Here is a 57,671-nt window from a genome sequence, read left to right on the forward strand (position 1 = left end):
GCTCGTGACCGGTGCCTGGCGGATCTGGTCGTGCATGCGACGGAACTCGTCGACCGGGAAGACGTACAGGCAGTGCTCCTGGCCGCGGGTGACGACCAGGCCCGACGCCAGCTGGCCCCGGAACTTGGCCGGGAGGATCAGCCTGCCCTTGTCGTCGAGCCGAGGCGTGTAGGTGCCCAGGAAGGGGTTGTAGGCGCCGTAGCTCGGTGTCTCGCTCGTCATGCCGGCAACCTCCCCTCCGTGCCCCGCACCGGGTGCCGTCGTGCGACGGAAGCCCACTGCTCCCCAGGTGGCCCCACATTACTCCACAACACTCCACCTGACCGGGTGAATCTTCCGGTATGGACGCGTCCATGCCACGTATGCGCAGGTCAGAGCCCTGAACCACGGTGGAGGGGAATTCGCGGCCGCGTGCTGCTCGGCGCGTCCGTCCCGACATATCGGTCGGGTCGACCGCTTCCCGGGCCCGCTCACGCCCCGAGGAGCTCCAACCGAGGCCCTCTCCCGGGCCCACCCGGACACCGCGGAGCCCATGGTGGAGCGAAGTGGGGGGCGGGTGGAGGGCCCACGCCCACCCCTGCCCGGCCCGGTCGTGCGTCGCGGGACGGCCCGCAGATCACCTACGCTCGTGGCAGTCCGCCGAAGGGGTCGCCATGGTCCACGCACTTCCCGCACCGGTCGAGCTCGACGACGTCGCCGAGACCTCGGGCCGGATCCGCGCCGCGATGGAGACCGTGATCTCCGGCCGCCCCGACCTGGTCCGGCTGACCGTCGCCGTCATGCTCGCCGAGGGTCACCTCCTGCTCGAGGACGTCCCCGGTGTGGGCAAGACCACCCTCGCCAAGGCACTGGGCCGGTCGGTGGACTGCACCGTCGGCCGCATCCAGTTCACCCCGGACCTGCTGCCGAGTGACCTGACCGGTGTGACCATCTACCGCCAGCAGCAGCACGAGTTCGAGTTCCGTCCCGGACCTGTCTTCGCCAACATCGTCATCGGCGACGAGATCAACCGCGCCTCCCCCAAGACGCAGTCCGCACTGCTCGAGTGCATGCAGGAGGCGCAGGCCACGATCGACGGCACCACGTACCAGCTGCCCCGACCGTTCCTCGTCCTGGCCACCCAGAACCCGATCGAGATGGAGGGCACCTACGCCCTGCCCGAGGCGCAGCGCGACCGGTTCATGGCCCGGCTCAGCGTCGGATACCCCTCGCGCAACGCCGAGGTCGAGATGCTCGACCGGCAGGAGACCTCCGACCCGCTCGCCCACCTGACGCCCGTGACCGGGGTCGAGCACGTCACCCGCATGATCACCGTGACCCGGCGGCTGTACGCCGCCCCCGGGATCAAGCAGTACGTGGTCGACCTCGCCGAGGCCACCCGCAACGACCCCGGCCTGAGGCTCGGTGCCTCACCGCGCGCGTCGATCCAGCTCCTGCGCGCCGCCAAGGCCCTCGCCGCGATGGCGGGGCGGGACCACGTCCTGCCCGACGACGTCCAGGAGCTCGCGGTACCCGTGCTCACCCACCGGCTCCTGCCCAGCACCGACGCCCGGCTGTCCGGGCACTCGGTCGAGGACACCCTGACCGCGATCATCTCGCGCACCCGTCTACCGATCACCGACCGCGCCGCCGCGCCTGATCGGCGGGCCATCGGCTGATGCGGCCCGCGCGCACCGTCCGCCTCACGCGCCGCGGCGCGTGGCTCGCCGCCGTGGGCGGGGCGCTGCTGGTCTCCGGGGTGCTCCTGGGGGTGGCATCGCTCGTCCAGGGCGGAGCCCTGGTGCTGCTCACCGTGGCGACCGGGTTCACCTGGCTCGTGGTCGAGGCAGGCCTGCACCGACGAGGACGCCTCCAGCTGACCCGTCGCATCACCCCGCACCCGGTCACCGTGGGGCGTCGCGCCGTCGTGAGCGTGGTGGTGACGAGCCCCGGGACACCGCGCCGGGTCACCGGACTGCAGGTCGCCGAACGGGCCGCACGTGAGCTCTCCGGTCCACAGCCCCTGCGCGCACGCGTCGAGCGGGCCGCAGGTCGGTTGACCCTGACGTACGCGATCCACCCCGAGCAACGTGGGCGCTGGACGGTCGGCCCTCTCGAGGTCCGCAGCCAGGACCTCTTCGGGGTCGCGCACTCGAGCGGCCGGCTGGGGCAGAGCGCACAGGTCGCGGTCCGTCCTGCGACCACCGCCCTGCACCTGACCCGCGGACCGACGGCCACCGACGTCGACCGGTCCTCGGCGGGCGCCCGGACTCCCGCCGCCGACGACTCGTCACTGCGCGACTACCGTCCCGGAGACGACCTGCGTCGGGTCCACTGGCAGAGCACCGCGCGCCGCGGGCAGGTGATGGTGCGGCAGGACGAGCGCGCCGGCCGACGTGCGGCGAGCGTGCTGCTCGACCTGCCGCTGGATCGCGAGCAGGCCGAGTGGTCGATCAGCGCCGCCGCGTCGATCGCCCTGGCCCTGGCGGACGAGGGGCACCACGTACGGCTGCTCGACGGCAGCGACCACGGCATCCGCCGCGAGCGCGGGTCTCATCACGCACCCGACGTCGACGGCGCCACAGCCGACGCGCTGCTGGACCAGACCGTCGACCTCGTGGTTCCCGCGACCGAGGAGGCACGTGAGCGCGCGCTGCTCAGAGCCGTCGAGACCCTCACCGGTGCCGCCGGGGGCGCCGAGGTGGTCTTCGCGGTCGTCGGAGGGCTCGAGCAGAGCTGCCTCGAGGCCCTCGCGCGGGTGGGGCAGGCCAGCCACGGCTGGGCGGTGGTCCGCGCCACCGGGGCGGGCGTGGAGCGCGTCGACGGCCCTGCCCGGCACAGCCTGACCACACGCGAGCAGCACACGCACGACGCGCTGCGCCGAGCCGGGTGGACGGTGGCCGTCGCACGACCCGGCGAGGACCTGACCCACGCGTGGGAGCGGCTGCTCGCCGCGGACGACCGCCTCGGTGCCCGGGCATGAGCGCCCACCCCGTGAGCGGTGCGCACGGCTGGGCAGCCACCGGCGCGCTCGCGACAGGCGTCGCCTCGGGCCTCTGGGCGATGACGTACCTCGTGGCACCGGGCCGCTGGGTCGGCGTCTCGCTGATGGCCACCCTGGTCCTCCTCCTGGTCACCACGGCGACCCGGCGCGCGGGCGCGTCACGCCTGGTGCCGACCGCCTGGGCCACGCTCGTCGCCGCACTGTGCATCGTGTCGGTCTACGGATCCACCGGGACCGGGCTGGGACTGCCCGTCCCGACCCGGGAGACGATGGAGCGGCTGTCCTTCCTCGTTCGCGGCGGGGTCCGCGCCGTCGCGGACGGAGTCATCCCGGTCGAGCCCGTCCTCGGGCTCGAGCTGCTCCTGGTGGGGGGCGTGGTGCTGGTCGTCCTGCTGGGTGACCTCGTGGCCCTGGGGCTGGGTCGAGCAGGGCTCAGCGGACTGGCGATCGTGGGACTGTGGCTGCCCACGATCTTCTTCGAGCGGGCCGTCCCCCCGGTGCCGTTCGTGCTCGCGGGACTGTCCTACCTGGTCCTGCTGCACCTGACCCGCCCGCGGCCGCCGTCGGGACGACGCAGCACCCCGCGCGACCTGCGGGTGACCGCCGCAGCCGCGGTGGTGCTGACGGTGGTTGCACTCGCCTCGGGTCCGATCGCCTCGGGCGTGCCCTTCTACCGGTCGGTCACGCTGCCGGCGACCTGGGGGCCAGGTGCGGTCGACGGTCCGCTGCGGCTCTCGACCGACCTGGACATGCGGGCGAGCCTGGCTGCCCGGTCCGACCAGCCGATCCTGAGCTACACGACGCAGTCACGGACGTTGGGGCCGCTGCGGATGTACACGATGACCGACTTCGACGGCGCCGAGTGGAACCGAGCCGCCCCGGAGGGTGACCTCGCCCGCGCCTCGGGGGTGCTGTGGCCGGGTGGTGCCGTTCCCGTCCCGCAGGACGCCGCGCGGGTCTCGGTCCAGGTGGGCAACCTCGACCAGGACAGGCTGCCGATCCCCACCGACCCCCGGCAGGTGGAGATCGACGGCAACTGGCTCTACGACGCCTCTCGTGACGAGGTCCTGGGTGTCGGGACCACCACCCGTGACATCAGCTACGACCTCTGGGTCTCCCCGCGCAGCCTCACCGCCGACGACCTGCGCGCAGACTCCACCGCAGGACCGCTCGAGGCACGCGAGGTGTACACCGAGGTACCGGAGTCGCCGTTCGCGCAGGAGATCCGGGCGCAGGCCGAGGCTGTCATGGCGGGCAGCACGACCGACTACGACCGCGCCCTGGCGCTGCAGTCCTGGTTCCGCAACTTCGAGAACTTCACCTACTCGGCGACCATCCCACCGGCCCAGACCGACGACGCCGTCTGGGACTTCCTGACCCAGCGCACCGGCTACTGCGTGCAGTACGCGACCGCGATGACGGTCATGGCGCGCACTGCCGGCATCCCCGCGCGGCTCGCGGTGGGGTTCCTGCCCGGCACGGCTCAGGAACGCCAGCCCAGCTCGTTCGTCGTGACCGGGCGACACTCCCATGCCTGGCCCGAGCTGTGGTTCGCGGAGGCCGGCTGGGTACGTTTCGAGCCGACGCCGGCCGTCCAGACCGGCGCCCCTCCGCTCTGGGCCGACCCGTACGGAGGCGCGGCGACACCGGAGGACGAACCGACAGCGGCGCCGCAGACCGAGACCGAGCCGCTCCCCGAGGCAGCAGCCCCGGAGAGCGACGGCAGCACCGGTGGCAGCCAGGTCGGTATCGGTACGGCGTCCGTGCCGCTGCTGCTGGTCGTGGCCGTGACCGCCGTGATCGCGGTGCTCCTGGTGCTGGGGATCTCCCTGCTGGTCCGCAGGCGCCTGCGCCAGGCCGCGCCTGCCCTCGACCCGGTGCGCGCATGGTCGGTCCTGCGCACCCGTCTGGCCGGCCACGGGGTCGGCTGGAGCGACGCGACGACACCGCGGCAGGCGGCAGAGATCGTACGGAACGCCTATCGTGCGGGCCCGCGCGCCTCGGCCGACGGCCGCGGGCCCGGACTGCGATCAGCAGGCGGTGAGGCGGTGACCACCCTGCAGCTGGACGATGCCACGACCCTCGAGGCAACCCGCGCGCTCGAGCAGCTGGTCGCAGCGTTCGAGGCGGAGCAGTACGCACCGACCCCGACCGCGTGGTCGCCGCAGGAGCTGGGGGGTTGGGTCGACGCTGTCGAGGCGCCCATGCTCACGCCGGAGCAGCACGCGGGAGCGGCGGACGGGCGTGGCTGAGAGGATGCAGGACGACGATCGAGACGCGCCGTGATCATCACGACGCGCCCTGGTGGCCCGGTGCCCGGACCTGACCTCGCTCGGACCTGACCTCAGCGGTCGCGGTTGTCGCGTCGGTCGTCCCACCGCTGCTCGAGGCGGGTGAAGAGCCCTCCCCGATCCGCGCCGGATCCCGGACGTCCCTTGCTGGGTCGGACCGACCCGTCCGACCCGACCACACCGGTGGGCCCCGATCCGCGCCGGGGCGGCGAGAAGGCCAGCACCACGCAGACGAACATCAGCACGAAGCCGAGGACGCCGAGCCAGGGCAGGCTCGTGGCTGCGCCGACGACGAGCACCGTCAACCCGACCAGCGCACCAGCGCCGGTGAGCAACCACCGACGCACGCTGCTCGAGGCGCGACCCTGGAAGGTGTTGACGAGCTTGGGGTCGTCAGACGTGAGCTGCTGCTCCATCTGCTCCAGTACGCGCTGCTCGTACTCGGACAGAGGCATCGCTACCTCCGTGCTGCCGTTGGGACGGGGACACTCTCAGGATAGGTCCCGCGGGGCGTCCGCGGTAGTTGAGAGGGGGTGGACACTTCCAGAACGTGCGGGCACCCCCTGGTGTTCCCGCGTCGCGCCACCGATCAGCGCGCCCGGGCGCACAGCGGCAACGCCGAAGCGTTGACGCACCTCGTCCATGACCTGCTCAGCCCGACGTTGCGTACCGGACGAGTCGTCGACCGCCTCGTCAAGGGTCAGCTGGCGCGCGCCGACCTCGGACAGCCCTTCTGCGCGCACACCCACCAGACGGACCCGTTGACCACCGAGGTCGGTGCCGGCGAGCAGCTCGCGCGAGGTGAGGTAGAGCTCCCGCGCCACGTCGGTGGGGACGGACAACGTCCGCGAACGGGTGAGCGTGCGGAAGTCCGCGGCACGCACCTTGATCGCGACGGTGCGTGCCACCAGGCCGCGGGCCCGCAGCTGGCTCGCGCACCGATCGGCCAGCGCGAGCAGATGCCCCTGGACGAGATCGAGGTCGGCGGTGTCCTCGTCGAAGGTCACCTCGGCGCCGATGCTCTTCTCCTGACGGGCCGGGACGACCGGACGAGGGTCCCGCCCCCAGGCGAGGTCGTACAGGTGCGCACCCGCAACGGCACCGACCGCCCGTTGCACGGTTCGCACGTCGGCGTCCGCGAGGTCGGCCACGGTGCTGATGCCCCAGCGTGCGAGGGCCTCCCGGGTGCGCTCGCCCACTCCCCACAGCGCGCCCACCGGAAGGGCCCGCAGGAAGTCGACCGCCGCGACCCTCGGGACCAGGAGCACGCCGTCGGGCTTGGCGAAGCCCGAGGCGAGCTTCGCCACGAACTTGGTGCTCGCGATCCCGACCGAGCAGGTCACGCCGAGCTCAGCGTGCACCCGCGTGCGGATGAGCTCGGCGATCCGTGTCGGCGGACCGATCCGGCGCCGCGCCCCGGAGACGTCGAGGAAGGCCTCGTCGACGCTCACCGGTTCGATCACCGCGGTCACGTCACCGAGCATCTCCATCACCCGCGCCGAGGCAGCACGGTACGCCGCCTGGTCGGGCGGGATCACCACGGCCTGCGGGCACAGCCTGCGCGCCTGCGCCATCGGCATCGCAGCGTGGATCCCGAACGCGCGCGCCTCGTAGGTCGCGGCGAGCACCACGGACCGCGCCTCGCCCCCGACGACGACAGGACGTCCGCGCAGGTGCGGTCGCCGGGCAAGCTCGACCGAGGCGAAGAAGGCATCCATGTCGACGTGGAGGATGGAGCAGCCGTCCTCGTCGGAGCCCCAGCTCCGGCGCATCCCCGGCGGCGTCGGGCTACGGCTCATCGCACGTCACGAAGCCCGGACACCACGCGCCGCCATCTGTCCGCGCGCCGGGTCGTCCAGCAGCGCCCGGACGGCGTCCTGGAAGTCCTCCGCGACGCAGACCAGCTGCTCGGCGCGCTCGGCGTCGACCACCTCGTCCCGACCGGCCTCGATCGCCGATCGCAACCGCGCGCCGTCGGCGAAGTACGCCGTCCAGGGAGCGAGAGCCGGAGCGACCAGGGAGACCATCTCCCACACCGTACGCGGGGAGGGGCGCCGCTGAGGTCGCCCGGTCACCTGGAGCAGCGCCGCACCCGCCCGCAGAGCAGCGAGGTGCGCGTGGACGAACCTCTCCCCCGGTGAGGTGGACAGCTGGGCCGCGACGAGCTCCGCGTCGCTGCGCGCGAGGAGGTCGACCGCCGCCGGCGGAACGGGCGGGACCCCCGCCGGGGCGCCACCTCTCGTGTCGCCCCTGATCGTCGTGGGCGCGGGAAACAGACCGACCGGCCCCTGATACGTCGCCGATGCCATCGCACACCTCCTCGCTCCATCATCGAACACTTGTTCGATCCGGTCAACTCCCCCGCGTGTGACGTGGACGTCCCGCTGGTGGCATGAGCATCCCAGCGACCGCTGACACGCCTGGCTGCGACCAGGGGCGGCACTACGGTGGTCCGGTGCCCGACAAGACCAGACGAGCTCGCCGCGCCGGTCCCCGCTCGAGCGGTCCGGGTCCGGTCGAGCTGCCCGAGGGGGTGGTGCGCACCACGACGGGAACGGTCGAGCTGGTCCGTGAGCGAGGGGCACCGGGCTCGGTCACGCTGATGGTCAACGGGGTGCCGAGCTCGCACCTGGACCTCGAGGACCCCACCCGGCTCGAGTTCGAGTACATGCAGCAGATGGCCGCCGTCGTGGACCGACTGCCCGAGGGCCCCCTCGACGTCGTCCATCTGGGGGCAGCGGGATGCGCGATGGCCCGGTGGGTCGACGCCACCCGTCCGGGCTCACGGCAGCTCGCCGTGGACATCGACGACCGCCTGGTCACGCTCGTCAGGGCCTGGTTCGGCCTGCCCCGGGCCCCCCGCCTGCGGCTGCGCGCCGCCGAGGCGCGCGAGGCCCTTGCCGGTCAGGGCGATGCGAGCGCTGACCTCGTCATCCGGGACGTCTTCGCGCCGGACACCACACCGGCGCACCTGCAGACGGTCGAGTTCACCGCCGACGTCGCGCGGGTCCTGCGTCCCGGGGGCCTCTACCTGGCCAACTGCGCCGACCGGCCACCCCTGGCGCTGGCGCGCTCGGAGGTGGCCACGGTTCGCGAGGTCTTCGGACACGTCGCCCTGGTGGCCGAGCCGGGACAGCTCCGAGGCCGGCGCTACGGCAACCTCGTCGTCGCAGGCACCGCTCGCCAGGGACTCCTCGACGACGCGGGACTGGCCAGGGCCCTGCGGTCCCTGCCCATGCCGAGCCGAGTGCTGCACGGACCCGACCTGACCGAGTTCGCCGGAGCGGGCGAGGTCCTGACCGATGGTGTCCCGCCCCCGACGGGCGACCTCGGCACGGTACTCGCTGCGGCACCGGACGACACGAGGCCGCGTCCGCCGGAGCAGACGCGGCCTCGTGGGTCACGCGATCAGAGCGGTCGGACGTTCTCCGCCTGAGGTCCCTTGGGACCCTGCGTGATCTCGAACTCGACCCGCTGAGCCTCCTCGAGCGACCGATACCCCTGGGTCTCGATCGCCGAGTAGTGGACGAAGACGTCGGCGCCGCCGCCGTCCTGGGCGATGAACCCGTAGCCCTTCTCAGCGTTGAACCACTTCACAGATCCCTGCGCCATGCGTTTCCTGTCCTTCTGTCCATCCGGGGACGTCGATGACCGAACCCTGGTGTCCGGTCCGCCTGCCGCAATGGTTGCCCCACGTCCTGCACCGGTGGCCCAGCGAACAGGAACTGACGGGGAGGTGTCTCCACCGTCCCCGGATCATGCGTAAGTCCTCACTGCAACGGCGCAATTCTGGCACGACGCCTGTGTTCCGCGCCACATCCCCGCGCCCGTCGCGGCGCCTCAGGCCGAAGGCCCGGGGGGCCCCTCGTCCCGGTGTCCAGAGGCCGCCCGACCGCCGCGCGAGGGACCTCGACGCGCTGCACGCCGTTCGGCGAGCAGCACCCGCACAGGCCGCACGACGACCCCGTGCTCACGCAGGATCCTGCGGGTGCTCCGCCGAGTCACGAGGACACCGACGACACCGACCACCCACGGGATCGCGAGCACGCTGAACGCGACCCGGAAGGCCGAGAGCGAGAAGTCGGTGGTGCCCGGCGGGCTCACCAGGTCCAGGACCACGCCGACACCCATGATCGACAGGAGAGCCGCACCGAAGCCACCGACGTTCACCAGGCCGGTGGCCACGCCGATCCGCGGGGTCGGGTTCGAGGTCCTGGCGTAGTCGAAGCCGATCGAGGCACCTGGCCCCCCCGCGGCGATGACGACGACGAACACCGCGAGCAGCCACAACGGGCTGGGTCCGGGACGGAGCAGGACTGCAGCCCACGCAGCACCCATCGCCCCGGCGATCGTCAGCACCATCCACGACCGCCGCAGCGGGTGCCTGCCCGTCAGCACCCCGATCACCGGCCCCGCGGCCATCGCGGCGGCGACGTTGAGGGTGAGCAGACCGCTGGCCTGCGCCGGCTGCAGGCCCTGCGCCGAGATCAGGAACGGGAAGCCCCAGAGCATGACGAAGACGGTGGTGGAGAACTGCCCCAGGGTGTGGGTCCAGAAGCCCAACCACGTCCCCGGCTCGCGGACGACCTCACGCAACGGGGCGAGCACACCGGCGCGGGATCGCTCGTGCACCGTGCCGAGGGGATGGTCACGGATGGTCGCCCAGGCCAGGATCCCGCTGAGGGTCCCCACGGCGGCGAGCCCCACGAAGGCCGTCGTCCACCCCGCCAGGTGCAGCACGAGGACGAGAGGGACCGCAGCTGCCACCTGGCCGAGCTGACCGACCAGGGCGGTCGTCTGGGTGTAGAGCGGAACCCGACGCGGAGGGAACCACACGACGACCAGGCGCAGCACCGAGATGAAGGTCGCGGCGTCGCCGGCACCGATGAGGACGCGGGCGACCAGCGCCCACGGCAGCTCCGTCACCACCCCGAGCAGCAGCTGCCCCGCGGCCATGAGCACCGCACCCGTCGCGATCATCGCGCGCGAGCCGAACCGGTCCAGCAGCACCCCGGCGGGGATCTGCAGGGCCGCGTAGACGGTGAGCTGGACCACGACGAACGAGGCGAGCACCGTGGCGCTGACCCCGAAACGCTCGACGGTCTCGACTCCCGCCACGCCCAACGAGCTGCGGTGCAGGACGGCGACCACGTAGGCGACCAGCGCCGCGCCCCACACCACGGCGGGGCGCCTCACCAGGGACACCCGCGGCCGGTCGGACCCGGCCGCACGCCCGCCGCCGTCAGAGCCCGGGACCGTCGCCACCCTGCTGCTGGGCCAGGAAGCGCTCGAACTCAGCGCCGAGCTCGTCCGCGGTGGGGATGTCGCTGGTCTCGGCGAGCAGGTTGGTCCGACCGATCGCCCGCGTGAACGAGTCGTACTGCTCCTCGAGGGCGCGCACCACGGCGGCGACCTCCTCCGACCCCGCGACCTGGCGCTCGACCTCGTCGAGGGTCTCGCGAGCCGCCGCCTCGAGTGCCTGGGCGTCGAGCGCGAGCCCGGTCGCCCGCTGCACCTGCTCGAGTGCGATGAGCGACGCCTGGGGGAAGGGGGACTGCGCCAGGTAGTGCGGGACGTGCACCGCGAAGCCCATCGCATCGTGACCCCAGCGGCCCAGCCTGTACTCCAGGACGGCACTCGCGCTCGCCGGTACCTGCACCGTGCCGAACCACGACACGTGGTCCTCGACGAGCTCGGCCCGTGTCCCGTGCGCGGTCACCGACAGGGGACGGGTGTGCGGGACGCCCATCGGGATCCCGTGCACGCCCACGGTCAGCTGCACGTCGAACCGTTCGACGAGCTGTCGGACCGCCGCCACGTACCGCTCCCACTGGATGTCCGGCTCGACGCCGTGCAGCAGCAGGAACGGGACACCCTCCGCGTCACGCACCACGTCGACCACCAGAGCGGGCTCGGCGTAGTCGCTCCACGTCGAGGCGTCGAAGGTCATCATTGGGCGGCGCGAGCGGTAGTCCAGGAGCTGGTCGACGTCGAAGGTCGCGAGCCGCGTGACGTCGAAGTTGGCTGTGAGGTGGTCCGCCGCGAGCTGCCCGGCACTGCCGGCGTCGACGAAGCCCCGCACCAGGTGGAGCAGGACGGGCCCGCCGCCCGACCGGACGTGCTCGGTCAGATCGCGTGCCACGTCGTCGTCGACGGAGTAGATGCCGTTCGGGTCCCTCATCGCCCGTCCTTCGCTCGTCCCAGGCTGTCGTCGGCAGCAACGCCCCACGTCGCCCAGACATTCCGTCGGCCCGCGCGTGGCCCGCGGGAGGCGCTCAGCGCGAGGGCAGCCGTACGACCGAGACGAAGAAGTCGTCGATCTGGCGGACCACGTCGATGAACCGCTGGAAGTCCACGGGCTTGGTGACGTAGGCGTTGGCGTGCAGCGAGTAGCTGCGCAGCACGTCCTCCTCGGCCTCGGAGGTGGTCAGGACCACGACCGGGATGCTGCGCAGCTCGTCATCCGACTTCATCGCCGCGAGCACCTCGCGGCCATCCATCCGGGGCAGGTTGAGGTCGAGGAGCACCATGTCCGGCGTCGGCGCGTCGGCGTACTCCCCCTCCTTGCGCAGGTAGGCCATCGCGCTGGCACCGTCGCTGACCACGGCGAGCCGGTTGGCGACCTTGTTCTCCGCGAAGGCCTCCCTGGTCATCAGGACGTCACCCGGGTCGTCCTCGACGAGCAGGACGTCGATCGGGTTCTGGATGCTGCTCATGACACTCCGCTCTCGATGCCGCCCACCGCGGCCTCTTCCTCGTGGGTACCGACCGGGATCGTCCATCGGACGACCGTCCCGGGCGACGCGTCGGTGACCCAGATGTCTCCACCATGGAACTCGACGATCTTCTTGCACAGCGCGAGCCCGATCCCGGTGCCCTCGTACACGTCCTTGGCATGGAGACGCTGGAAGATCACGAACACCCGGTCGGCGTACTGGGGGTCGATCCCGATCCCGTTGTCACGGCACGCGAACTCCCAGCATCCTCCCACCTGGTGCGCCTCGATGCGCACCTCGGGGACCCGGTCGGGGTGCCGGAACTTGATCGCGTTGCCGATCAGGTTCTGGACGAGCTGGACCAGCAGCGGCTCCTCGCCGCGGACCACGGGCAGGTCGACAACCGTGACCACCGCCCCGGACTCCTCGATCGCGGTGCCGAGGTTCTCCGAGGCCCGCTCGACGACCGAGCCCATGTCGACCTCGGTGAGCTCGCCGCCGATCCGTCCCACCCGGGAGAAGCCCAGCAGGTCGTTGATCAGACGCTGCATCCGCTTGGCACCGTCGACGGCGAAGTCGATGTACTGGTCCGCTCGGTCGTCGAGCTGTCCCTGATACCGCTTCTGCAGCAGCTGGGTGAAGCTCGCCACCTTGCGCAGCGGCTCCTGGAGGTCGTGCGAGGCGACGTAGGCGAACTGCTCGAGGTCCCGGTTCGAGCGGCGCAGCTCCTCGGCCTGCTCCTGCAGCAGCTCGTGCGAGCTCTCGAGCGCCGCCCGGGCCTCGGCCGCCTGGGCGGCGAGCCGGACGAGGCGCTCGCGCATGAGCTCGACGTCGCGTGCGACCTCGCCCACCTCGCCCGGCCCGGCGTCCACGACCGGGTGGTCGACGTCTCCCCCGGCCACGATGCGTGCGTCCTGCGCCAGGACGGCGAGCGGACCCGTCACCCAGCGCCGCAGGAAGACCCACAGCAGGACACCCACGACGACGGGCGCGACGGCCAGCAGGCCCAGCGCCACGGTCAGCGCCGCTGTCGAGGTGCCGAGCTCGTCCACCGCGAGGTCCCGCTCGTCCCGCAGGAGGTCCGCATAGGCCTCGACGTCGACGCGGAGCTCGTCGAAGAGGACCCGGCCCTCCTCGATGTCGGCGACTCCCACCGCGTCGGGGCCCGCCTCCTCGACCGCCTCGATCGTCGGCTGCGCGAACTCCCGGTACCAGCGCGTGGCGAGATCCCCGGCCTCGGAGCGCATCAGCAGCACCCGGTGGTCCTCCCCGAGCTCGGCCGCGAGCCCCTGCTCGATGTCGCTGCCCGCGGGCTGCTCGGTCAGCCGGTGGAACGGCTCGAGGGTGATCGGGTCGCCCGTCAGCGCGTACCCGCGCACCGCGGTCTCGGCGTTGACGAGCTGGACGTAGGCGGCATCCGCCTCGGTGATCGCCTCGAAGTAGAGGTGGGTCACGACCTGCTGGCGGTCGGCCAGGAGCGCCAGCGCCCAGATCGCACCGGCGACCACGAGCACCAGCAGGGTGCCCGCCGTGACGAGAGCTATACGCAGCCGTCGACGCAGCGAGGTACGCCAGGCCCTGGCCGCCCGGGCCTCGGGCGTCGGGCTCACGCCTCGGACCCCGACCAGCCCAGGACCACCAGCGCGGTGTCGTCGACGAGGTCGCCGCCGTGCCGGGACCGGACCGCCTCGAGGATCCGGTCGACCAGCGTCACGCCGGCGTGACCGTCGAGCCGCTCACCGTCCTCGTCGAGGTCCGGGCCACGATCGAGGCGGGCAGCGCGCCGACCGGGGAGCGCGGTACCCGACGGGTCGATCGCCAGGGCCTCGTCGATGACCGCGACGAAACCCTCCTCGCCCAGCCGTTCCTCGCCGCCGTCGACCGTCGCCTCGAGCACGCCGTCGGTGTAGAGCACGACCCGCCAGCTCGTCCCCAGCTCGACCCGCTCGGGCTGCCACCCCCCTGGCACCGGGATCCCCAGGGCACGGCCCCGGCAGTCGGCCGGGAGCACACGGGTGGTGCGCCCGACGTGCAACGGCGCCGGGTGGCCGCACAGGTACAGGTCCATCGCCGTCCGGTCCGGGTGCACGACCACCATGACCAGCGTCGTGAAGACCTCCGGGCGACCTCGCTCGGCCGCCAGGATCTGCTCGACGACCGCCAGGACCCGCTGGGAGTCGAGGCCCGCGAGCACCGCCGTCCGCCACGCCGCACGCAGCGTGGCCCCCAGGGCAGCCTCATCAGGTCCGTGTCCTGCGACGTCGCCCACGATCGCGGCGACCGAGCCGTCAGGGCGTTCGACGACGTCGTAGAAGTCGCCCCCGAGCAGGCCGTCGCGACCCGCTCGGTAGCCGACGAGCACCTCGAGCGCACCGTCGCCGACGAGCGGCGAGGGCAGCAGCGCCCGTTCGAGCCGTTGCGTCTCACGTGATCGCACCTGTGCCCGGAACAGCGCGCGCTCCTGAGCGTCGGCCTGACGTCGCTGGATCGCGTAGCGCACCGTGCGGAACAGCAGCCCGAGGCTGACCTCGCCCTTGACCAGGTAGTCCTGCGCCCCCGCGGCGACCGCGCGCAGACCGACGTCAGCATCCGCCATGCCTGTCAGCACGACGATCGCAGGCGCCGTCCCTGGCACGGCGAGGCGTTCCAGGGCGTCGATCCCGGAGGCGTCCGGAAGGCCGAGGTCGAGCAGGACGCAGTCGACGTCGAGCATCCCCTTGGCCTCGTCCAGCGACCGTGCGCGCAGCAGCTCGACCACGGCCGACTCGTCCTCGAACTGCTCCTGGACGAGCAGCGCGTCGCCGTCGTCGTCCTCGACGAGGAGCACTCGGAGGGGCTGCTGATCCCGCTGTTGATCCGGCACACGTCCCCTTCCGCAGGTCGGCCCACAGGTCGGCCTCCTCGATCCTACGGGTCGCTCGGTCGGTCGCGCGCACCACCCGGTCCCGCGAGACCGGCGACGTACGGACCGCGTGGCGGTCACGGCATCACCGCGGTGGGGCAGATAATGGACGGCCGTCCCGGGCCCATCGGGTCGGCACCGCGGAGCCCGGACCGGGCCGGCACCGCGCTCCGGGCGACGAGCAAGGGGAGACAGTGGCAGGCAGGCAGGACCAGCTGCGCGAGGAACAGTCCGCCGTCGACCTCCGCTACGCACGGCTCGACGAGCTGCGTGAGCAGACCGCGGCACGGCTGGCCGAGGTACGGCGTGTCGGTCCCTCGGGCTCCCCCCAGAACAGGTCCGAGCGCGACGCCTTCGCCACCCTGTACGAGGACCGGATCGCCCAGCTCGACGCGGTCGAGCAACGGCTGTGCTTCGGCAGGCTCGACCTGACCGACGACACGACGCGCTACATCGGGCGGATCGGGCTGACCGACGCCGAGCACACGTCCCTGCTCACGGACTGGCGCGCGCCGGCCGCGCAGGCCTTCTACCGTGCGACCTCGGCCCAGCCCGACGGCGTCGTGCGGCGCCGTCACCTGGTCACCCGGGGTCGCGCGGTCACCGGGCTCGAGGACGAGGTGCTCGACCTCAGCGCCCTCACGGGTTCACCGGACCCCACCGGCTCTGGCCACCAGCCAGGGGTGCTCCAGGGGCTGACCGGCGAGGGAGCGCTGCTGGCCGCCCTGGCCACCGGTCGTACCGGTCGTATGGGCGACATCGTGGCGACCATCCAGGCCGAGCAGGACGCGATCATCCGGTCCGACCTGCAGGGCGCCCTGGTGGTCCAGGGTGGGCCCGGTACCGGCAAGACCGCCGTCGCGCTGCACCGCGCGGCCTACCTGCTGTACGCCCACCGCCGAACCCTCGAGCGGTCCGGCGTCCTCCTGATCGGGCCGAGCCACACCTTCCTGCGGTACATCGACCAGGTGCTGCCCTCCCTGGGAGAGACGGGCGTGGTGACCACGACCATCTCGGACCTGGTGCCCGGCGTCACCGCGGAGGGCACCGAGCCCGACGACGTCGCCCGGATCAAGGGACTCCCGACCATGGCACGGGTGATCAGCAGGGCGGTCCGCCAGCGTCAACGTGTTCCGGCCGAGGCCCGAACGGTCGACGTCGACGGGCGCACCGTGATGGTCCATCCCCACGACGTCACCGACGCGATAGCCAAGGCACGGCGCTCCAACCGTCCGCACAACCTCGCCCGGGTGGTCTTCGTCCGGGAGATGCTCGCGCGGCTCACCACCCAGTACGTCTCGGCGCTCGGCTACCCCGTGCCGCTCGAGGACCGCGGGGAGATCACCGAGGAGCTGCGGTCGCACCGTGAGATCCGGATCGCCCTCAACCTCGCGTGGATGCCCCTGACCCCCCAACGACTCGTCGAGGACCTGTTCAGCCGGCCCGAGCGCCTCTCAGCCGCAGCGCCTGACCTGCCTGCCGCCGATCGCAGGGCGCTGCAGCGGGCCAAGGGCTCTCCGTGGACACCGGCCGACATCCCGCTCCTCGACGAGGCCGCCGAGCTCCTCGGTGAGGACGACCAGGCCGCCCGGGCGCAGACGGCCCAGGACGCCCAGCAGCGCAGCGCCGAGCTCGAGTACGCCCGCCAGGTGCTGAGCTCGACCGGGGCCGGTGGCGGCCTGGTCAGTGCCGAGCTGCTCGCCGACCGCTTCGCCCACAGCGCGCCGCGACTCACCACGGCCGAGCGTGCGGCGGCCGACCGTAGCTGGACCTACGGCCACATCGTGGTCGACGAGGCCCAGGAGCTCTCACCGATGGCGTGGCGCATGCTGCTCCGCCGGTGCCCCACCCGGTCGATGACCATCGTCGGGGACGTCGCCCAGACAGCCGCCCCGGGCGGGGCGCACAGCTGGGAGCAGATGCTCGACCCCGTGCTGCGCGGGTCCTGGCGTCTGGCCGAGCTGACCGTCAACTACCGCACCCCCGCCGAGGTCGCCCGGACCGCTCAGGACGTGGCGCGGACCGCAGGGCTGCCCGTGAGCGCCCTCACGTCGGCGCGCGACGTGCCCGACGCACTGCGCGTCGCAGGGGCCGGCTCCGACGGGGTGGTGGTCGAGGTCGTGTCACAGGTCGCCCTCGCGCTCGACGAGCTGGTCGGGCAGGAGGCCGACCCGCTGACCGTCGACGCAGGCCGGGTCGCGGTGATCGCACCCGGCGCCCTGGTCGACCAGGTGCGGTCCGCGCTGGTCGACGCGGGCCTGGGTGAGCACCTGCGACCTCCCAGCGGTGGCACGGCGCTCGACGCGCGGGTCGCGGTGATGTCGCCCCGGATGAGCAAGGGCCTGGAGTTCGACCTCGTCGTGCTCGCCGAGCCCTCGGCCATCGGCGAGGTGTCGATGGGCGACCTGTACGTCGCGATGACCCGGCCCACCCGGGGCCTGCGCGTGGTCACCTCGACGACGCTGCCGGCCGGGTGGACGCCCTGACGGTGGCGGGTCGACCGCCCGACCGGCAGGACGACGGCCCTGATCAGCCCTGGCAGGCCACCTGCCCGAGCATCGCCAGCCCCGCCAGGTCACCAGGGCCGAGGTCTGCACGGTGGGAGGTCATCGGGTGCATGAGCTCCCCCGTGTCCTGGACGTGGTCCAGGCCCACGACGTGCGCGAGCTCGTGGACCACGATGGCGCGCGCCTGCTCGTAGCCGTCCGCCCGACCGAGGAGCGCCACGAGGTCCGGGGCGTCCAGGACCATCCGGCCCGCGGCGAGCCAGGTCCCCTCGCCGCGCGATCCCGGCACCGCGGCCGAACCGGCCACCCCGGCCACGTTGCCTGCGAGCTCGGCGACCTCGCTCTCGTCGGACCACGCCACGAGCACCGGGGCCCAGCCCGGGCCGTACCTCTCGGGCTGGATGAGGGCCCGGTCCAGCGTCGGGGCCTCGTCGGTGACCCCCACGTCCACGAACTCCAGACCCGACGCCTCGGAGACCACCGTGACGGCGTCGGCGAGGAGCGCCTGCCCCGAGGGCGGCATGCCGTCGGGGCGGACGACGTACCGGATCGGTCGGCACGGGTCGTAGCCCACCGGCTCTCCCGTGTCGTCGGTGTGCAGGAAGGCGTAGGAACCGCTCGTGGTCACGGGGACGACCGGACGGAGCCGGCCCTCGGAGGGCTCGGGGCGGGGTACCGCCACCGCCCGTCCCTCGATCTCGACGTACACCCTCGGCACGAACGGGCTGGTCAGGGAGTCCCACCCGCCGTCCCGCCAGCCGGCGGCGAGGGCCCCTCCCAGGACGAGCACCAGGAGCAGGGCGAGCACACGGGGTGTCCCGACCCGAGGAGTGCTGAAACGGGCCGACCCGGCGCGACGGGCGGCGCGGTGGGCCGCCCGGTCCATCTGACGCAGCATCCGGCGGGTTCGCCACGACTCGCGTGCCGTGCGTCCGTCCCGTCGTCCTCGCCGGTCCATCGGACCAGTCTCCCAGCCCCTCACGCCGCAGGCTCGTCGACCCCGGGGTGACTTCGCGGCGCGGCGGGAACTTCACCCGGTGCCGTGCGACCGCAGCCGGCGATGTCCCGCCTGTCGGTCCCGGTTTGGCTCCCACGGCCCGGAGGGACACGATAGGGCCGTGCTGAGAGCCCTCTTGCTGGAGAACCTCCATCCCCTGGCCACGTCGATCCTGCAGACCGACGGGATCCAGACCGTGTCCCACGGCGGGGCGCTGGACGAGGACGAGCTGATCGAAGCGCTCCAGGGGGTCCAGCTGCTCGGCATCCGCTCCAAGACCCTGGTGACCGAGCGGGTCATCGCGAACGCACCTGACCTGCTCGCGATCGGTGCGTACTGCATCGGCACCAACCAGATCGACCTGCGCACCGCGGCCCTGCACGGTGTCGCCGCCTTCAACGCCCCGTTCTCCAACACCCGGTCCGTGGTCGAGCTCACCCTCGCCGAGATCATCGCGCTGACCCGCCGCCTGACCGAGCGCGACCAGGCCCTGCACGCCGGCGTCTGGGACAAGTCGGCCGACGGCGCCCACGAGGTGCGCGGACGGACCCTGGGGATCGTCGGCTACGGCAACATCGGCACCCAGCTCTCGGTCCTCGCCGAGGCGCTGGGGATGTCGGTGGTGTTCTACGACTCGGCGGAGAAGCTCTCCCTGGGCAACGCGCGTCGGGTCGAGACGCTCGACGAGCTGCTCGAGGTCTCCGACGTGGTGACCCTGCACGTGGACGGGCGCAGCGGCAACGGCGGCCTGTTCGGTGACGAGCAGTTCGCCCGCATGCGCCCGGGAGCGGTCTTCCTGAACCTCTCCCGCGGCTTCGTGGTGGACTACGCGGCGCTGCGCGAGCACATCCTGAGCGGGCACATCGGCGGCGCAGCGGTCGACGTGTTCCCGGTCGAGCCCAAGCGGCGGGGTGACCACTTCGAGTCGGACCTGCGCGGACTGCCCAACGTCATCCTGACCCCTCACATCGGCGGCTCGACCGAGGAGGCGCAGGAGGCCATCGGCCAGTTCGTCTCCAACAAGCTCCGCGACTACCTCGCGACCGGCACCACGATGCTCAGCGTGAACCTGCCGAACCTCGCACTGGCGCAGCGGACCGGTGCGCACCGCCTGGCGCACCTGCACCACAACACGCCAGGGGTCCTCGCCGGCATCAACCAGACGCTCGCCGAGCACGACGTCAACATCGAGGGGCAGCTGCTCGCCACCCGGGGCGACCTGGGCTACGTCGTGACCGACGTCGGCTCGGACCTCTCCCCCGACGTGTGCAACGTGCTCGAGGAGATGTCGCAGACCATCCGGCTCCGGCTGCTCTCCTGACACCGGGCACGCGACCAGCCCGCCATCCCTCGTCCCTCACCGCGGGACGCAGCACGACGGCGCGCCCCCGCAGGGGGACGCGCCGTCGTGGTGGGTCGTGCGCCGGTCAGCCCGTCTTGCGACGGAAGGTGCGCTGCGAGCCGCCCTCCGTCTCGGACCCGTGGACGGAGCCGGTGTTGCGGCGACCCTCCGCGGTCTTGTGCTGGGCCGCGCGCTTGCGCTCGAGCGCCTCACGGAAGCGGGCCTTGGCCTCCTCGGCCTTCGGTGCCGGGTCGTGGTCGGTCATCGTCGTACCTCCTGCTCGCGGCCGGGCAGAAGCGCCGACCTCCCCCAGCCTGGCGGCTCGCGGTCGCAGAAGCCAGTCCTTTGCCCGGTCATGGGCTCACGCGTAGCGTCAAGGGATGCACCTGCCGGATCCTCACCGCTACGACACGATGACCTATCGCCGGGCCGGGAGGTCGGGACTGGCCCTGCCCGTCATCTCGCTGGGACTCTGGCAGAGCTTCGGCGCTGCCCATCCGCTGAGCACCCAGCGCGAGATCCTGCTGCATGCCGTCGACCGGGGCATCACCCACATCGACCTGGCCAACAACTACGGTCCACCGCCCGGTGCCGCCGAGGAGAGCTTCGGCAGCGTGCTGCGCACCGACCTGGCAGCCGTCCGGGACGAGCTGGTCATCTCCACCAAGGCGGGCTACCGGATGTGGCCAGGGCCCTACGGCGAGGGCAGCTCCCGCAAGTACCTGCTGGCCTCGCTGGACCAGTCCCTCGCACGGATGGGTGTCGACCACGTCGACCTGTTCTACAGCCACCGCTACGACCCGACGACCCCGCTCGAGGAGACCATGGGCGCGCTGCGCACGGCGCTCGACTCGGGTCGCGCCCGGTATGTCGGGATCTCGTCCTACTCGGCGCGGCGGACCGTCGAGGCGCTCGAGGTAGCACGAGGGATCGGGCTGCCACTCACCCTGCACCAGCCGTCCTACTCCATGCTGAACCGATGGATCGAGCGGCCGGGCGCGGGCACTGCTGCCGAGGGCACCGGGCCGGGCACCGTCGACCGATCGCTGCTCGACGTGCTCGGCGACGCCGGCCTGGGCACGATCGTCTTCTCACCCCTGGCTCAGGGCATGCTCACCGACAAGTACCTGCACGGGATCCCCGAGGGCTCGCGCGCGTCCCGTGGCGGGCCGTTGCGTACCGAGTTCCTGACCGGCGACACCCTCGGGCACCTGAGGGCGCTGGACGAGATCGCCGCGTCCACGGGTCGGTCCCTGGCCCAGCTCGCACTGGTCTGGGCGCTCCGGGACGAGCGGGTCACCTCGTTGCTGCTGGGCGCCAGCAGCGTCGCCCAGCTCGACGAGAACCTCGCAGCGATCCAGGACACGCACCTGGAGCCTGCGGTGCTCGAGGCGATCGACCGGCACGCGGTCGACGCCGGGGTCAACATCTGGGCGGAGCGCTCGAGCGACCTGTGAACCCGGGACCTACTGCTCGGTAGGTTACGGAGGCGTAGGTTAGGATCTGGACCGTGACGACGACGACTCCCCGCCCTTGGCTCAGCTCCTACGCGCCGGGGGTCCCGGCGGACGTGCCCGACCCGGTCGACCCCGTGACGGTGACGCTCGAGCACTCGGTCCGCGCGTTCCCCACGCGTGTGGCAGCCGACTTCCTGGGAGCGGTGACCACGTACCGGGCGCTCGGACGGCAGGTCGCCCAGGCGGCCGAGGCACTCCGCGAGGTGGGGGTACGGCCCGGGGACCGGGTGGCCCTGGTCCTGCCCAACTGCACCCAGCACATCGTGGCCTTCTACGCGGTGCTCCGTCTGGGCGCCGTCGTCGTCGAGCACAACCCGACGTACTCGGCGAGCGAGCTCGCCCACCAGATCGCCGACTCGGGCGCCGTCGTCGCGATCTGCTGGGAGAAGACCACCGCCGCCGTCCTGGATGCCCGCGAGCAGACCGACCTGCGCACGATCATCACCGTCAACCTCGCGGCCGACCTCCCGGGCATCAAGCGCCTCGCGCTGCGCCTCCCGGTCTCCGCAGCCCGGCAGACGCGTGCCGCGATGCGATCCCGCGTCCCGCAGGGAGCCGGGGTGCTGCGCTGGGATCGCCTGGTCCGCGGTGCGGCACCGCTGCCGGCCGACCACCCCCACCCCGGCATCGACGACGTGGCGCTGCTGCAGTACACGGGCGGCACCACGGGCACTCCCAAGGGAGCCGTCCTGCGGCACCGTCACGTCGCCGTCAACGCCGCCCAGGGGCAGGCGTGGACCCAGCACCAGGCGGGCACCGAGACCGTCTACGCCGCCCTGCCGTTCTTCCACGCGTTCGGTCTCACGCTGTGCCTGACCTACGCGATCCGCATCGCCGCCACCGTCGTGATCTTCCCCAAGTTCGACGTCAAGCAGGTCCTCGAGGCGCAGCGCCGGCGACCCGCCACCTTCCTCCCGGGTGTCCCCCCGATGTTCGAGCGCCTCGCAGCCGCCGCACGGGAGACCGGTGCCGACCTCACCACGATCGCCCGGTCGATCTCGGGGGCCATGTCCTTGCCGCCCGAGACCGCGGCCGCCTGGGAGGAGGTCACCGGCGGTCTGCTCGTCGAGGGGTACGGGATGACCGAGACGTCACCCGTCGCGCTGGGCAGCCCGCTCTCCGAGGCGCGGCGCCCCGGGATGCTCGGACTCCCGTTCCCCTCGACCCTGATCCGGGTCGTCGACCCCGAGAACCCGCACCGCGACGTCGCGCCCGGGGAACGCGGCGAGCTGCTGATCTCGGGACCCCAGGTCTTCGACGGCTACTGGCAGCGTCCCGATGAGACCGCTGCCGTCCTGCTCGAGCACGAAGGACGCACCTGGTTGCGCACCGGCGACGTGGTCGTGGTCCAGGAGGACGGGTTCGTCGAGCTCGTCGACAGGATCAAGGAGATCATCATCACCGGGGGCTTCAACGTGTACCCCTCCCAGGTCGAGGACCACCTGCGCACCATGCCCGGCATCCGGGACGTCGCCGTGGTCGGGGTCCCGGGAGGGGACCTGGGCGAGAAGGTGGTCGCCGCGATCGTCCTGGCCGAGGGCGCGACGAAGATCGAGCTCGACGCCGTCCGCGAGTGGAGCGAGCAGAAGCTCGCCCGCTACGCCCATCCCCGTGAGCTCATCGTCCTGCCCGAGCTCCCGCGGTCCCAGATCGGCAAGGTCCTGCGACGGGTCGTGCGTCAGCAGCTCCTCGACCGCCCCTGAGGCTCCCGCTGCGGGGTCAGCCGCAGGTCAACCGGGGCGCTGCGCCCGTTCGCGCAGCGACCGCTTCCGCAGCACGGAGTGCACCTGGTCCAGGGTGTCGAGCTGAGCGTCCGTCTGCAGGAGGAGTGCGGTCACCCGCGGACCGTCGAGGCCGAGCGCCGGGCTCAGGTCGGCCAGGGTCTGCCACAGACCGCGCTTGCCCATGACGGCACTACGAAGCAGCTCGACCTCCAGCAAGGGGGTCATCGGAGAGCTCCTGGTCAGCCGTCCGTTGGCCTTGAGCCGGGCGATCCGCTCTCCGACCCAGAGGGCGACCTGCTTGCTGCGGCTCTCACTCACCCCGAGGTCCGCCAGCAGCCCTCGGAGCTCCTCACGCTCGCCCTCCACCTCACGCGCGACCCGGTCGAGGTCAGGACCCACGGGCGTACCGGACAGCCCGTCGGCGGTGCGTCGCAGTCGTGCGACCCCCGCGGAAGCTCCGGCCAGGTGGTCGTTGAGGTAGACCGCGAGCAGGTCGTGGTCGATCCGTGCGACAGGGGGGACACCGTCGGGCAAGGCGTGCGTCATGGACTCTCCTGAGGATGGGCCGGCACCTCAAGCCTCACACCAGGACACGCTTCCCGCGACCTCTCACCCCGGGCTCTCCTCAGGCGCCCACGCACCACCACCGCGGGCCTGAGGTCACACCGGATCGGGCGCGACCTCACCGGTGCCGCCCGCGGTCCCGTCCTGCTCGTGCTCGTGCTCGGCACGCAACGCGGTGATCGCCGCCTCGAAGTCGTCGAGGGAGTCGAACGCCTGGTAGACGCTCGCGAACCGGAGGTAGGCCACCTCGTCGAGCTCGCGGAGCGGGCCCAGGATGGTCAGACCGATCTCGTAGGCGTCGAGCTCGGCACTCCCGGTGCTCCGGATCGTCTCCTCGACCCGCTGGGCCAGGAGGGCGAGGTCGTCCTCGCTGACCGGACGTCCCTGGCAGGCCTTGCGGACACCGGTGACGATCTTGTCCCTGCTGAAGGGCTCGGTCGCACCTGAGCGCTTGACCACGGACAAGCTCGCGGTCTCGACCGTCGTGAACCGCCGGTTGCACTGGGGGCACTGGCGTCGACGCCGGATGGAAGCACCGTCGTCCGAGGTCCGCGAGTCGACGACGCGCGAGTCGGCGTGCCGACAGAAAGGGCAGTGCACGGTGCGAAACCCCCGGCCTCGATGCAGGCACGCCGCACCGTCCGGCCCGTACCCGAGGCAACCGAACCGCGCGATCGCGATGTCAGCCGACACCGTACGGCCGGGCCTCCCAGGGTGCAAGGAGCGCACCGGCGCCTGATCCTCAGTCGACCGGGACCACGATCTGCTGTCCCACGCGCAGCGCACTGCTCGACAGCCCGTTCAGCGCGACCAGGTCGTCCACCGCGTCCCTCAGGTCCTGGCCCGGCGCGCTCACGCTGCGGGCGATCCCCCAGAGGGTCTCGCCGCCGACGACGGTGTGCGTGGTCACCTGAGTGCCCGGCCCGACTGCTCCCGCCTCGGCGCGACCGCCGCCGAGCATCCCGGCGACGACGACCGCCGCGGTGAGGCAGATCACGACCAGTCGCCCTCGTGCCGTCAGCCGCAGCCCGCCTGCTGGGGCAGCGGTGCGATGGGCTCGCCACGCAGTCCCGGTCATCGCCCGGGTGTCCATCGCGATGGTGCTCATGGTGACCTCCTCCTCAGCGCCTCGGTGACGAGGCCTCTGCGCGACCCTGTGGTCGAACACGTGTACGTCGAACGTCTGTACGATGTCTAGCACGATCGGCCGAAGAATGTCGAGACACGCTCGAACAGGTGTTTGATCCGACGAGCGCGCGGGCCTAGGCTGACTAGCACCGGACAAGAACACCACCCGGCACTGACACCCGCCGGCCCCGTCGGCGTCCACCCTTCTCCAGGAGGTCACCGTGGCTCCCCGCAGCACACCCCCGTCTGAGCCGCAGGACGCGGTGGCCTCGGTGCACGCGCTGCCGGACGGTGCTCCCGACGGCGAAGGGCTCACCGCGCGCCAGCGCCTGGTGCTCGAGACCATCCGGGCCAGCGTCGAGCGCCGGGGCTACCCGCCGTCCATGCGAGAGATCGGCGAGGCCGTCGGTCTGACCAGCCCGTCGTCGGTCAAGCACCAGCTGATGACGCTCGAGCGCAAGGGCTACCTGCGCAGGGACCCCAACCGGCCGCGGGCGATCGAGGTCGTCCACCCCGACGACTCACGTGCCATCCAGTCCTTCGGGGCCGAGAGCCGCGACCGCAGCTATGGCGAGGAGGGCATGGCGAGCGGGGACTCCGCACCGACGCCGTCCTACGTACCGGTGGTCGGGCGCATCGCCGCCGGTGGGCCCATCCTGGCCGAGCAGGTCGTCGAGGACGTCTTCCCGCTCCCCCGGCAGCTGGTCGGCGACGGCGACCTGTTCCTGCTGAAGGTCGCGGGCGACTCGATGATCGAGGCGGCGATCTGCGACGGCGACTGGGTCGTGGTCCGTCGCCAGCCGGTGGCGGAGAACGGCGAGATCGTGGCCGCGATGATCGACGGCGAGGCGACGGTCAAGACGTTGCGCCGGGCCGACGGGCACGTCTGGCTGCTGCCCCAGAACAGCGCCTACGCGCCGATCCCGGCCGACGAGGCCACCGTGCTGGGTCGGGTCGTGAGCGTGCTGCGCAGCCTGTGAGCACCCCGCGTCCCGCTCCGGGCCGTGCGGTGGGGGGCCAGGTCCTCCTGGGGCGGGCTCAGAGGCCGAACGAGGCCGCCACCGAGCGCATCGCGTCGGCGGAGCCGCGCAGCCCTGCGAGCTCGTCGTCGGACATGGGGATCTCGAGACGTGCGCCCACCCCCTGGCGGCCGACGATCGACGGCACCGAGAGACACACGTCGTCGATCCCCTGGTAGCCCTCGAGCAGCGAGGAGACCGGGAGGATCCGGCGCTCGTCGCCCAGCACGGCCTCGATGATGCGCGAGCCGGCCAGGGCGACCGCGTAGTTCGTCGCCCCCTTGCCCGCGATGATCCGGTAGGCCGAGTTGACGACCTCCTCGGCGATCCGCTTCCGCGCCTTGGGGCCCACGCGACCGACCAGCGTGCCGTCGGGCCCGGGCACCCCAGGCCAGTCCATCAGCGGGACCGACCCGATCGCAGCCGAGCTCCACAGGGGGATCTCGCTGTCGCCGTGCTCGCCCGCGATGTAGGCGTGGATGTTCTGGACAGCGACCCCGGTGTGCTGGGCGAGGAGGTAGCGCAGCCGCGAGGAGTCCAGGACAGTGCCCGAGCCGAAGAGCTGGTTCGGGGGCAGTCCGGAGATCTTCAGCGCCGCGTAGGTCACGATGTCCACCGGGTTCGTGACCATGATGTACACGGCGTCGGGTGCGACCTCGACGAGCTGGGGCATGAGGGTCCGGACGAGGCCGATGGTCGCCTCGGCCAGGTCCAGGCGTGACTGACCAGGACGCTGCTTGGCCCCCGCGGTGACCACCACCACGTCGGCGTCCGCGCAGACCGCGATGTCGTCCGACCCGACGATCTCCGCCATCGGCATGAACTGGATGCCGTGGCCGATGTCGAGGGCCTCGGCCTCGACCTTGGCTGCGTTGACGTCGTAGAGCGCGACGCTGCGGGCTGCCCCGCGCATCAGTGCGGCGTAGGCCATGGTCGAGCCGACGCTGCCGGCACCGACCACGGCCAGCCGGGTCGTACGACGGTCGACCGTCGATCCCGAGGCGTCCAGCCCCAGGTCGTCGATCTCGCTGACAGCGCGCTCCGCACGACTCGCCTTGTCCGCCACGTCCCCACCTCTCGTCGGTCTCCACGTCCGGTGCTCACCCTACGGCGTGCCGCCAGCACCCTCCTGCACTCCCCCGGGCGCGAGGCGGCCGAGCGCCGCGAGGGCGACCGTACGGTCGGTGGTCTGCCAGAAGGGAGGCATGGTCCGGGTCAGGAACTGGCCGTACCGTGCCGTGGCCAGCCGCGGGTCCAGGACCGCCACCACCCCGCGATCAGCATCGGTCCGGATCAGACGCCCGGCACCCTGGGCCAGGAGCAGCGCGGCGTGCGAGGCGGCGACGGTCATGAACCCGTTGCCCCCGGCAGCCTCGACCGCCTCGGACCGGGCCGACCGGACAGGGTCGTCGGGGCGGGGGAACGGGATCCGGTCGATCATCACCAGCCGGCAGGACTGGCCCGGGACGTCGACCCCCTGCCACAGCGAGAGCGTCCCGAACAGGCAGGTGCTGTCCTCCTCGGCGAAGCGCCTGACCAGCGTGGGCAGCTGGTCGTCACCCTGGCACAGGACGGTCAGGTCCAGGCGCTCCCGCATGGCCTCGGCTGCGGCCTGCGCTGCCCGACGGGAGGAGAACAGCCCGAGCGCTCCCCCGCCACCGGCACGCAGCAGCGCCTCGATCTCGTCGAGCTGGGCCTGGGTCGTCGGCTCACGTCCCGGGGCCGGCAGGTGCCGCGCGACGTAGAGGATCCCCCGTCGCGGGTAGTCGAAGGGGCTCCCGACGTCGATCCCCCGCCACGGTCGTGGGCTGTCAGGATCGTGGTCGGGGCGACGCGGCCGGGGGTCGCCGCTGGTGCGCTGCAGCTCGGTGTCCAGCCCGACCGACCGGGCGAGCGGCGCGAAGGTCCCCCCCAGGGCCAGGGTCGCCGAGGTCATGACCACGGTGCGGCCGGTGAACAGGTGGGACCGCACCAGACCGGCCACCGCGAGCGGAGCGGCGTGCAGCCTGGACGCGCCCGACCGACCCCACCCCGAGTCGCCGCGGGCGCACCACAGCACGTCGTGGCCCTGCTGCGCCGCGTCACCGGTCATCCGCTCGGCGATCTCGAACAGGGCGAGCATCGTGGACGTCGCCATCTTGAGCCCACCGTCGGCCGTCGGCGAGGCCTGCGTGCCCGACTCGGGCTTGAGCGCCGAGAGCAGGCTGCGCGCCGCGTCCCGCACCGCGGCCACCGCAGCCGTGGCACCGGCAGGGAGCCCCTCGCGGAAGCGCCCCTCGGGCAGCTCGGCCATGACCGTCGCCAGGGCCTGACCCGCCGAGTCGAGGTCCGTGGTGGGGATGCCCCCGTGGCGTCGCGCAAGCCGCGCTGCGTGCTCGATGGTGGCTGCCGAGAGCTCTGCCGTCGCCTGAGCGGTGACCCGGTCGGTCAGCTCGTGCGCCTCGTCGACCACCAGGACCTCGTGCTCGGGCAGCACCCCGGGCGACCCGCCCGCGGCGATCCCGAGCATCGCGTGGTTCGTGACCACGACGTCGGCCTGACGGGCCCGAGCACGTGCCTGCTCGGGGAAGCAGCTGTCGACGAGCGGGCACTTGGGACCCAGGCACTCCATCGACGTGACCGACACCTGGCGCCAGGCCTTGTCGGGCACCCCGGGGACGAGGTCGTCCCGGTCACCCGTGGTCGTCTCCTGCTCCCACTCGCGCAGGCGCAGCACCTGCGCACCCAGCTCGCCGGCCCCGGAGGCGCCGCCCGGCGGAGCGGGATGCTCGGCGGCGCCGGGCCCCTCACCCATGCCGACGGCGTCGAACAGCGTCCCTGGGTCGTCGGCCGGGTATCCCCCGGCGACCTTCTGACGGCAGAGGTAGTTGTGCCAGCCCTTGAGCAGCGCGACCTCGGGGGTGCGCGGGAGCCGCGGTGCGACGGCCTGTGCCACGAGGGGCAGGTCCCGGGTCACGACCTGGCGCTGGAGGGCGAGGGTCGCGGTCGAGACCACGACCCTCTCCTCGGCCAGGACCGCGTGACGCAGGGCCGGGACGAGGTACCCCAAGGACTTGCCCGTCCCGGTGCCCGCCTGCACGAGGAGGTGCTCGCGGGCCTCCAGCGCGTCGGCGACAGCCCGGGCCATCTCGTGCTGGCCCGCCCTGTGGACCCCTCCCAGCGCCTGGACCGCACGGTCCAGGAGGTCAGGAGTCGTGTCGGTGGGCGGCGCCTGCCCCGGGCTCGCGTCAGGCTCCACCGGTCCTGCCGGAGACGGCGCGGCGGTCGTCGGCTCAGCACTCACCTGCGCAGAGTAGTTCGTCCCGGCGACGTGGCGACGTCAGGCACCGACGTCGTCAGGCACCGCCGACGTCCGCCTGCGTGAGCTCGGCGGCGAGGTCAGGGTCGACCCGCGCACGGATCGCCGTGCCCCGACCTGTGTGCTCCTCGGACTCGATCTCACCCTCGGTGTGCACACGGCTGACCAGGTCACCGCGGTCGTAGGGGATCGTCACCTCGACGCTCGACAGCGGGCGCGGCAGCTCGAGCGCGAGCCGGTCCCTGAGCTCGTCCAGACCTGCGCCGGTGTGGGCCGAGACCAGCACCGAGCGGGGCTCGCGGCGCCGCAGCCGCTCGACGACCTCGGGGTCGGCCATGTCGGCCTTGTTGAGCACGATCAGCTCGGGGATGTCGCCCGCTCCCTCGATCTCAGCCAGGACCGCGCGCACCGCCGAGACCTGACCCTCGGGGTCGCCGTGCGCGACGTCCACCACGTGCAGCAGGAGGTCCGCGTCGCCGACCTCCTCGAGGGTCGAGCGGAAGGCCTCGACCAGCTGCGTGGGCAAGGACCTGACGAACCCGACCGTGTCCACGAGCGTGAACGCCCGTCCGTCGGGGGTCTGCGCGCGGCGGACCGTCGGGTCAAGGGTCGCGAACAGGGCGTTCTCGACCAGAACCCCCGCCCCGGTGAGCCGGTTCAGCAGGCTCGACTTGCCCGCGTTCGTGTAGCCCACGATGGCCACCGACGGGACGTGGTTGCGGTTCCGGGACGACCGCCGGGTGCGGCGCGAGGGCGCCATCGCGGCGATCTCCCGGCGCAGCTTGGCGACCCGCGTGCGGATACGGCGACGATCGAGCTCGATCTTGGTCTCACCCGGACCGCGCGACCCGATCCCCGCACCTGCCGCGACGCGACCACCGGCCTGGCGGGACATCGACTCGCCCCATCCGCGCAGACGCGGCAGGAGGTACTCGAGCTGGGCCAGCTCGACCTGCGCCTTGCCCTCCCGGGACTTCGCGTGCTGGGCGAAGATGTCCAGGATCAGCGCGGTCCGGTCGATGACCTTGACCTTGACGATGTCCTCGAGCGAACGGCGCTGCGAGGGGGCGAGGTCCGCGTCGACGATCACCGTGTCGGCCCCCGTGGCCTGCACGATCTCGGCGAGCTCGGCCGCCTTGCCCGATCCCAGGTAGGTCCCCGGGTCGGGGGTCGAACGCCGCTGCAGCACCCCGTCGAGCACCTCCGAGCCCGCGGTCTCCGCGAGCGCGGCCAGCTCCCGCATCGACAGCTCGGCACCCTCGGCCGTCCCGGTCGACCAGATGCCTGCCAGCACGACGCGCTCGAGCCGCAGCTGCCGGTACTCGACCTCGGTGACGTCGGTCAGCTCGGTCGACAGGCCCCCGACCCTGCGCAGGGCGGCACGGTCGGCGCGGTCCAGCTGGTCGCCGTCGTCGTGCGTGGTGCGGGTGCTGCCCTCGTCCAGGGCGGTCCCGGCGCGGGCCAGCACGCGGGCGACGACCGCGTCGGCCACCTCTCGGGCGCTGCGCGGGTCGGTCTCAGAGTTGGTCATCGGGTCCTCTCGTCCGGTACCCAGCGTGTCACGAGGCCGCACGGGACCGCGACCGATTACCCCGAGGGCGGAGAGCGGAGGTCTGATCGGTACAGTGCGGGGCGTGGCGCACGAGAGCTCGACCGGCGACGGGGACCACTACTTCACCGCACGTCCGGCATCGGCGGCCGAACGACGGACCATCGAGGTCGTGCTCGACGGGCGACCACGCTCGGTCCACACCGCTGCGGGGGTCTTCTCCCCCGGACGGATCGACCTCGGGACGCAGGTGCTGCTGCGCACCGTCCCCCCGGCGCCGTCCGCCGGTGACCTGCTCGACCTGGGCTGCGGATGGGGTCCGGTCGCCCTGACCATGGCCCTGCAGTCGCCCGCGGCCCGGGTATGGGCGGTCGACGTCAACGAACGCGCGCTGGACCTGGTCCGCCGGACCGCCGACGACCTCGGGCTCACCAACGTCGTCGCGACCACCCCCACAGGTGTGCCCGACGACGTCCGCCTCGCTGCGCTGTGGTCCAACCCGCCGATCCGGGTGGGCAAGGACGTGCTCCACCAGATGCTCCGCACCTGGCTGCCCCGCCTGGCGCCCGGCGCCCAGGGCCACCTCGTCGTCCAGCGCAACCTCGGCGCGGACTCGCTGCAGAGGTGGATCGTCGAGCACCTCGGGCTCCCGGTCGACCGGGTCGCGAGCGCGAAGGGCTTCCGCGTGCTGCGGGTCACGCCGACCTGACTGCAGGGGGAGTCAGGGCACCGCCAGGAGTGCCTCGACGTCCACGTCCACGTCCGCGACGAGCACCGCGGGACCGGCCAGCTCGACGTGGCCGTCGGGGAGCACCGTCACGCGGACCGTGCCACCGGGGACGTCGACGAGCCAGACATCCGGCGCGCCGGCCCCCGCCCAGGTGCGGACGGCGAGCGCCGCCGCGCACGCCCCCGTGCCGCACGACCTCGTCTCGCCGACCCCTCGCTCGTGCACCCGCATCCGCACCCTGCCCACCAGGACGCCGTCGGCGTCGGTCGACTCCCCCAGGGGGACGACCAGCTCGACGTTGGTCCCGGCTGCCGGAGCAGGGGTGACGTGCGGGGCGACGTGCAGCCGCGCGGCCGAGAGCTCTGCGAGGTCCGCGAGCGCGACCACGTGGTGGGGGTTGCCGACATCGACCCGCAGGGCCGCACGGGCGACCGGCAGGCCGTCGACCTCGACCTCCGCGTCGGCCCCGGCCGCCGCGGCTCCGGGTCCGCCCGGCAGGTGCCACGGCCCCATGTCCACGCTGTACCACTCGGCCGGCCCCTGGTCGGGCGCCGGGACGCGCCGCACGCGGCGGACACCCGCCCGGGTGCCCAGGACGAGCTCGCTGCGCCCGTCCCAGACGCCGAGGCGCTCGGCGAGGAGCGCCACCACCCGCACACCGTTGCCGCACATCTCCGCGGTGCTGCCGTCGCCGTTGTGATAGTCCATGAACCACGTCGCGGCGGGGTCCTCGGTGAGCGAGGGAGCTGCGGCGGGGAGGTGCACGCTCGCGACGAGCCGGATCACCCCGTCACCGCCGACCCCCGCACGACGGTCCGCGAGCCGACGCACCAGATCGGGGGTCAGGTCCAGGGCTGCGTCCCGGTCGTCGATGAGGACGAAGTCGTTCTGCGTGCCGTGCCCCTTGGACACGGTCAGGCGCGTGGAACGACCCTGTACGTGGCCGGTCGCGGTCGGAGAGCTCATGAACCGAGCGTACGGCGCCGGGTCCCGGGATCGACGAGCCTGCCCGCGTCGGACCGGTCCACCAGGTCCAGGGCCCGGTCCAGCAGGTGGGGGTCGAGGGCGTCGAGCCAGTGCACCCGCGGGTCGCGCCCGAACCACCCCATCTGCTTGCGGGCCAGCCTGCGGGTCCCGGCCACGACCTTGGCGCGCGCGTCGTCCTCGGCGAGCTGCCCCCGCAGCATCTCGAGCACCTCGGCGTAGCCGACCGCGCGCGATGCCGTGCGTCCCAGACCGTGCTCCGCGAGCGTGCGGACCTCCACGACCAGCCCCTGGTCCCACATCCGCCGGACCCGCGCCCTGATCCGCTCGTCGAGCGCAGCGCGGTCGCAGTCCAGCCCGATCTGGAGCGTCGGGACCGCGTACTCCTGCTCGGGCAAGGACGCGGTGTACGGACGACCGGTGAGCTCGATCACCTCGAGGGCTCGCACCACCCGTCGGGTGTTCGCCCGGCCGATCGCCTGTGCTGCCGCCGGGTCGAGGGTCGCGAGCTCGTCGTGCAGCAGACCCACGCCGTGCGCCGCGGCCCGCTCCTCGAGCCGGGCACGCACCTCGGCGTCGACCGGCTGGAACTCCATCCGGTCGAGCAGTGCCCGCACGTACAGACCCGACCCTCCGACCACGATCGCGCGTGAGGCCCGGGCGAGGATCGTGGCGAGGTCACCGCGAGCGTCGCGCTGGTACCGCGCGGCCGAGGCGTCCTCGGTGACGTCCAGGACGTCCAGCTGGTGGTGCGGCACGCCGGCCCGCTCCTCGAGGGGGAGCTTCGCGGTCCCGATGTCCATCCCCCGGTAGAGCTGCATCGCATCGGCGTTGAGCACCTCTCCCCCGAGCCGAAGGGCGAGCTGCAGACCCAGGTCGGACTTCCCGGTCGCGGTCGGACCGACCACGGCGACCACGGGCGGGCCCGTCGCGGCCGTCACGCCGCACCCCAGACCAGGACGGCGTAGGTCGCGCCGTACGGAGCCGAGAGCGACCTGAGCTCGGCGCGCAGCGGCTCCGTGAGACCGGAGGCGCCCACCGCGCCGAGCAGGACCTGCCACGGAGCCCAGGCGCTGACCGCAAGGTCCCGGGCCAGGTCGGTCGGAACGGCTACCAGCCGCCGGACCGCCTCCGGCCCCAGATCGGTCAGGTCGGCCAGGACCGAGGCGTCGAACGCTCTCGCGCGATCGTCCTGCGGCAGCGGGGCGTGAGGACCACGGCGGGCGCTGAGCGATCCCACCAGCAGCAGGGTCGTCGAGGTGTCCTCGACGAGACGCGCCCCGAGCTCGCGCAACGCCGGGGCATCCTCGGCGGCCACCGTGGCCACCTGCACCGGACCGTCCCAGCCGACCCGGTCGAGCAGGAGCAGCGCGACCGCCGCCCCGACCTCCTGGACGACCACCGCGCCCGGGCCGGACGCCGGAGCGGGCCACCCGAGCATCGCGTCGTCGATCCCCGCGGCCGCGAGCGTCGGCCGGAGGCGGTCGCTGCGGGGCTCGCCCACCGCGAGATCGGACTCGGGCGGATGGACCGCGCGGGGATCGACGTCGGGCGGGTCGACATCTTCGGCGGACGTCCTGCGGCTGCGGGCGGCCACCACGACGACACGGTCCGGACCGTGTGCGACCAGGTCACGCACCGCGTCCAGTGCCGCGTCCCGCTCGTCGGTGAGCACCTCGGCGGCACCGGCGGCACCGGGGACGAGCAGGGCGGTCTCGGGTATCAGAGCGGCGGCCACGAGCACGTGTCGACGGTACCCGTCCGCAGGACGGTTCCCTGCCGGGCTGCCGGGCTGCCGGGCTGCCGTGCGACCGGACCGGCGGCCGCACAGTGCTGCCACGCCGCGCACCCCCGGCGGGTAGGGTGCCACGGTGGGGTTCTTCTCCTGGGTCCGCCGTGTGGTCGACACCGGCACGACCGACGTCTCGACCGGCTGGTCCCTGGGTGGGGTCCTGGGTGCCTACGGGGGTGTCCCGGACCGGGCCGCCCCTCCGCAGAGCTCTGCCGAGCTCCCCGCACCGCTCAGCGCGGTCCGCCTCGGACGCTGGTTCACGACGCACGGCTACACGCACTTCGTCGACAACGACGGTGACGTCGGTGGCGTCTGGCGGGGGCGGCTCTTCTACTTCTTCCTGTTCGGTGAGCAGGGCGAGATCCTGCAGGTGCGAGGGCAGTGGAACCGCGAGTTCGCGATCGAACGGCTGCCCGAGGTGCTCGAGATCTGCAACGAGTGGAACGCCGAGAAGATCTGGCCCAAGGCGTACGTCCGCGTCCGTGACGACGGCATGGTGCATGTGGCGAGCGAGGTCGCGACCGATCTCGAGCACGGTGCCACCGACGCGCAGCTCGGCCAGCTCCTGCACTGCGGCCTGAGCACGGCGAGCATGTTCTTCGACCACCTCGACGACCTCTACCCCGATCCCGCGGCGGCCCCGCCGTGACCCGGCGACGCTGGCGCCGCGAGGACCCCGCGACCGCGCCGAGCGCTGGGACGCCGCTGCACGCGACCGACCCGCCCCGCCCGGTGGACGGCCACCGCATCGAGGCCGACCTGGTCGGACGCGGCTACCACGTCTCGCGGGACGAGGAGGGCGACCTGACCGGCACCTGGGACGGGGACAGGTTCTGGTTCCTGCTGCTGGGCGACGACCACGAGGTGCTCCAGGTGCGCGGCCGCTGGCGCCGCACCCTGCCCGAGAGCCGTCGGTCCGCGGCGCTGCTCGCCATCAACGACTGGAACCGCGAGCGCATCTGGCCCAAGGCCTACCTCCGCGAGGAGGAGGACGGTCTGGCTCTCTACTCCGAGGTCTCGGTCGATCTCGAGCACGGCGCCACCGACGCTCAGCTCGCGCAGCTGGTCGGGTGCGGTCTGGGCACCGGGGTGCAGCTCTTCGCGGCGCTGTCGACGATGGTCCCCCAGGACGACGGCCCTCTACCGCCTGGCTGAGGGCATCCCCAGGCTGATCGGTCCGTCAGCCACGACGCCGCCGTGGCCGTGCGCGCCGTCGTCAGCCCCGGTGCGTGCGCGTTCCCTGGCCGCCCACGCGTCACCCGCGGGCGTTCGCCGCACCCGGTACGGACCACCGGTCGTCGCCGAGTCGGCCACCAGGTGGTGTGGTGCGGCGTGGGTCACCACCACCGACACCATGTCCCCGGGACGTGGCACGTCGTCGGCGAGGTCGACGGCCGACCGAGGATCGGCACGGCCGGGCGCGGTGTCGGCTGGGTCGTCCTCGGGAGTGGGGCCCTCGAGCAGGTCGGCCACGTGCGCCGGGACGGACAGGTGGACCAGCCGGTTGTCGGCGGCCCGCCCGGTGAGGCGACGGCTCGCACCATCCTTGCGGCCCTCACCCTCGCCCACCAGCACCTCGACGCCTCGACCGACCTGCCCGCGGTTCTCCTCGAGCGAGATGCGCTCCTGGACGACCTGGAGCCGCTCGTAGCGCTCCTGCACGATCGCCTTGGGCAGGTGGTCCGGGAGATCAGCAGCGGCAGTCCCCGGACGCGAGGAGTACTGGAAGGTGTAGGCCGAGGCGAAGCGCGCGGCCTCGACCACGCGCAGGGTCTGGGTGAAGTCCTCCTCGGTCTCCCCGGGGAAGCCGACGATCACGTCGGTCGTGATCGCGGCATCGGGCATCGCGGCTCGCACCCGGTCCAGGATCCCGAGGAACTTCTCGGACCGGTAGGAGCGGCGCATCGCCCGGAGCACCCGGTCCGAGCCCGACTGCAACGGCATGTGCAGCTGCGGCATCACGGTGGGGGTCTGGGCCATCGCGAGGATCACGTCGTCGGTGAACGCCGCCGGGTGGGGCGAGGTGAAGCGGACCCGCTCGAGCCCGTCGACCGCGCCGACCGCGCGGAGCAGCTTGGCGAACGCCCCGCGGTCACCGAACTCGACGCCGTAGCTGTTCACGTTCTGCCCCAGCAGGGTCACCTCGACCACGCCCTGCGCGACCAGCGCCTGCACCTCCGCGAGGATCTCCCCCGGTCGACGGTCCCGCTCCTTGCCCCGCAGGTGCGGCACGATGCAGAAGGTGCAGGTGTTGTTGCACCCCACGCTGATCGACACCCAGCCCGCGTACACCGACTCGCGCCGGGTCGGGAGCGTCGAGGGGAACACCTGGAGGGACTCGGCGATCTCCACCTGCGCCTCGGCGTTGTGCCGGGCCCGCTCGAGCAGTACGGGCAGGGCGTCCAGGTTGTGGGTCCCGAAGACGACGTCCACCCAGGGCGCCCGCTCGACGATGCCCGCACGGTCCTTCTGGGCCAGGCACCCACCCACCGCGATCTGCATGCCCGGACGAGCGTTCTTGACCGAGGCGAGCTGTCCCAGGTTCCCGTAGAGCCTGCTGGCGGCGTTCTCCCGGACCGCGCAGGTGTTCACGACCACCACGTCCGCACGGGACGCCGCGGCGTCCTGCGGGTCGGCGGGGACGTAGCCGGCCGCCTCGAGCATGCCCGCCATGTGCTCGGAGTCGTGCACGTTCATCTGGCAGCCCAGGGTGCGCACCACATAGGTGCGAGCGGGGCTGTCGGGAGCAGGTCGGCTCGGGGCGGGGGCAGGCAGGGTCGTGGACATCGGGACAAGCCTACGGCGCGGCGTCCCCGTGACCGACGTGCGAGCACGAGGCGATCTGGCACGACGCGGAGCGGACCAAGACGAGTTCTTGACCGTTCGTAGCCGTTTTGTGACCAGATGGGCTCGCTACCGTCACACGAGCGCTCTACGGTCAGCAGATGGCACCCGAGCAGACCTCCACCTCTCCCGCGCCGGACCTGACCACCATGGGCGAGCCACTGGTCGTGCTGGACGGCGTGAACAAGCACTTCGGGGCCCTCCACGTGCTGCAGGACATCAACCTCACGGTGCACCGCGGCGAGGTCGTCGTGATCATCGGCCCCTCGGGCTCGGGCAAGTCGACGCTCTGCCGCGCGATCAACCGGCTCGAGACGATCGACACCGGGACCATCTCGATCGACGGCCAACCGCTCCCCGCCGAGGGCAAGGCGCTCGCACGGCTGCGGGCCGACGTCGGCATGGTGTTCCAGTCCTTCAACCTCTTCGCCCACAAGACGGTCCTGGAGAACGTGACCCTGGGTCCGATCAAGGCCAAGGGGGTCAAGCGGTCGGCGGCCCGCGAGGACGCCCTGCGTCTGCTGGACCGGGTCGGTGTCGCGAACCAGGCCGAGAAGCTCCCCGCGCAGCTGTCGGGGGGCCAGCAGCAGCGCGTGGCGATCGCGCGGGCACTGGCGATGCAGCCCAAGGTGATGCTCTTCGACGAGCCGACCTCAGCCCTCGACCCAGAGATGATCAACGAGGTCCTGGACGTCATGGTGAGCCTCGCCCGGGACGGCATGACCATGATCGTGGTGACCCACGAGATGGGCTTCGCCCGCAAGGCCGCGCACCGAGTCGTGTTCATGGACGGCGGTCAGATCGTCGAGGAGGCCGATCCCGAGACCTTCTTCACCGCCCCACGCAGCGACCGCGCCAAGGACTTCCTGTCCAAGATCCTCACCCACTGACCACCTCGGGCGAACGACACGCCCACGCACGACACGCACCTGTCACCGCTGCACCCGGCGGGGCACGACACGGAAGGGGACAACCCATGCGCTCACGCAGAGGGGCCGTCGCGCTGATCGCCGCGGCCACGCTCGCACTGGCGGGATGTGGCAACGGAGACGACGCCGACGGAGGCACGACCGACCCGGCACCTGACGCGGGAGAGACCACCGAACCCGCCGAGACCACCGAGTTCCCCGAGGGCTCGACCATGGCGGCGCTCGCCGAGGCCGGGACGATCACCATCGGGACCAAGTTCGACCAGCCGCTGTTCGGCCTCGTCGGGCCCGACGGCGTGCCCGAGGGCTTCGACGTGGAGATCGGCAGGATCATCGCCGAGAAGCTCGGGATCGACGACGACGGGATCGAGTGGGTCGAGACCGTCTCCGCCAACCGTGAGACCTTCATCGAGAACGGCACGGTCGACATCGTCATCGCGACCTACACGATCAACGACGCGCGCAAGGAGCTCATCTCCTTCGCCGGTCCGTACTACGAGGCCGGGCAGTCGATCCTGACCCTGGCCTCGAACGAGGACATCCAGGGCCCTGACGACCTGGCGGGCACGAGGGTCTGCACCGTGTCCGGCTCGACCCCGGAGCAGAACCTGGTCGCGAACTTCCCTGACGCGGAGGTCGTGCCCTTCGGGACGTACTCGGAGTGCCTCGAGCCGCTCAAGAACGGCCAGGTGGACGCGGTCTCGACCGACAACGTCATCCTTGCCGGCTTCGCGGCCGACGACGCCGAGCTCGAGGTTCGCGGCGAACCGTTCACCGAGGAGCCCTACGGCATCGGTCTGGCCATGGACGACGACGAGTTCCGGGACTGGATCAACGACGTCCTCGAGGAGATCTACGAGGACGGCACGTGGACCGCGGCCTGGGAGAGCACGGCGGGGACCGTCCTGCCGACGCCCGAGCCGCCGGCGGTCGACCGGTACTGAGGAACTACCGGCCTGGCTCGGGCTCGCCCGAGCCGGGCCGGCTCCTCGAACCATCATCGGGCCCCGGGGGCCCCCGGCCCCCGGGGCCCGGGGGGGGGGGGGCGGCCGGCCCCCCCCCCCCACCCCAGGAGGCGCCCCCCCCGGGCGGGGTCGGCCCCCAACCCGCCCCCCCCCCCCGCGGCGCCCCCCCCCCCCCCCCCCCTCCCCGCCCCCCGCGGCCCGGCGGCCCCGGGGCCCCGGCGTCGGCGCAGCCGACGGACCGACGCTACCGACCTGAGGAGACGCACCCGGTGGATGTGATCGCCGACAACCTGCCTGCGTACCTGCAGGGCTTCAGCCTCACCCTGCGGCTGACGCTGTACGCCGGCGGTCTCGCCCTGGCGATCGGCCTGGTGCTCGCAGCGATGCGGGTCTCGCCGCTGCGGCCCATGCGCGGCTTCGCGGCGACCTACGTCGAGCTGCTCCGCAACACCCCCCTGACCTTGGTCTTCTTCTTCATCATCCTGGTCGCCCCGAGGTTCGGGGTGCTGCTTCCCCTCGACTTCATCGGTTTCGCGGTGGTCGCACTGACCCTCTACACCGCAGCCTTCGTCTGCGAGGCCATCCGGTCCGGCATCAACAGCGTCGGGATCGGCCAGGCCGAGGCGGCCCGCGCCATCGGCCTCACCTTCGGTCAGACCCTGAACCAGGTGATCCTTCCCCAGGCGTTCCGGACCGTCATCCCGCCGTTGATCAACGTGTTCATCGCCCTGGCGAAGAACACGTCCGTGGCCGCGGGCTTCGGCGTCGTGGATCTGATGGGGACCGGTCGACGTCTCGCCACCGCCAACCCGGGAGGCGTGACCTGGGTCCTCGTCGGTGTCGCCCTGGGCTACCTGGTCATCACCATCACCCTCGGCGCGATCGCCGCTCAGGTCGAGCGAAAGGTGGCGTTCACACGATGAGCTCAGTCCTGTACGACTCCCCCGGGCCCCTCGCGCGCCGGCGCGAGCTCGTCGGCTCGATCGTCGGGGTGCTCATCCTTCTCGGTCTGGTCGGCCTCGGGCTGTGGTACGCCGCCCAGCGCGGCGTGTTCGACGCTGACCGCTGGGACGTCCTGTACGACCCGCCGAAGAACCAGACGGCCGCGAACGTGTGGCGCTCGCTGCTGGTGCAGGGCTTGGGCGCGACCCTGCGCGCGGCCGTGTTCGCCGCGCCCCTGGCGCTCTTCCTCGGCCTCCTCCTGGCCCTGTGGCGGACGGCCCGGCTCCGATGGTTGCGCGTCCCGGCCATCGCGGCCATCGAGCTGTTCCGCGGCCTGCCGGTGCTGCTCATGATGTTCTTCGGGTTCCTGGCCCTCGGCATGCCGGCGTTCCAGGCGGTGGTGTTCGGCCTGGTGATCTACAACATGGCGATCTTCGCCGAGATCCTCCGCGCCGGGCTCGCGTCGTTGCCCAAGGGCCAGGCCGAGGCGGCGTACGCCGTCGGGCTGACCCGGAGCCAGACCCTGATGTCCGTCCTGCTCCCCCAGGCCGTGCGCACGATGATGCCGAGCCTGATCGCCCAGCTCGTCGTCCTGCTCAAGGACTCGTCCCTCGGCTTCATCATCGGGTACGCCGAGCTCCTGAAGTCGATCCAGAACAACTCCCAGTACTTCGGTCCGCAGTACCTCGTGGCGCTGTTCACCGTGGGCGCGAGCATCTACCTGGTGGTCAACCTCAGCCTGTCGTGGCTCGCCCGCTGGCTCGAGCGCCGGACCTCGCGGACGTCCGCGCCGGCACGCGACGCCGAGATGGTCGCGATGCAGGCCTCGGGCAGTGGGATCGTGTCGGCCGACACGTGACCAGGACCGCCCGCAGCGCGCCCGCGCGCTGCGGGCGCGACCATCAGGATGGCACGTGGGCCCGCCCACCCGTGAGGTCGGTCAGCCCGCGGTCGCCGAGGTGCGCAGCTCGCGGATCACGGTGACCGTGATCTCGCCGGGGTAGCTGAGGTCCTTCTCGATGTGCTGGGCGATCGTGCGAGCCAACCCGGGCATCGCCTCGTCGTCCACGACCGTGGGCTCGACGATCACCCTGACCTCGCGACCCGCCGACATCGCGACAGCCCGTCGGACCCCGTCGTGCGCGGCGACGAGCGACTCGAGGGACTCCATCCGGTCGATGTACTGGTCGAGCTCCTCCCGGCGGGCTCCGGGCCGGGAGGCCGAGCAGGCGTCGGCTGCCTGCACCAGGACGGCTTCGACGGTCGTGGGAGGCACCTCGTCATGGTGCGCGGCGATGGCGTTGACGACGTCCGGGTCCTCACCGTGGCGTCGCGCGAGCTCGGCACCCACCAGCGCGTGGGTCCCGGGGACCTCGCCCCGCAGGGCCTTGCCGATGTCGTGCAGGAAGGCGGCCCGCCGGGCGACGTCGACGTCAGCCCCGATCTCGGCCGCGAGCATCGCGGCGATCTGAGCCGACTCGACCAGGTGCGCGAGCACGTTCTGCCCGTAGCTCGTGCGCAGCCGGAGCCGGCCCATGACCTCGACCAGCTCGGGGTGCAGGCCCCGGACTCCTGCCCGCTCAGCGGCCTCGTGACCGGCCGCCACAGCGCGGTCCTGGGCTCCGGCCAGCGCGTCTGCGTAGGCGATCTCGATCCGCTGGGGGTGGATGCGCCCGTCGCTGATCAGCGACTCCAGTGCGACGGCTGCCACCTCGCGCCGCTCGGGGTCGAAGCTTGACAGGGTGACCGAGTCAGGGGTGTCGTCGATGATCACGTTGACCCCGGTGATCGCCTCGAAGGTCCGGATGTTGCGACCCTCCTTGCCGATGATCCGGCCCTTCATCTCCTCCGCAGGCAGGGGGACCACGGTCACCACGCTCTGGGAGCTGGTCGGTGCCGCGAGCCGCTGGACCGCCGTCGCCAGCACCTTCCGCGCACGGTCGTCGGCCTGGCGTCGTGCCGCGGCCTCGGCGCGTCGTACCTCGGCGGCCGCCTCGTGGGTGGCCTGGCCGACGATGCGCCTGACCTGCTCGGCCCGGGCCTGCTCGGCGGACAGCCCCGACACCGCCTCGAGGGCCTCCTGAGCCTGGCGGTCGGTGTCGCGCCGGAGCTGCTCGACGCTCTCGAGCTCGACACGCAGCTGTTCGGCACGCTGCGTCGCGGACTCCAGCCGCTCGCGGGACTCGCGACGTTCGACCGCGATCTCCCGCTCACGTTCGGCGACCCGGTGCTCGCGGCGCTCGACGTCCTGGAGCGCCGAACGCGCCTCGGCCTTGATCGACGCGACGTCCTCCACGGCCTGCCGGCGCTGCACGTCGGCCTCACGTCGGGCCAGCAGGACGAGCAGCAGGGCCACCAGGCACGCGAGCAGCAGCACGAGGATGGTCAGGGCTTCGCCCACGCGTGGCTCCTTCCGCCCGGTGGGACCGGATCAGTCGAGATCGTCGACCGTGGGTTCCCACGGCTCCTGGGCACCATCGTCCACCATCTCGCGGACGAGCCGTGACGCCAGGCCCATCGGGTACCCCTTCCGTGCCAGCATCCCCATCGCCCGGCGCGCCCTGACCTCGGGGTCCAGCCGCGCTCCGGTGGCCCAGCGCTTGCGCAGCAGGTCCCGAGCTCGTTGCTCCTCGTCCTCGGCCGAGACCGTCGAGAGGGCAGCCTCGGCCTCGTCGGCCCCGACCCCTTTGCGCTGCAGCTCGACCGCCAGCGCACGCCTCGCCAGGCCGCGCGACTCCAGCTGCGAACGCACCAGCATCTGGGCGTACTCGGCGTCGTCGATCAGACCGACGTCGGTGAAGCGGTCGAGCACGCGCTCGACGACTGCCTCCTCGATCCCCCGTCGGGTCAGGGCCTCGGCGAGCTGGTGACGGCTGCGCGGGGCACCGGTCAGGAGCCGCAGGACGATCGACCTCGCAGTCGACTCCGGGTCGGCATCGGTGTCAGCCCTTGCACCCGCGGAGGGCTGCACCGGACCGGCACCCCGCGACCCGCGACCCATCGGACTCAGAAGTCGACGCCGGGGGTCGTGTCGGCCGGCGCGTCGACGCGTGCTCCGATGCCGAGCTTCTCCTTGATCTTCTTCTCGATCTCGTCAGCCAGGTCAGGGTTGTCCCGCAGGAACCCACGGGCGTTCTCCTTGCCCTGCCCGAGCTGGTCGCCCTCGTAGGTGTACCAGGCCCCCGACTTGCGGACGAAGCCCTGCTCGACACCCATGTCGATCAGCCCGCCCTCCCGCGAGATGCCGACACCGTAGATGATGTCGAACTCCGCCTGCTTGAACGGCGGGGCCATCTTGTTCTTGACGACCTTGACCCGGGTCCGGTTGCCGACCGCGTCGGTCCCCTCCTTGAGCGTCTCGATGCGACGGATGTCGAGCCGTACCGAGGCGTAGAACTTGAGCGCCTTGCCACCGGTCGTGGTCTCGGGCGAGCCGAAGAACACACCGATCTTCTCGCGCAGCTGGTTGATGAAGATGGCGGTCGTGCCCGAGGTGCTGAGCGCCCCGGCGATCTTGCGCAGGGCCTGGGACATCAGTCGCGCCTGCAGACCGACGTGGCTGTCCCCCATCTCGCCCTCGATCTCGGCCTTGGGGACCAACGCCGCCACGGAGTCGATCACCACGATGTCGATCGCGCCCGACCGGATCAGCATGTCCATGATCTCCAGGGCCTGCTCACCGGTGTCCGGCTGGGAGACGAGCAGCGCGTCGGTGTCGACACCCAGCTTCTTGGCGTACTCCGGGTCCAGCGCGTGCTCGGCGTCGATGAAGGCCGCGATGCCCCCGGCGCGCTGGGCGTTGGCCACCGCGTGCAGGGCGACCGTCGTCTTGCCGCTGGACTCGGGCCCGTAGATCTCCACCACCCGACCACGCGGCAGACCGCCGATGCCCAGGGCGACGTCCAGGGCGATCGACCCTGTCGGGATCACCTCGACCGGGGCTCGACCGTCGTCACCCAGACGCATGATCGAGCCCTTGCCGAACTGTCGGTCGATCTGACCGAGTGCAGCCTCCAGGGCCTTGGAACGATCTGCGGGAGCGGCCATGTGTCACCTCGTGGTTCGTGGGGCGCGAACGCCCTTCTGATGTCGTTCAGGTCTGTTGTCTCGTGCTCGTGGCGACGCTACGCGCAGCCTCTGACATCCCCGTCCGGCACCTGCACGGAGGTGGGGATCCCGGCCGACTGCGCGCCTGTGGACACTCTAGCCGAACAGGTGTTCGACTGCCGGACGGTGCCGGGACGACACGCCGGACCGTCAACGCAGGAGCAGCCGCTCGATCCGCAGAGCCGTCCAGGCCGTCCCGAGCAGGCCCATCCCCACCAGGTACCCGACGTGCACGAGCATCCCCGCACCGACCTCGTCGAGCATGAGGTCCCGCACCATCGCCACCCCGTGGTAGAGCGGCGTGGCCTGGACCACCCACTGCAGCACCGGTGGGTAGGTCGAGAGCGGGAAGAAGGTCGCCGAGAACAGGAACATCGGCAGGATCGCGAGCTGGACGTACTCGAAGTCCGACCATGTGCGCATGTACGTCGTCGTGGCCATGCCGACCGAGGCGAAGGCCCACCCGATCAGGCTGGCCGCGGGGACCGCGAGGACCGCCGTCCAGGTGGTCACCGCCCCGGCCGCCACCGCGACCGCGAGGAACGCCCCCGAGTAGACCACCCCTCGCAGCAGGGCCCACGAGATCTCGCCCACCGCGATGTCCCGTGGGCCGAGCGGCGTCGAGAGCACCGAGTCGTACAGACGGGCGTACTTGAGCTTGAAGAAGACGTTGGTCGTGGAGTCGAAGATCGCGCCGTTCATCGCCGACGCAGCGAGCAGCGCCGGGGCCACGAACACGACGTAGGGCACCAGCCGCCCGTCGCCCGTCGCGACGTCACCGACCAGGGCCCCGATGCCGACCCCCATGGCGAACAGGAAGAAGACCGGCTCGAAGAAGCCCGACACGATGATCGACCACGTCCTGCGCGAGGACCGGTAGTTCCGCTCGACCAGCATCCGGGCCATGCCCGCACCGGCCGGCACGCGCGAGATGCGCTCCAGGACGGCCACTCAGACCACCATCCGACCGCGCAGCACGCGGACCGAGAGCAGGTAGCCGCCCACCAGCCACACCGCCAGGTACGCGCAGTGCACCAGGACGCCACCCACCGTCGCGGTGCCAAGGACCAGCGCACGGCACGCCTCGACCGCGTGCCACAGCGGCGTCACCCAGGCGACCGGCTGCAACCAGCCGGGCAGCTGCTCGATCGGGAAGAACGTCCCCGAGAACAGCGACATGGGCATCACGACGAAGCGGAACATCAGCATGATGCCCTGGTCGTTGCGCAGGTTCGCCGAGTACGCGAAGCAGCAGCTCGCGAACGCCATCCCCCCGAGCACCGAGACGGGAACGGCGAGCAGCCCCCACCACGACCGCACCGTGCCCAGCGCTGCCGCGATCACGAAGAAGACGATGGCGGCCGAGGTCACCCGCAGCAGCACGTACACGAGCTGCCCGAGCACGACGTCGCGCACACGCAACGGGGTCGCGAGCATGCCGTGGTAGATCGGGGTCCACTTGATCGAGCCGAGCACCGAGAACGTCGTCTCCCCCGCTGCGACCTGCAGCGTGCTCGCCGCGAGCAGCCCCGGCGCCACGAACACGACGTACGGGACGCCACCGACCCCGCCGGCCCCGCGGTCGACCAGCATGCCCAGGCCGATCCCCATCCCCGCGAGGTAGAGCAGCGGTGAGAGCGAGCTCGTGATGAGCGTGCTCACCCACACCCGCCGGTACTTGCGCAGCCAGTGCACCGCGACCGCCTGCCAGCCGCCCCCAGCCAGGCGCTGCGCGCGGTCGGTGGTCACCTCGAGGTCGCTCGCCACGTCAGTCGACCAAGGTGCGGCCGGTCAGGTGCAGGAAGACGTCCTCGAGGGTCGAGCGCCGCACCAGGGACGACAGCGGCTCGATGCCCCTGCGCGCGATCTCGGACTGCGCGGACTCACCGTCGGGCGTGTACAGGAGCAGCCGGTCGGGGAGCACCTCGACCCGGTCTGCGATGCCGTCGACGTCGGCCAGGTGGGCCGTGTGGTCGTGGGTGTCGAAGCGCAGCTCGAGCACCTCACGGGTCGAGTGCTCGGCGATCAGCGCCCGCGGAGACCCTTCCGCCACGATGCGACCGTGGTCCATCACCACGAGCCGGTCGCACAGCTGCTCGGCCTCGTCCATGTAGTGGGTGGTGAGCACGAGCGTGACGCCCTCGCGCTTGAGCCGGAACAACCTGTCCCAGAGCACGTGCCGGGCCTGGGGGTCGAGCCCGGTCGTCGGCTCGTCGAGGAGCAGGATCTGCGGGGTGTTGACCAGTGCGCGCGCGATCGTCAGGCGGCGCTTCATCCCGCCGGACAGCGGCTCGACCACCGATCGGGCCCGCTCGGAGAGCTGCGCGAACTCCAGCAGCTCCGCCGCTCGTTCACGGACGACCGGACGGGGAAGACCGAAGTAGCGTCCGTACACCCAGATGTTCTCCTCGACGGTCAGCTCCTCGTCGAGGGAGTCCCGCTGCGGCACCACCCCGAGCCGGGCCCTGATGGCCGGACCCTGGGTGCCCGGGTCCATACCCAGGATGCGCAGCGATCCCCCCGTGGGCGGCGAGACGCAGCCGATCATCCGCATCGTCGAGGACTTGCCCGCCCCGTTGGGGCCGAGGAAGCCGAAGGACTCGCCGGGGTGCACGTCGACGTCGATCCCGTCGACCGCGGTGAAGTCGCCGAAGGTCTTGACCAGGCCACGGGCTCGGATGAGCGGCTCGCTGGGACTCAAGGGCACGCGGTGACGTTACTCGCACCTCACCCGGAATGAGACGTTTTCGGGCATCGACGCTCAGCCACGGCGTGCCGGACGCCGCTGGTCGCTCCCCCACCGCGCGTGCTCGGGGACGTCCATCGCGTCGCACAGGGCACGCCAGACCTGTCGGGGCTCGGTGCCCTCCCCCAGCGCCTGGACGCTGGTCCGGTCGCCCAGGGCGCCCAGGACCTGGTCATGGGCGAGGCTCCGCCCGACCTGGCGACCGAAGACCTCGTCGACCAGGTCCCAGAACTCGGAGTAGCGCACCCCCACAGCCTGCCACGGCCTCGACGGGCGCCGCCGTCCGGGCGAGCGCGACGGACGACCGGGTCGCGCGGGGAGCCGGGCGACCCGCACCGGGGCGCGGACGGCCGGCGAGCTGCAGGACGGGTGGGTGTCGGTCCCACCGGTCACACTGTTCGGGTGACCGCAGCCGGCCCTGGACACCACCCTGACGCGCTCGAGGGTTTCTCTGCTCCGGCACGGTCGTGGTTCGCCGGGGCCTTCGAGGCGCCGACCGCAGCACAGGCCGGTGCCTGGTCGGCCGTGAGCGCTGGTGACCACGCGCTCGTGGTGGCCCCGACGGGTTCGGGCAAGACCCTCGCCGCGTTCCTGTGGTCGCTGGACCGCCTGCTCGTCGAGCCGCCCCCCGACAACCCTCTGCTGCGCTGCCGGGTGCTCTACGTCTCGCCCCTCAAGGCGCTGGCCACCGACGTCGAGCGCAACCTGCGTTCTCCCCTGGTGGGGATCCGCCAGGCTGCCACCCGGTTGGGCACCACCGTGCCCGAGGTCACGGTCGGGGTCCGGACCGGGGACACCCCACCGGCCGAACGCCGTGCCTTCGCGAGCCGGCCGCCGGACATCCTCATCACCACCCCCGAGTCTCTCTTCCTGGTCCTGACCTCCGCTGCGCGGGCCGGCCTCGCCGGGGTGCGCACGGTGATCCTGGACGAGATCCACGCGGTCGCCTCGACCAAGCGCGGCGCGCACCTCGCCCTGAGTCTCGAGCGCCTGGACGCCCTCCTCGAGGAGCACGCCGGCCCCGCCCAGCGGATCGGCCTGTCGGCCACGGTCCGACCGGTGGAGAGCGTCGCAGCCTTCCTGGGCGGGGCACGCACCGTGGCCGACCGCGGACGGCGGGTCCGCGTCGTCCAGCCCCCGTCGACCAAACGGGTCGAGGTCGAGATCGTCGTCCCGGTCCCTGACCTGTCCGACCTTCGCTCGGCGACCCTGGTGCCGGGCGCCTCTCCCGCGCCCCCCGCCGAGGAGGACCTGAGCGGGCCGGCCGCCGCCTCGCCACCACGACCCTCGATCTGGCCGCACGTCGAGGAGCGAGTCGTGGACCTCGTCGCGACGCACACCTCGACCCTGGTGTTCACCAACTCCCGCCGGGGTGCCGAACGGCTCACCGCCCGGATGAACGAGGTGTGGGCCGCCCGTCAGGGGCAGGACGTCCCCGACCCCGGGACCTTGCACCCGGCCGACGTCCAGGCGCAGTCCGGCGCCGCCGCAGGGATCGACACGGCGGACGCCGCGACCGTCCTGGCACGGGCCCACCACGGCTCGATGAGCAGGGCCGAGCGGGTCCGCACCGAGTCCGAGCTCAAGGCCGGGACGCTGCCGGCCGTCGTGGCGACCTCCTCGCTCGAGCTGGGGATCGACATGGGTGCGGTCGACCTGGTCGTGCAGGTGGGGTCACCACCATCGGTCGCGTCAGGGCTCCAGCGGGTGGGCCGGGCCGGGCACCAGGTCGGTGCCGTCTCACGCGGGGTGGTCTTCCCGACCTTCCGCGGTGACCTCGTCCCCGCCGCGGTGATCGCCGACCGCATGCGACGAGGCGAGATCGAGCACCTGCGCGTTCCCGCCAACCCTCTGGACGTCCTGGCGCAGCAGGTGGTCGCGATGACCGCCGTCGACGACTGGTCGGTCACGGACCTGGCGCGGGTGGTGCGCCGCGCCGCGCCCTTCGCCACCCTGGGTGAGGCCACGCTGCGTGCCGTGCTCGACATGCTGGCCGGTCGGTACCCGAGCGAGGAGTTCGCCGAGCTGCGCCCGCGCATCGTCTGGGACCGCAGCACCGGGATGCTGACCGGGCGCCCCGGAGCCCTGCGACTGGCCGTCACGAGCGGTGGGACCATCCCGGACCGCGGTCTGTACGGGGTGTTCCTGGCGTCCGCGGCACCGACCGCCGTCCAGGACGCCGCGGTCATGGTCGACGAGGAGCGCAGCGGCGGGCGCACCCGGGGCGGCAAGCGCGTGGGTGAGCTCGACGAGGAGATGGTCTACGAGTCGCGGGTGGGCGACACGTTCACCCTGGGGTCGAGCACCTGGCGGATCGAGGACATCACCACCGACCGCGTCCTGGTGACCCCAGCCCCCGGGGTACCTGGGCGGCTCCCGTTCTGGAAGGGCGACTCCCCGGGTCGCCCGGCAGAACTGGGTCGGGCCATGGGCGCGTGGGTGCGGGACCTCGTCGCGACCGGTCACGACGCCGCACTGAGCACCGCACGCTCTGCGGGGCTGGACCCGTGGGCTGCGGAGAACCTCGTCACGTACCTCCAGGAGCAGCAGGAGGCCACCGGTCACGTCCCGGACGACGTCACCCTGGTCGTGGAACGGTTCCGCGACGAGATCGGCGACTGGAGGGTCGTGCTGCACTCGCCCTACGGCGCTCGGGTGCACGCGCCGTGGGCGCTGGTCATCGCGGCCCGCCTGCGTGAACGTCACGGCGTGGACGTCTCTGCGCTGCACGCCGACGACGGCATCGTGCTGCGTCTGCCCGACGTCGTGGGTTCGGGCGGCACCTGGGACCTGGCGTCCGGGCGCTGGACGCAGGAGACCACGGACGCTCCCGGGTTCGACGCCGCCGACCTGCTCCTGGAGCCCGACGAGGTCGCCGACGCCGTCCGGGCCGAGCTCGGCGGGTCGGCGATGTTCGGAGCACGGTTCCGCGAGGCCGCAGCACGTGCGCTGCTGCTGCCCCGGCGCCGACCCGACAAGCGGCAGCCGTTGTGGCAGCAACGCCAGCGCGCGGCCCAGCTGCTGTCCGTGGCGGCGCAGTTCCCGGACTTCCCGATCCTGCTCGAGGCGGTCCGCGAGTGCCTGCAGGACGACTTCGACGTCGAGGCGCTGACCCGGCTGATGAGCGACGTGGCGGCGCGCCGGGTCCGTGTGGTCGAGGTGACGACCTCCTCCCCCTCGCCCTTCGCGCAGTCGTTGCTCTTCGGCTACACCGCCCAGTTCCTCTACGACGGTGACGCGCCGCTGGCCGAGCGGCGGGCCGCGGCCCTGACCCTGGACCCGACCCTGCTGTCCGAGCTCCTCGGTCAGGGTGGCGCGTCACAGCTCGCCGACCTGCTCGACCCCGAGGCCGTCGAACGCACCGAGGCCGAGCTGATGGGCACCGCACCCGACCGGCAGGCGAAGGACCTGGAGGGTGTCGCCGACGTGGTCCGACGGCACGGGCCGCTGACCGCACCCGAGATCGCGGCGCGCACCCGGCCCGAGACGCGCCACGGGCTCGAGGAGTGGCTGCGGTCGCTCGAGGGAGCACGCCGGCTGATCCGGGTGAGGGTGGTCGCGCGCACCGGGCCCGTCCCCGACCCGCACGGGACGGGAGACGAGACCGGCGCGGTGGTCGAGCACTGGGCCGCGGTGGAGGACGCAGGCCGGTTGCGTGACGCCCTCGGGGTCGCCCTCCCGGTGGGCATCCCCGAGGTCTTCACCGAGGTCGTGACCGATCCGCTGGGCGACCTCGTGCGTCGTCACGCACGCACGCACGGGCCGTTCACCCCCGGACAGGTCGCGGGACGCCTGGGCCTGGGGGTGGCCGTGATCACCGAGGTGCTGCACCGGCTCGAGCAGGCCGGGGTGCTGGCATCAGGAAGGCTCCGGCCCGACTCGCTCGGCGGCACCGGAGAGGACTTCTGCGACGTCGAGGTGCTGCGCACCCTGCGACGTCGCTCGCTCGCGGCGTTGCGTGCCGAGGTCGAGCCGGTTCCTCAGCAGACCCTCGGTCTGTTCCTGCCGCGCTGGCAGGGCGTGGTCGAGATCTCCACGGCCGGCTCCGAGGGTGGGCGTTCCTCAGGTGGCCCGCACCGGACCGCCGCGCGGCTGCGCGGGGTGGACGGTGTGGCACGCGTGGTCGAGCAGCTCGCCGGGACCTCAGTTCCCGCCTCGGCGCTCGAGACCCACGTGCTGCCGTGCCGGGTGGTCGACTACCGACCCGAGATGCTCGACGAGCTGACCGCGGCGGGCGAGGTCCTGTGGGCCGGAGCCGGTGCGCTCACCGGTCGGGACGGGATGGTCGGGCTGCACCCCGTCGCGACCGCCGACCTGACCCTGCCCGCTCCGGCGCCCACACCGGCCGGGAGAGACGGGACCGGCGTCCACGAGCGCGTCCTGCAGGCCCTCGCGGGGGGTGGCGCGTACTTCCTCCACCAGCTGGCCGCCCGGGTGACCCAGGACGGTGCCGACGGGTCACCACCACGGGGCACACCGGCTCAGCAGGAGATCCTGGACGCGGTGTGGGACCTCGTGTGGGCCGGGCACGTCACCAACGACGGCCTCGCCCCGCTGCGGGCACGGCTGGGCAGCGCACCGCTGACCGCGCACCGGACCCGGCGCCCCGTGCCGCGTGCCCGGCTCGGTCGTGCCGCGCTGTCCCTCAGGCCCGGGCCGTCCCGTCCCCTGCGAGGTGCCGACGCAGGCCTCGAGGCCGGCGGACGCTGGTCGTTGCTGCCGGCCCGTGAGGTCGACCCCACGCTGCGAGCCCACGCGCTGGCCGCACAGCTGCTCGACCGTCACGGGGTGCTGACCCGTGCCGTCGCACCGGCCGAGGGCATTGCCGGGCAGTTCGGACCGGTGTACCGGGTCCTGGGTGCGCTCGAGGGCGCCGGTCAGGTACGACGCGGGTACTTCGTCGAGCACCTCGGCGGGTCGCAGTTCGCCCTGCCTGGTGCCGTCGACGAGCTCCGCGAGGACGCCCGCCCGCTCCAGGGCGAGACGCCCGCCGCCCCGCCGGTGGTCGTCGTGCTCGCTGCGACCGACCCTGCCAACCCCTACGGGGCGGCGCTGGCGTGGCCCGAGCCGTCGGGAGTGCCGTCGCCGTCGGTGCCGGCCGCGCGACACCGCCCGGGCCGCAAGGCGGGGGGTCTGGTCGTGCTGGTCAGCGGGGAGCTCGTGCTCTACGTCGAGCGCGGTGGGCGCACGCTTCTCTCCTTCACCACCCGGACGGGCGCGCTGCAGGCTGCCGCCGCAGGCCTCGGACGGGTCGCACGGACCGGGCGGCTGGGTCGACTCACGATCCGTCGGGTGGACGGCGCAGAGCTCCTCGACCGGGTCACCCTCGCCGGGCCTGTCGCACGCGCGCTGCTCGATGCAGGGTTCGCGCCGACACCCCGCGGCCTTCGTCTGCCGGACCAGGGGTGAGCCTCGATGCCCGAGGGAGACATCCTGCGACGGACGGCCACTCGCCTGGAGGAAGCGCTCACCGGCACGGTGCTGGTCGGCGCGGAGCTGAGGTGGCCGGCCGCAGCCACGACCGACCTGCGCGGCCGCACGGTCCTGGGCACCGTGCCCTACGGCAAGCACCTCTTCACCCGGTTCGACGACGGGAGGACGCTGCACACCCACCTGCGGATGGAGGGATCCTGGCGGTTGGCGCTGACCGGGTCCTCCGCCGCCTCAGGTCGGGGTGGCTTCGTGCGAGCCGTGCTCGTCTCGTCGCGATGGACGGCGATCGGGGACCGCCTAGGGATGCTCGACGTCGTGGCGACCCGCGACGAGCACCTCCTGATCGGCCACCTCGGGCCGGACGTGCTCGCTCCGGAGTTCCCCACGAGCGGGATCCATGAAGCACTGGCCCGCCTTGCGTCGCGAGGTCCCGTCCCGATCGCCGAGGTGCTGCTCGACCAGACGGTCCTGGCCGGTATCGGGACCATCTACACGGCCGAGTCGCTCTTCTGGCGCAGGATCTGGCCGTGGACCCCGGCAGACCACGTCACCGACCCGGCGAGCCTGCTCATGACGGCCCGCGACCTGATGGAGCGCTCGGTCCGGTCGACCTCCCCCACCACGACCGGCGAGGGTGGTCGTGGCCGCACGAGCTGGGTCCACGGCCGCGCGGGTGCGCCCTGCAGGCGCTGCGGTTCGCCCGTCCGCGTCGGGGCAGCGCGCAGACCGCCGCAGGAGCGGCCGATCTTCTACTGCCCGGCGTGCCAGTCGGCTTGAGGAACCACGTGGCCGGGGAACGAGGTGCCGAGGTGTGCACCGCGAGACGTCACGTCACCGGACCGGGACGTGACGGGCCCCGTCGGCCGATGCCCGCGAGAGCTCCGCAGGATCAGCCGGTGCGCGATCAGCCGATGCGCGCGAGCTCGCCTCGTGAACCTCTCCACGCGGCACCCGGGCGAGGACCGCCAAGTGAGGCCGCAAGGTCCGCGGGGACCGTGTCGGGGATCAGCGGACCCTCGGCGACGGCGACCCGGTCGCTGACCTCACGCAGCACCACGGACAGCGGCACGTCGAGCGCCTCGCAGATCGAGCCCAGGAGCTCGGAGGAGGCTTCCTTCTGGCCGCGCTCGACCTCGCTGAGGTATCCCAGCGACACCCGTGCGGCGGAGGACACCTCGCGCAGGGTGCGGCCCTGGCGCTGGCGCGCGCCACGGAGGACGTCGCCGATCTCGTGCCTCAGGACGACCATGGGACGACCTCCTTCCTGCCTCGTCGGTTCTGCGCGGTTCCCGGGTGCGGTGTGACGGGGTGAGCCGGCACCTGCACCTGGTCGGGACCCGGCGGGTGACCTACCGTACCCCGTCGGTCGAAGTGGTTCACGGGCGTTCCGCGGAGCTGCCCTGTTCATCGTCACGTCTGGTCCAACGCACCGGGCGTCGCGCCTGTTCCCCGGTTCCCTCCCCCGTCCCTGGCCCGGACCCGGCTCAGGGCCAGGGCAAGGGCCTCTCGGCAGGCGGCGGCGCGGATCTCGTCCCTGGTCGAGGGTGAGGCACCCGCTCCGGGTGCCAGCGAGACGACCTCCTCGGACAGGTCGTCCGCGACCGCCACGTAGACCGTGCCCGGCCGGTGCGCCCCCTGCGGGTCGGGCCCTGCGACCCCGGTGGTCGCCAACCCGTAGTCGGCACCCAGTCGCGCACGGACCCCCTGGGCCATCGCCACGGCGACCTCGGGGTGCACCGCGCCGTGCTCCTCCAGCAGTGCGTGCGGGACGTCCAGGAGCACCTCCTTGAGGTCCGTCGCGTAGGCCACCACACCACCTCGCAGCGCGCGCGAGGCACCGGGGACCTGGACCAGCGACGCCGTGAGGTCGCCACCCGTCAGCGACTCGGCCACGGCGATCGTCCGTCCCGCGGCCACCAGCAGCGAGAGGAGCTCGGTGGCGTCTGCGCGCCGGGCCCCCGGATTCACGCCGCTGCCCGACGCAGGGACCACCCTCGCCGCAGGTAGTCCACGCCCGTCACCACGGTCATCACCACCGCAGCCCCCAGGACGACCCAGGCCAGCACGAGCACGAAGGCCGGCAGCTCGGCGAGCGGGAGCACGAAGAACCCGATGCCCACCGACTGGAGCACCGTCTTGATCTTCCCGCCCCGGGATGCCGGGATCACGACGTAGCGCAGGACGGCGAAACGCATCGCGGTGATCCCGAGCTCACGGACGAGGATCACCACGGTCACCCACCAGGGGAGGTCGCCCAGGAAGGACAACGCGACCAACGTGCCGCCGATCAGCAGCTTGTCGGCGATGGGATCCACCAGCTTCCCCCAGTCGGTCACCTGGTCGAGCCGGCGCGCGAGATAGCCGTCGAGCCGGTCGGTACCCGCTGCCAGGGCGAAGACCGCTGCGGCGGCCCACCGCCGGGCCGGGTCCTGACCGCCGTCCACCAGGAGCATCGCCAGCACGACCGGGACCAGGGCGATGCGCCCCACGGTGACACCGTTGGCGATGTTCCACACGGACGTCGCTGCTGAACCCACGTCACCACCCTACGGCGCCAGGTGGGCCGGACCGGCCCGTCCACGGGCTCGGCGTGCCGACACGCTCAGCGCTCGGGTCCGAGGCCCGGGGCTGAGGGCTCAGACCAGGGCGGGCGCCGCGCGATAGTCTCCGCGGTGTGACGCGCCACGCCCGGCATGCGACCCGCCGCCCCGTCGGCCGGCTGCTGGTCGTGGGCGCACTGGTCGTGGCCACGGTCGCCGGGGGTGCAGCGGCCCTGTCGGGCCTCATCCCGTCGAGCCTCGCGACGGACGCCGTGCCGAGCGACACCCCGTCGGCCGAGGAGGTCCGTCCCACGGCGAGCCCCTCGCCCACACCGACCCCCACCCGACCTCCCGACGCCGAGTTCACGCTGGTCGCCGCGGGTGACGTGCTGCTGCACCAGCCTGTGCTGCGCTCGGCCCGGACCGCGGACGGCGGGTACGACTTCGGACCGCTCTTCGACCCGGTGGCACCATGGGTCGCCGGTGCCGACCTCGCGCTGTGCCACCTCGAGGTCCCGGTCGCCCCCGAGGGCACCACGCCGAGCGGCTACCCGATCTTCGGCGCGCCTCCCCAGATCGCCGCCTCGCTCGCCGCGAGCGGCTGGGACGGCTGCTCGACGGCCTCGAACCACAGCGTCGACCGGGGCGTCGCCGGCGTGGCGGCGACGCTGGACGCGCTCGACGCCGCAGGGCTCGGCCACGTGGGCACTGCTCGCACCGCCGTCGAGGGTGCCGCCCCCCAGGTGTACGTGCTGGAGCGCAGCGGCCAGACGCTGAGGATCGCCCAGATCGCGGCGACCTACGGGACGAACGGGATGCCGGTACCGGCCGACGCCCCGTGGACCGTCGACCTCATCGACACCGACCGGCTCGTGGCGCAGGCACAGGCGGCTCGCGACGCCGGGGCCGACGTGGTGGTCGCCAGCGTCCACTGCTGCGTCGAGTACGTCTCCGAGGCCACCGAGGAGCAGGTCCGCATCGCGACGGTCCTGGCGGACTCGGGAGTGGTGGACCTCATGATCGGTCACCACGCGCACGTGCCCCAGCAGATCGACCGGCTGCCCGGAGGTCCTCTCGGCGAGGGGATGTGGGCGGCGTACGGGTTGGGCAACTTCATCTCCAACCAGGACGCCGAGTGCTGCAGCGCCCGGACCGACTCGGGGCTCCTGCTGAGCGCGTCGTTCCGCAAGCCCGTCGACGGTCCCGTCGCAGTCACCGACGTCGCGTGGACGGCGGTGACCGTCGACCGGCGCAACGGGCACCGCGTCGAGCCGCTCCCACCGGCCCTGCGCAGCGGACAAGGCGTGGGCTCGCTGACCGCTGCCGAGGTCGAGGCCCGCCAGGCGCGGGTGGTCGAGGTCGTGGGCACGGTGGCCCGTGAGCGGGTCGAGCCTGCGCAGCCGAGCGGGCCTGGTCCGGTGGTCGAGCGCCGCCCGACGGGCGACGCCGCAGGCTGACGGCCACAGGGCCAGCGACCCGGGCTCCGGTCGCACGGACCGTCACGGACGCCGCCGTGGATCGGTGACCTCACCGTCAGCGGGCGGTGTCCCACTCCCCGTCGGGGTCGGCGTCGTCGTCCCCCGAGTCCTGGTCGAAGGCGGACTGCGCACCCGGGTCGGGCTCGCCGCGGAGCATCGCCAGCGTGCCGGGCAGGTCGTCGGGCTGGACCATGACCTCCCGGGCCTTGGAGCCCTCCGACGGTCCCACGATCTCCCGCGACTCGAGCAGGTCCATGAGCCGCCCGGCCTTGGCGAAGCCGACCCGCAGCTTGCGCTGCAGCATCGAGGTCGAGCCGAACTGGGTGGTCACCACGAGCTCGGCCGCCTGGAGCAGCAGGTCGAGGTCGTCGCCGATGTCCTCGTCGACCTGCTTCTTGGTCGCCGTGACGGTCACGTCCTCCCGATAGCTCGGTGCGGACTGCGACTTGACGTGCTCGACGACGGCGTGGATCTCGCTCTCGGTGACCCACGCGCCCTGCACGCGCATCGGCTTGGCAGCGCCCATCGGCAGGAAGAGCGCATCGCCCTGACCGATGAGCTTCTCCGCCCCCGGCTGGTCCAGGACGACCCGGGAGTCGGTGAGCGACGAGGTCGCGAAGGCGAGCCGTGAGGGCACGTTCGCCTTGATCAGCCCGGTCACCACGTCGACGCTTGGCCGCTGGGTGGCCAGCACCAGGTGGATCCCCGCTGCCCGTGCGAGCTGGGTGATGCGCTGGATCGAGGCCTCGACGTCCCGCGGGGCGACCATCATGAGGTCGGCGAGCTCGTCGACGATGACCAGGAGGTAGGGGTACGGGGAGATCTTCCGCTCGCTGCCGGGCAGCGGCTTGACCTTGCCCGAGCGGACGCCGGCGTTGAAGTCGTCGATGTGCTTGTACCCGAACATCGCGAGGTCGTCGTAGCGCGACTCCATCTCACGCACGACCCACTCGAGGGCCTCGGCGGCCTTCTTGGGGTTGGTGATGATCGGCGTGATGAGGTGCGGGATGCCCTCGTACAGGGTGAGCTCGACGCGCTTGGGGTCGACCAGGACCATCCGGACCTCGTCGGGGGTCGAGCGCATCAGGATCGAGGTGATCATCGAGTTCACGAAGCTCGACTTGCCTGCGCCGGTCGCGCCGGCCACGAGCAGGTGGGGCATCTTCGCCAGGTTGGCGACGACGTAACCACCTTCGACGTCCTTGCCGACCCCGATCACCATCGGGTGCTCGCTGCGGCGCGCGGCCGACGAGCGCAGCACGTCGCCCAGCGAGACCGTCTCGCGGTCGGTGTTGGGGATCTCGATGCCGATCGCCGACTTGCCGGGGATCGGCGAGAGGATGCGCACGTCGGCGCTCGCCACGGCGTAGGAGATGTTGCGGCTCAGGGCCGTGACCCGCTCGACCTTGGTCCCCGCGCCCAGCTCGACCTCGTACCGGGTGACCGTCGGGCCCCGGCTGAACCCGGTGACCTGGGCGTCGACGTCGAAGCTGTCGAGCACCGTGGTCAGGGCCTCGACCACCCGGTCGTTGGCCGCCGAACGGACCTTGTGCGGCGCGCCCTTCGCGAGCACCTGCTCCGAGGGAAGGATGTAGACGACGTCGCCGTCGAGCATCGGCTGCTCGCCGCGCGGGACCCCACGCG

The 57,671-nt window shown here is 72.4% G+C and carries 52 protein-coding genes (2 of these 52 cut by a window edge); 19 read left to right on the forward strand and 33 right to left on the reverse strand.

Annotated elements, in window-relative coordinates:
• Positions 1-222 carry the 5' portion of a division/cell wall cluster transcriptional repressor MraZ gene (mraZ, locus tag M1R94_RS03825; protein WP_249380345.1) on the reverse strand. Its footprint begins 246 nt before the window's first position, so only the first 222 of its 468 coding nucleotides appear in the window; the start codon lies at positions 220-222; its stop codon lies off the left edge, out of view.
• A 431-nt stretch (positions 223-653) separates the two neighbouring features.
• On the opposite strand from mraZ, the gene M1R94_RS03830 reads away from it, so the two are divergent.
• From M1R94_RS03830 to M1R94_RS03840, 3 genes are read left to right on the forward strand one after another with little or no spacing between them, the layout of a single operon-like run.
• The gene (locus M1R94_RS03830; protein WP_249380346.1) at positions 654-1,658 is read left to right on the forward strand and encodes an AAA family ATPase; all 1,005 of its coding nucleotides are present in this window, start codon (positions 654-656) and stop codon (positions 1,656-1,658) included.
• On the forward strand, positions 1,658-2,962 hold the full coding sequence (locus M1R94_RS03835) for a DUF58 domain-containing protein (RefSeq protein WP_249380347.1): 1,305 nt from the start codon (positions 1,658-1,660) through the stop codon (positions 2,960-2,962). Before M1R94_RS03830 ends, M1R94_RS03835 begins: the two co-directional genes overlap by 1 nt.
• On the forward strand, positions 2,959-5,235 hold the full coding sequence (locus tag M1R94_RS03840; RefSeq protein WP_249380348.1) for a transglutaminase TgpA family protein: 2,277 nt from the start codon (positions 2,959-2,961) through the stop codon (positions 5,233-5,235). The genes M1R94_RS03835 and M1R94_RS03840 overlap by 4 nt, the downstream gene beginning before the upstream one ends.
• A 92-nt stretch (positions 5,236-5,327) precedes the next feature.
• Here the strand turns inward: M1R94_RS03840 and M1R94_RS03845 are convergent, their stop codons facing one another.
• From M1R94_RS03845 to M1R94_RS03855, 3 genes are read right to left on the reverse strand one after another with little or no spacing between them, the layout of a single operon-like run.
• The gene (locus M1R94_RS03845) at positions 5,328-5,729 is read right to left on the reverse strand and encodes a DUF3040 domain-containing protein (protein ID WP_249380349.1); all 402 of its coding nucleotides are present in this window, start codon (positions 5,727-5,729) and stop codon (positions 5,328-5,330) included.
• A 36-nt stretch (positions 5,730-5,765) separates the two neighbouring features.
• Positions 5,766-7,073: a DNA polymerase IV gene (gene dinB / locus M1R94_RS03850; protein WP_249380350.1), complete on the reverse strand. Its 1,308-nt coding sequence runs from the start codon at positions 7,071-7,073 to the stop codon at positions 5,766-5,768.
• Between the two features lie 6 nt (positions 7,074-7,079).
• A complete protein-coding gene (locus M1R94_RS03855; RefSeq protein ID WP_249380351.1) occupies positions 7,080-7,583 on the reverse strand; it encodes an SAV_6107 family HEPN domain-containing protein in 504 nt (167 codons plus the stop codon).
• Between the two features lie 146 nt (positions 7,584-7,729).
• Between M1R94_RS03855 and M1R94_RS03860 the strand changes: the two genes are divergently transcribed.
• Entirely contained in the window at positions 7,730-8,710 is a 981-nt protein-coding gene (locus M1R94_RS03860) for a spermidine synthase (RefSeq protein WP_308199869.1), read from the forward strand.
• On the opposite strand, the gene M1R94_RS03865 is transcribed toward M1R94_RS03860, so the two are convergent.
• The 6 genes from M1R94_RS03865 to M1R94_RS03890 form a co-directional block, all read right to left on the reverse strand.
• The gene (locus tag M1R94_RS03865) at positions 8,683-8,886 is read right to left on the reverse strand and encodes a cold-shock protein (protein ID WP_249380352.1); all 204 of its coding nucleotides are present in this window, start codon (positions 8,884-8,886) and stop codon (positions 8,683-8,685) included. The two genes, M1R94_RS03860 and M1R94_RS03865, sit on opposite strands and share 28 nt — an antisense overlap.
• A gap of 228 nt (positions 8,887-9,114) precedes the next feature.
• On the reverse strand, positions 9,115-10,470 hold the full coding sequence (locus M1R94_RS03870; protein WP_249380353.1) for an MFS transporter: 1,356 nt from the start codon (positions 10,468-10,470) through the stop codon (positions 9,115-9,117).
• 46 nt (positions 10,471-10,516) lie between these two features.
• Positions 10,517-11,455: a proteasome assembly chaperone family protein gene (locus M1R94_RS03875; protein ID WP_249380354.1), complete on the reverse strand. Its 939-nt coding sequence runs from the start codon at positions 11,453-11,455 to the stop codon at positions 10,517-10,519.
• 94 nt (positions 11,456-11,549) lie between these two features.
• Complete coding sequence (locus tag M1R94_RS03880; protein WP_249380355.1) at positions 11,550-11,990, reverse strand: response regulator; 441 nt, start codon at positions 11,988-11,990, stop codon at positions 11,550-11,552.
• Entirely contained in the window at positions 11,987-13,600 is a 1,614-nt protein-coding gene (locus M1R94_RS03885) for a sensor histidine kinase (protein WP_249380356.1), read from the reverse strand. The genes M1R94_RS03880 and M1R94_RS03885 overlap by 4 nt, the downstream gene beginning before the upstream one ends.
• The gene (locus M1R94_RS03890) at positions 13,597-14,817 is read right to left on the reverse strand and encodes a PP2C family protein-serine/threonine phosphatase (protein ID WP_249380357.1); all 1,221 of its coding nucleotides are present in this window, start codon (positions 14,815-14,817) and stop codon (positions 13,597-13,599) included. The genes M1R94_RS03885 and M1R94_RS03890 overlap by 4 nt, the downstream gene beginning before the upstream one ends.
• Positions 14,818-15,086: 269 nt before the next feature.
• Between M1R94_RS03890 and M1R94_RS03895 the strand changes: the two genes are divergently transcribed.
• Positions 15,087-17,378 (forward strand): HelD family protein, encoded by a 2,292-nt coding sequence (locus M1R94_RS03895; protein ID WP_249380358.1) that lies wholly within the window; start codon positions 15,087-15,089, stop codon positions 17,376-17,378.
• A 43-nt stretch (positions 17,379-17,421) separates the two neighbouring features.
• On the opposite strand, the gene M1R94_RS03900 is transcribed toward M1R94_RS03895, so the two are convergent.
• Positions 17,422-18,357 (reverse strand): matrixin family metalloprotease, encoded by a 936-nt coding sequence (locus M1R94_RS03900; protein ID WP_249380359.1) that lies wholly within the window; start codon positions 18,355-18,357, stop codon positions 17,422-17,424.
• 160 nt (positions 18,358-18,517) lie between these two features.
• On the opposite strand from M1R94_RS03900, the gene serA reads away from it, so the two are divergent.
• Complete coding sequence (serA, locus tag M1R94_RS03905) at positions 18,518-19,717, forward strand: phosphoglycerate dehydrogenase (RefSeq protein WP_249380360.1); 1,200 nt, start codon at positions 18,518-18,520, stop codon at positions 19,715-19,717.
• Positions 19,718-19,823: 106 nt separating this feature from the next.
• Here serA and M1R94_RS03910 read toward each other — a convergent pair whose 3' ends face one another.
• Positions 19,824-20,003: a DUF5302 domain-containing protein gene (locus M1R94_RS03910; RefSeq protein WP_249380361.1), complete on the reverse strand. Its 180-nt coding sequence runs from the start codon at positions 20,001-20,003 to the stop codon at positions 19,824-19,826.
• Positions 20,004-20,118: 115 nt separating this feature from the next.
• Here M1R94_RS03910 and M1R94_RS03915 point away from each other — a divergent pair, with 115 nt between their 5' ends.
• Positions 20,119-21,195, forward strand: coding sequence for an aldo/keto reductase (locus tag M1R94_RS03915; protein WP_249380362.1), 1,077 nt, complete (start codon positions 20,119-20,121; stop codon positions 21,193-21,195).
• A 53-nt stretch (positions 21,196-21,248) separates the two neighbouring features.
• On the forward strand, positions 21,249-22,958 hold the full coding sequence (locus M1R94_RS03920) for an AMP-binding protein (RefSeq protein ID WP_249380363.1): 1,710 nt from the start codon (positions 21,249-21,251) through the stop codon (positions 22,956-22,958).
• Between the two features lie 27 nt (positions 22,959-22,985).
• On the opposite strand, the gene M1R94_RS03925 is transcribed toward M1R94_RS03920, so the two are convergent.
• The 3 genes from M1R94_RS03925 to M1R94_RS03935 form a co-directional block, all read right to left on the reverse strand.
• Positions 22,986-23,525, reverse strand: a complete 540-nt coding sequence (locus tag M1R94_RS03925; protein ID WP_249380364.1) for a hypothetical protein — start codon at positions 23,523-23,525, stop codon at positions 22,986-22,988.
• A 114-nt stretch (positions 23,526-23,639) separates the two neighbouring features.
• Positions 23,640-24,143, reverse strand: a complete 504-nt coding sequence (nrdR, locus tag M1R94_RS03930; protein WP_249380365.1) for a transcriptional regulator NrdR — start codon at positions 24,141-24,143, stop codon at positions 23,640-23,642.
• Positions 24,144-24,285: 142 nt separating this feature from the next.
• Complete coding sequence (locus M1R94_RS03935) at positions 24,286-24,651, reverse strand: LysM peptidoglycan-binding domain-containing protein (protein ID WP_249380366.1); 366 nt, start codon at positions 24,649-24,651, stop codon at positions 24,286-24,288.
• A 283-nt stretch (positions 24,652-24,934) separates the two neighbouring features.
• Between M1R94_RS03935 and lexA the strand changes: the two genes are divergently transcribed.
• Positions 24,935-25,651, forward strand: a complete 717-nt coding sequence (lexA, locus tag M1R94_RS03940; RefSeq protein WP_249380599.1) for a transcriptional repressor LexA — start codon at positions 24,935-24,937, stop codon at positions 25,649-25,651.
• Between the two features lie 58 nt (positions 25,652-25,709).
• Here the strand turns inward: lexA and M1R94_RS03945 are convergent, their stop codons facing one another.
• The 3 genes from M1R94_RS03945 to hflX all read right to left on the reverse strand — a co-directional run bounded on the left by M1R94_RS03945 (position 25,710) and on the right by hflX (position 30,519).
• Positions 25,710-26,705 (reverse strand): L-lactate dehydrogenase, encoded by a 996-nt coding sequence (locus M1R94_RS03945; RefSeq protein ID WP_249380600.1) that lies wholly within the window; start codon positions 26,703-26,705, stop codon positions 25,710-25,712.
• Between the two features lie 90 nt (positions 26,706-26,795).
• Positions 26,796-28,973: an ATP-dependent DNA helicase gene (locus M1R94_RS03950; protein ID WP_374109423.1), complete on the reverse strand. Its 2,178-nt coding sequence runs from the start codon at positions 28,971-28,973 to the stop codon at positions 26,796-26,798.
• A 52-nt stretch (positions 28,974-29,025) separates the two neighbouring features.
• Complete coding sequence (gene hflX, locus M1R94_RS03955; protein WP_249380367.1) at positions 29,026-30,519, reverse strand: GTPase HflX; 1,494 nt, start codon at positions 30,517-30,519, stop codon at positions 29,026-29,028.
• Positions 30,520-30,622: 103 nt separating this feature from the next.
• On the opposite strand from hflX, the gene M1R94_RS03960 reads away from it, so the two are divergent.
• Positions 30,623-31,246, forward strand: coding sequence for a class I SAM-dependent methyltransferase (locus M1R94_RS03960; protein WP_249380368.1), 624 nt, complete (start codon positions 30,623-30,625; stop codon positions 31,244-31,246).
• A gap of 12 nt (positions 31,247-31,258) precedes the next feature.
• Here M1R94_RS03960 and dapF read toward each other — a convergent pair whose 3' ends face one another.
• The 3 genes from dapF to M1R94_RS03975 are packed head-to-tail and all read right to left on the reverse strand — an operon-like array spanning position 31,259 to position 33,995.
• Entirely contained in the window at positions 31,259-32,233 is a 975-nt protein-coding gene (gene dapF, locus M1R94_RS03965) for a diaminopimelate epimerase (protein WP_249380369.1), read from the reverse strand.
• Positions 32,230-33,192: a tRNA (adenosine(37)-N6)-dimethylallyltransferase MiaA gene (gene miaA / locus M1R94_RS03970; RefSeq protein ID WP_249380370.1), complete on the reverse strand. Its 963-nt coding sequence runs from the start codon at positions 33,190-33,192 to the stop codon at positions 32,230-32,232. The genes dapF and miaA overlap by 4 nt, the downstream gene beginning before the upstream one ends.
• Entirely contained in the window at positions 33,189-33,995 is an 807-nt protein-coding gene (locus M1R94_RS03975) for a class III extradiol ring-cleavage dioxygenase family protein (protein ID WP_249380371.1), read from the reverse strand. The genes miaA and M1R94_RS03975 overlap by 4 nt, the downstream gene beginning before the upstream one ends.
• A 127-nt stretch (positions 33,996-34,122) precedes the next feature.
• Between M1R94_RS03975 and M1R94_RS03980 the strand changes: the two genes are divergently transcribed.
• On the forward strand, positions 34,123-34,692 hold the full coding sequence (locus M1R94_RS03980) for a type III secretion system chaperone family protein (RefSeq protein ID WP_308199870.1): 570 nt from the start codon (positions 34,123-34,125) through the stop codon (positions 34,690-34,692).
• Positions 34,689-35,198 (forward strand): type III secretion system chaperone family protein, encoded by a 510-nt coding sequence (locus M1R94_RS03985; RefSeq protein ID WP_249380372.1) that lies wholly within the window; start codon positions 34,689-34,691, stop codon positions 35,196-35,198. The genes M1R94_RS03980 and M1R94_RS03985 overlap by 4 nt, the downstream gene beginning before the upstream one ends.
• On the opposite strand, the gene miaB is transcribed toward M1R94_RS03985, so the two are convergent.
• Positions 35,184-36,830, reverse strand: coding sequence for a tRNA (N6-isopentenyl adenosine(37)-C2)-methylthiotransferase MiaB (gene miaB / locus M1R94_RS03990; protein WP_249380373.1), 1,647 nt, complete (start codon positions 36,828-36,830; stop codon positions 35,184-35,186). The genes M1R94_RS03985 and miaB overlap by 15 nt on opposite strands.
• A gap of 206 nt (positions 36,831-37,036) precedes the next feature.
• Here miaB and M1R94_RS03995 point away from each other — a divergent pair, with 206 nt between their 5' ends.
• The 4 genes from M1R94_RS03995 to M1R94_RS04010 all read left to right on the forward strand — a co-directional run bounded on the left by M1R94_RS03995 (position 37,037) and on the right by M1R94_RS04010 (position 40,582).
• Positions 37,037-37,777, forward strand: a complete 741-nt coding sequence (locus M1R94_RS03995) for an amino acid ABC transporter ATP-binding protein (protein ID WP_374109427.1) — start codon at positions 37,037-37,039, stop codon at positions 37,775-37,777.
• Between the two features lie 86 nt (positions 37,778-37,863).
• Positions 37,864-38,760, forward strand: coding sequence for a glutamate ABC transporter substrate-binding protein (locus M1R94_RS04000; protein ID WP_249380374.1), 897 nt, complete (start codon positions 37,864-37,866; stop codon positions 38,758-38,760).
• 290 nt (positions 38,761-39,050) lie between these two features.
• Positions 39,051-39,704: an amino acid ABC transporter permease gene (locus M1R94_RS04005; protein ID WP_249380375.1), complete on the forward strand. Its 654-nt coding sequence runs from the start codon at positions 39,051-39,053 to the stop codon at positions 39,702-39,704.
• The gene (locus tag M1R94_RS04010; protein WP_249380376.1) at positions 39,701-40,582 is read left to right on the forward strand and encodes an amino acid ABC transporter permease; all 882 of its coding nucleotides are present in this window, start codon (positions 39,701-39,703) and stop codon (positions 40,580-40,582) included. Before M1R94_RS04005 ends, M1R94_RS04010 begins: the two co-directional genes overlap by 4 nt.
• An 81-nt stretch (positions 40,583-40,663) precedes the next feature.
• Here M1R94_RS04010 and rny read toward each other — a convergent pair whose 3' ends face one another.
• The 7 genes from rny to M1R94_RS04045 all read right to left on the reverse strand — a co-directional run bounded on the left by rny (position 40,664) and on the right by M1R94_RS04045 (position 46,822).
• Positions 40,664-42,124: a ribonuclease Y gene (rny, locus tag M1R94_RS04015; protein WP_249380377.1), complete on the reverse strand. Its 1,461-nt coding sequence runs from the start codon at positions 42,122-42,124 to the stop codon at positions 40,664-40,666.
• Between the two features lie 30 nt (positions 42,125-42,154).
• Complete coding sequence (locus M1R94_RS04020; RefSeq protein ID WP_249380378.1) at positions 42,155-42,694, reverse strand: regulatory protein RecX; 540 nt, start codon at positions 42,692-42,694, stop codon at positions 42,155-42,157.
• A gap of 35 nt (positions 42,695-42,729) precedes the next feature.
• On the reverse strand, positions 42,730-43,770 hold the full coding sequence (gene recA, locus M1R94_RS04025) for a recombinase RecA (protein ID WP_249380379.1): 1,041 nt from the start codon (positions 43,768-43,770) through the stop codon (positions 42,730-42,732).
• 210 nt (positions 43,771-43,980) lie between these two features.
• Positions 43,981-44,781, reverse strand: coding sequence for an ABC transporter permease (locus M1R94_RS04030; protein ID WP_249380380.1), 801 nt, complete (start codon positions 44,779-44,781; stop codon positions 43,981-43,983).
• The gene (locus tag M1R94_RS04035) at positions 44,782-45,597 is read right to left on the reverse strand and encodes an ABC transporter permease (protein WP_249380381.1); all 816 of its coding nucleotides are present in this window, start codon (positions 45,595-45,597) and stop codon (positions 44,782-44,784) included.
• Position 45,598: 1 nt separating this feature from the next.
• A complete protein-coding gene (locus tag M1R94_RS04040) occupies positions 45,599-46,537 on the reverse strand; it encodes an ABC transporter ATP-binding protein (protein WP_249380382.1) in 939 nt (312 codons plus the stop codon).
• 54 nt (positions 46,538-46,591) lie between these two features.
• Positions 46,592-46,822, reverse strand: a complete 231-nt coding sequence (locus M1R94_RS04045) for a DUF3046 domain-containing protein (protein WP_249380383.1) — start codon at positions 46,820-46,822, stop codon at positions 46,592-46,594.
• A 156-nt stretch (positions 46,823-46,978) separates the two neighbouring features.
• On the opposite strand from M1R94_RS04045, the gene M1R94_RS04050 reads away from it, so the two are divergent.
• The gene (locus M1R94_RS04050) at positions 46,979-51,985 is read left to right on the forward strand and encodes an ATP-dependent helicase (protein ID WP_249380384.1); all 5,007 of its coding nucleotides are present in this window, start codon (positions 46,979-46,981) and stop codon (positions 51,983-51,985) included.
• A gap of 6 nt (positions 51,986-51,991) precedes the next feature.
• Positions 51,992-52,786: a DNA-formamidopyrimidine glycosylase family protein gene (locus tag M1R94_RS04055; protein ID WP_249380385.1), complete on the forward strand. Its 795-nt coding sequence runs from the start codon at positions 51,992-51,994 to the stop codon at positions 52,784-52,786.
• Between the two features lie 127 nt (positions 52,787-52,913).
• Here M1R94_RS04055 and M1R94_RS04060 read toward each other — a convergent pair whose 3' ends face one another.
• The 3 genes from M1R94_RS04060 to pgsA form a co-directional block, all read right to left on the reverse strand.
• On the reverse strand, positions 52,914-53,258 hold the full coding sequence (locus tag M1R94_RS04060) for a helix-turn-helix domain-containing protein (RefSeq protein WP_249380386.1): 345 nt from the start codon (positions 53,256-53,258) through the stop codon (positions 52,914-52,916).
• Positions 53,259-53,419: 161 nt separating this feature from the next.
• A complete protein-coding gene (locus tag M1R94_RS04065; protein WP_249380387.1) occupies positions 53,420-53,977 on the reverse strand; it encodes a CinA family protein in 558 nt (185 codons plus the stop codon).
• Positions 53,974-54,546: a CDP-diacylglycerol--glycerol-3-phosphate 3-phosphatidyltransferase gene (pgsA, locus tag M1R94_RS04070; RefSeq protein WP_249380388.1), complete on the reverse strand. Its 573-nt coding sequence runs from the start codon at positions 54,544-54,546 to the stop codon at positions 53,974-53,976. The genes M1R94_RS04065 and pgsA overlap by 4 nt, the downstream gene beginning before the upstream one ends.
• 137 nt (positions 54,547-54,683) lie before the next feature.
• On the opposite strand from pgsA, the gene M1R94_RS04075 reads away from it, so the two are divergent.
• A complete protein-coding gene (locus tag M1R94_RS04075; protein WP_249380389.1) occupies positions 54,684-56,006 on the forward strand; it encodes a CapA family protein in 1,323 nt (440 codons plus the stop codon).
• A gap of 76 nt (positions 56,007-56,082) precedes the next feature.
• On the opposite strand, the gene M1R94_RS04080 is transcribed toward M1R94_RS04075, so the two are convergent.
• Positions 56,083-57,671 carry the 3' portion of an FtsK/SpoIIIE family DNA translocase gene (locus tag M1R94_RS04080; protein WP_249380390.1) on the reverse strand. It continues 1,081 nt past the right edge of the window, so the window shows 1,589 of its 2,670 coding nt (coding positions 1,082-2,670); its start codon lies beyond the right edge, outside the window — the gene reads right to left on this strand; its stop codon occupies positions 56,083-56,085.

The organism is Actinotalea alkalitolerans (genome assembly GCF_023369855.1).
In the GTDB taxonomy this organism is placed as follows: Bacteria; Actinomycetota; Actinomycetes; order Actinomycetales; family Cellulomonadaceae; genus Actinotalea.

Excerpts from the sequence above, each read along its gene's own strand:
- M1R94_RS03915 (WP_249380362.1), top strand. The coding sequence starts at position 20,119 with ATGCACCTGCCGGATCCTCACCGCTACGACACGATGACCTATCGCCGG.
- M1R94_RS03830 (WP_249380346.1), top strand. The coding sequence starts at position 654 with ATGGTCCACGCACTTCCCGCACCGGTCGAGCTCGACGACGTCGCCGAG.
- M1R94_RS04010 (WP_249380376.1), top strand. The coding sequence starts at position 39,701 with ATGAGCTCAGTCCTGTACGACTCCCCCGGGCCCCTCGCGCGCCGGCGC.
- M1R94_RS03880 (WP_249380355.1), bottom strand. The coding sequence starts at position 11,990 with ATGAGCAGCATCCAGAACCCGATCGACGTCCTGCTCGTCGAGGACGAC.
- dapF (WP_249380369.1), bottom strand. The coding sequence starts at position 32,233 with ATGAGCTCTCCGACCGCGACCGGCCACGTACAGGGTCGTTCCACGCGC.
- M1R94_RS03855 (WP_249380351.1), bottom strand. The coding sequence starts at position 7,583 with ATGGCATCGGCGACGTATCAGGGGCCGGTCGGTCTGTTTCCCGCGCCC.
- M1R94_RS03935 (WP_249380366.1), bottom strand. The coding sequence starts at position 24,651 with ATGAGCACCATCGCGATGGACACCCGGGCGATGACCGGGACTGCGTGG.
- M1R94_RS03865 (WP_249380352.1), bottom strand. The coding sequence starts at position 8,886 with ATGGCGCAGGGATCTGTGAAGTGGTTCAACGCTGAGAAGGGCTACGGG.
- M1R94_RS04000 (WP_249380374.1), top strand. The coding sequence starts at position 37,864 with ATGCGCTCACGCAGAGGGGCCGTCGCGCTGATCGCCGCGGCCACGCTC.
- M1R94_RS04055 (WP_249380385.1), top strand. The coding sequence starts at position 51,992 with ATGCCCGAGGGAGACATCCTGCGACGGACGGCCACTCGCCTGGAGGAA.
- M1R94_RS03835 (WP_249380347.1), top strand. The coding sequence starts at position 1,658 with ATGCGGCCCGCGCGCACCGTCCGCCTCACGCGCCGCGGCGCGTGGCTC.
- M1R94_RS04060 (WP_249380386.1), bottom strand. The coding sequence starts at position 53,258 with ATGGTCGTCCTGAGGCACGAGATCGGCGACGTCCTCCGTGGCGCGCGC.
- miaB (WP_249380373.1), bottom strand. The coding sequence starts at position 36,830 with ATGTCCACGACCCTGCCTGCCCCCGCCCCGAGCCGACCTGCTCCCGAC.
- M1R94_RS03925 (WP_249380364.1), bottom strand. The coding sequence starts at position 23,525 with ATGACGCACGCCTTGCCCGACGGTGTCCCCCCTGTCGCACGGATCGAC.
- M1R94_RS03900 (WP_249380359.1), bottom strand. The coding sequence starts at position 18,357 with ATGGACCGGCGAGGACGACGGGACGGACGCACGGCACGCGAGTCGTGG.
- M1R94_RS03845 (WP_249380349.1), bottom strand. The coding sequence starts at position 5,729 with ATGCCTCTGTCCGAGTACGAGCAGCGCGTACTGGAGCAGATGGAGCAG.
- hflX (WP_249380367.1), bottom strand. The coding sequence starts at position 30,519 with ATGACCAACTCTGAGACCGACCCGCGCAGCGCCCGAGAGGTGGCCGAC.
- M1R94_RS03995 (WP_374109427.1), top strand. The coding sequence starts at position 37,037 with ATGGGCGAGCCACTGGTCGTGCTGGACGGCGTGAACAAGCACTTCGGG.
- recA (WP_249380379.1), bottom strand. The coding sequence starts at position 43,770 with ATGGCCGCTCCCGCAGATCGTTCCAAGGCCCTGGAGGCTGCACTCGGT.
- dinB (WP_249380350.1), bottom strand. The coding sequence starts at position 7,073 with ATGAGCCGTAGCCCGACGCCGCCGGGGATGCGCCGGAGCTGGGGCTCC.
- M1R94_RS03875 (WP_249380354.1), bottom strand. The coding sequence starts at position 11,455 with ATGAGGGACCCGAACGGCATCTACTCCGTCGACGACGACGTGGCACGC.
- M1R94_RS03840 (WP_249380348.1), top strand. The coding sequence starts at position 2,959 with ATGAGCGCCCACCCCGTGAGCGGTGCGCACGGCTGGGCAGCCACCGGC.
- M1R94_RS03910 (WP_249380361.1), bottom strand. The coding sequence starts at position 20,003 with ATGACCGACCACGACCCGGCACCGAAGGCCGAGGAGGCCAAGGCCCGC.